Annotated in this window: 52 protein-coding genes, 3 tRNA genes and 1 riboswitch (2 of these 56 only partly in view); of the genes, 15 read left to right on the top strand and 40 right to left on the bottom strand. The window is 53.7% G+C overall.

Going from position 1 to position 57,671, the window contains the following annotated elements; translation table 11 throughout:
- The 4 genes from WBY09_RS10565 to WBY09_RS10550 form a co-directional block, all read right to left on the bottom strand.
- Nucleotides 1–322: the 5' end (the start) of a sn-glycerol-3-phosphate import ATP-binding protein UgpC gene (locus WBY09_RS10565; protein ID WP_197147499.1), read on the bottom strand. It extends 749 nt beyond the left edge of the window; only the first 322 of its 1,071 coding nucleotides appear in the window; the start codon lies at nt 320–322; the stop codon falls past the left edge of the window.
- A gap of 58 nt (nt 323–380) precedes the next feature.
- Nucleotides 381–1,235 (bottom strand): sn-glycerol-3-phosphate ABC transporter permease UgpE, encoded by an 855-nt coding sequence (gene ugpE / locus WBY09_RS10560; protein ID WP_336232695.1) that lies wholly within the window; start codon nt 1,233–1,235, stop codon nt 381–383.
- A gap of 14 nt (nt 1,236–1,249) precedes the next feature.
- A complete protein-coding gene (locus WBY09_RS10555) occupies nt 1,250–2,128 on the bottom strand; it encodes an ABC transporter permease subunit (RefSeq protein ID WP_008891011.1) in 879 nt (292 codons plus the stop codon).
- Nucleotides 2,129–2,212: 84 nt separating this feature from the next.
- The gene (locus WBY09_RS10550; protein ID WP_008891010.1) at nt 2,213–3,511 is read right to left on the bottom strand and encodes an extracellular solute-binding protein; all 1,299 of its coding nucleotides are present in this window, start codon (nt 3,509–3,511) and stop codon (nt 2,213–2,215) included.
- Between the two features lie 347 nt (nt 3,512–3,858).
- On the opposite strand from WBY09_RS10550, the gene WBY09_RS10545 reads away from it, so the two are divergent.
- The 4 genes from WBY09_RS10545 to uvrA all read left to right on the top strand — a co-directional run bounded on the left by WBY09_RS10545 (nt 3,859) and on the right by uvrA (nt 9,509).
- Complete coding sequence (locus WBY09_RS10545) at nt 3,859–4,056, top strand: hypothetical protein (RefSeq protein ID WP_197147502.1); 198 nt, start codon at nt 3,859–3,861, stop codon at nt 4,054–4,056.
- Between the two features lie 30 nt (nt 4,057–4,086).
- Complete coding sequence (gene nagA / locus WBY09_RS10540) at nt 4,087–5,235, top strand: N-acetylglucosamine-6-phosphate deacetylase (RefSeq protein ID WP_336232694.1); 1,149 nt, start codon at nt 4,087–4,089, stop codon at nt 5,233–5,235.
- Between the two features lie 156 nt (nt 5,236–5,391).
- A complete protein-coding gene (gene fbaA, locus WBY09_RS10535) occupies nt 5,392–6,471 on the top strand; it encodes a class II fructose-bisphosphate aldolase (protein ID WP_064781343.1) in 1,080 nt (359 codons plus the stop codon).
- Between the two features lie 209 nt (nt 6,472–6,680).
- Complete coding sequence (uvrA, locus tag WBY09_RS10530) at nt 6,681–9,509, top strand: excinuclease ABC subunit UvrA (RefSeq protein WP_197147504.1); 2,829 nt, start codon at nt 6,681–6,683, stop codon at nt 9,507–9,509.
- Between the two features lie 39 nt (nt 9,510–9,548).
- Here uvrA and WBY09_RS10525 read toward each other — a convergent pair whose 3' ends face one another.
- Nucleotides 9,549–10,529: a hypothetical protein gene (locus tag WBY09_RS10525; protein ID WP_197147505.1), complete on the bottom strand. Its 981-nt coding sequence runs from the start codon at nt 10,527–10,529 to the stop codon at nt 9,549–9,551.
- A gap of 203 nt (nt 10,530–10,732) precedes the next feature.
- On the opposite strand from WBY09_RS10525, the gene trmFO reads away from it, so the two are divergent.
- Nucleotides 10,733–12,079 (top strand): methylenetetrahydrofolate--tRNA-(uracil(54)-C(5))-methyltransferase (FADH(2)-oxidizing) TrmFO, encoded by a 1,347-nt coding sequence (gene trmFO, locus WBY09_RS10520; RefSeq protein WP_008891005.1) that lies wholly within the window; start codon nt 10,733–10,735, stop codon nt 12,077–12,079.
- 60 nt (nt 12,080–12,139) lie between these two features.
- Here the strand turns inward: trmFO and WBY09_RS10515 are convergent, their stop codons facing one another.
- From WBY09_RS10515 to WBY09_RS10505, 3 genes are all read right to left on the bottom strand, one after another.
- Nucleotides 12,140–12,721, bottom strand: coding sequence for a hypothetical protein (locus WBY09_RS10515; protein ID WP_252724121.1), 582 nt, complete (start codon nt 12,719–12,721; stop codon nt 12,140–12,142).
- A 146-nt stretch (nt 12,722–12,867) separates the two neighbouring features.
- Nucleotides 12,868–13,713, bottom strand: coding sequence for a phytoene/squalene synthase family protein (locus WBY09_RS10510; RefSeq protein WP_197147507.1), 846 nt, complete (start codon nt 13,711–13,713; stop codon nt 12,868–12,870).
- Nucleotides 13,714–13,718: 5 nt separating this feature from the next.
- Nucleotides 13,719–14,891 (bottom strand): mechanosensitive ion channel family protein, encoded by a 1,173-nt coding sequence (locus WBY09_RS10505; protein ID WP_197147508.1) that lies wholly within the window; start codon nt 14,889–14,891, stop codon nt 13,719–13,721.
- Nucleotides 14,892–14,999: 108 nt separating this feature from the next.
- On the opposite strand from WBY09_RS10505, the gene WBY09_RS10500 reads away from it, so the two are divergent.
- On the top strand, nt 15,000–16,349 hold the full coding sequence (locus tag WBY09_RS10500; protein ID WP_197147509.1) for an NAD(P)-binding protein: 1,350 nt from the start codon (nt 15,000–15,002) through the stop codon (nt 16,347–16,349).
- Nucleotides 16,350–16,352: 3 nt separating this feature from the next.
- On the opposite strand, the gene WBY09_RS10495 is transcribed toward WBY09_RS10500, so the two are convergent.
- The 5 genes from WBY09_RS10495 to yajC form a co-directional block, all read right to left on the bottom strand.
- Entirely contained in the window at nt 16,353–16,733 is a 381-nt protein-coding gene (locus WBY09_RS10495; protein WP_197147510.1) for an Mth938-like domain-containing protein, read from the bottom strand.
- Nucleotides 16,734–16,786: 53 nt separating this feature from the next.
- Nucleotides 16,787–17,698 carry a DMT family transporter gene (locus WBY09_RS10490; RefSeq protein WP_336232693.1) on the bottom strand — a complete coding sequence of 304 codons (912 nt, stop codon included), beginning with the start codon at nt 17,696–17,698 and terminating at the stop codon, nt 16,787–16,789.
- Between the two features lie 152 nt (nt 17,699–17,850).
- The gene (gene secF, locus WBY09_RS10485) at nt 17,851–18,780 is read right to left on the bottom strand and encodes a protein translocase subunit SecF (RefSeq protein ID WP_064781335.1); all 930 of its coding nucleotides are present in this window, start codon (nt 18,778–18,780) and stop codon (nt 17,851–17,853) included.
- 19 nt (nt 18,781–18,799) lie between these two features.
- The gene (secD, locus tag WBY09_RS10480) at nt 18,800–20,365 is read right to left on the bottom strand and encodes a protein translocase subunit SecD (protein WP_064781509.1); all 1,566 of its coding nucleotides are present in this window, start codon (nt 20,363–20,365) and stop codon (nt 18,800–18,802) included.
- Between the two features lie 142 nt (nt 20,366–20,507).
- Nucleotides 20,508–20,885 carry a preprotein translocase subunit YajC gene (yajC, locus tag WBY09_RS10475; RefSeq protein WP_008890996.1) on the bottom strand — a complete coding sequence of 126 codons (378 nt, stop codon included), beginning with the start codon at nt 20,883–20,885 and terminating at the stop codon, nt 20,508–20,510.
- A 235-nt stretch (nt 20,886–21,120) separates the two neighbouring features.
- On the opposite strand from yajC, the gene WBY09_RS10470 reads away from it, so the two are divergent.
- Nucleotides 21,121–21,984: an ATP-binding protein gene (locus tag WBY09_RS10470; RefSeq protein WP_336232692.1), complete on the top strand. Its 864-nt coding sequence runs from the start codon at nt 21,121–21,123 to the stop codon at nt 21,982–21,984.
- Between the two features lie 60 nt (nt 21,985–22,044).
- On the opposite strand, the gene WBY09_RS10465 is transcribed toward WBY09_RS10470, so the two are convergent.
- From WBY09_RS10465 to argS, 14 genes are all read right to left on the bottom strand, one after another.
- The gene (locus tag WBY09_RS10465) at nt 22,045–23,100 is read right to left on the bottom strand and encodes a peptidoglycan DD-metalloendopeptidase family protein (protein WP_336232691.1); all 1,056 of its coding nucleotides are present in this window, start codon (nt 23,098–23,100) and stop codon (nt 22,045–22,047) included.
- Between the two features lie 81 nt (nt 23,101–23,181).
- Nucleotides 23,182–23,835, bottom strand: a complete 654-nt coding sequence (locus WBY09_RS10460; RefSeq protein WP_008890993.1) for a protein-L-isoaspartate(D-aspartate) O-methyltransferase — start codon at nt 23,833–23,835, stop codon at nt 23,182–23,184.
- A complete protein-coding gene (gene surE, locus WBY09_RS10455) occupies nt 23,832–24,599 on the bottom strand; it encodes a 5'/3'-nucleotidase SurE (protein ID WP_336232690.1) in 768 nt (255 codons plus the stop codon). Before surE ends, WBY09_RS10460 begins: the two co-directional genes overlap by 4 nt.
- Before the next feature lie 12 nt (nt 24,600–24,611).
- Entirely contained in the window at nt 24,612–25,886 is a 1,275-nt protein-coding gene (gene serS, locus WBY09_RS10450) for a serine--tRNA ligase (protein ID WP_120224752.1), read from the bottom strand.
- A gap of 100 nt (nt 25,887–25,986) precedes the next feature.
- The gene (gene tatC / locus WBY09_RS10445) at nt 25,987–26,988 is read right to left on the bottom strand and encodes a twin-arginine translocase subunit TatC (RefSeq protein WP_336233061.1); all 1,002 of its coding nucleotides are present in this window, start codon (nt 26,986–26,988) and stop codon (nt 25,987–25,989) included.
- Nucleotides 26,989–26,990: 2 nt separating this feature from the next.
- A complete protein-coding gene (tatB, locus tag WBY09_RS10440; RefSeq protein WP_287446441.1) occupies nt 26,991–27,389 on the bottom strand; it encodes a Sec-independent protein translocase protein TatB in 399 nt (132 codons plus the stop codon).
- Nucleotides 27,390–27,424: 35 nt separating this feature from the next.
- On the bottom strand, nt 27,425–27,661 hold the full coding sequence (gene tatA, locus WBY09_RS10435) for a twin-arginine translocase TatA/TatE family subunit (RefSeq protein ID WP_044829067.1): 237 nt from the start codon (nt 27,659–27,661) through the stop codon (nt 27,425–27,427).
- A gap of 174 nt (nt 27,662–27,835) precedes the next feature.
- A complete protein-coding gene (locus WBY09_RS10430) occupies nt 27,836–28,879 on the bottom strand; it encodes an ABC transporter ATP-binding protein (RefSeq protein ID WP_336232688.1) in 1,044 nt (347 codons plus the stop codon).
- 105 nt (nt 28,880–28,984) lie between these two features.
- Nucleotides 28,985–29,821, bottom strand: coding sequence for an SMC-Scp complex subunit ScpB (gene scpB / locus WBY09_RS10425; protein WP_336232687.1), 837 nt, complete (start codon nt 29,819–29,821; stop codon nt 28,985–28,987).
- Nucleotides 29,822–29,839: 18 nt separating this feature from the next.
- The gene (locus WBY09_RS10420; protein ID WP_336232686.1) at nt 29,840–30,709 is read right to left on the bottom strand and encodes a segregation and condensation protein A; all 870 of its coding nucleotides are present in this window, start codon (nt 30,707–30,709) and stop codon (nt 29,840–29,842) included.
- Between the two features lie 33 nt (nt 30,710–30,742).
- Nucleotides 30,743–31,426: a site-2 protease family protein gene (locus WBY09_RS10415; RefSeq protein WP_008890984.1), complete on the bottom strand. Its 684-nt coding sequence runs from the start codon at nt 31,424–31,426 to the stop codon at nt 30,743–30,745.
- Nucleotides 31,423–32,493 (bottom strand): beta-N-acetylhexosaminidase, encoded by a 1,071-nt coding sequence (gene nagZ, locus WBY09_RS10410; RefSeq protein WP_336232685.1) that lies wholly within the window; start codon nt 32,491–32,493, stop codon nt 31,423–31,425. Before nagZ ends, WBY09_RS10415 begins: the two co-directional genes overlap by 4 nt.
- Nucleotides 32,480–33,364: an SPOR domain-containing protein gene (locus tag WBY09_RS10405; protein ID WP_336232684.1), complete on the bottom strand. Its 885-nt coding sequence runs from the start codon at nt 33,362–33,364 to the stop codon at nt 32,480–32,482. The genes nagZ and WBY09_RS10405 overlap by 14 nt, the downstream gene beginning before the upstream one ends.
- Nucleotides 33,365–33,367: 3 nt before the next feature.
- Nucleotides 33,368–35,119 carry an arginine--tRNA ligase gene (gene argS / locus WBY09_RS10400; protein WP_197147518.1) on the bottom strand — a complete coding sequence of 584 codons (1,752 nt, stop codon included), beginning with the start codon at nt 35,117–35,119 and terminating at the stop codon, nt 33,368–33,370.
- 233 nt (nt 35,120–35,352) lie between these two features.
- Between argS and erpA the strand changes: the two genes are divergently transcribed.
- Entirely contained in the window at nt 35,353–35,694 is a 342-nt protein-coding gene (erpA, locus tag WBY09_RS10395) for an iron-sulfur cluster insertion protein ErpA (protein WP_008890980.1), read from the top strand.
- An 88-nt stretch (nt 35,695–35,782) separates the two neighbouring features.
- The gene (xth, locus tag WBY09_RS10390; RefSeq protein ID WP_286792066.1) at nt 35,783–36,562 is read left to right on the top strand and encodes an exodeoxyribonuclease III; all 780 of its coding nucleotides are present in this window, start codon (nt 35,783–35,785) and stop codon (nt 36,560–36,562) included.
- Between the two features lie 83 nt (nt 36,563–36,645).
- Here the strand turns inward: xth and ribB are convergent, their stop codons facing one another.
- From ribB to WBY09_RS10340, 10 genes are all read right to left on the bottom strand, one after another.
- A complete protein-coding gene (gene ribB, locus WBY09_RS10385; RefSeq protein ID WP_286792067.1) occupies nt 36,646–37,314 on the bottom strand; it encodes a 3,4-dihydroxy-2-butanone-4-phosphate synthase in 669 nt (222 codons plus the stop codon).
- Between the two features lie 132 nt (nt 37,315–37,446).
- Nucleotides 37,447–37,597, bottom strand: a riboswitch (FMN riboswitch).
- Between the two features lie 104 nt (nt 37,598–37,701).
- On the bottom strand, nt 37,702–38,979 hold the full coding sequence (locus WBY09_RS10380; RefSeq protein WP_286792068.1) for an EAL domain-containing protein: 1,278 nt from the start codon (nt 38,977–38,979) through the stop codon (nt 37,702–37,704).
- A gap of 56 nt (nt 38,980–39,035) precedes the next feature.
- On the bottom strand, nt 39,036–39,893 hold the full coding sequence (locus WBY09_RS10375; RefSeq protein ID WP_286792069.1) for an aminotransferase class IV: 858 nt from the start codon (nt 39,891–39,893) through the stop codon (nt 39,036–39,038).
- Between the two features lie 13 nt (nt 39,894–39,906).
- Nucleotides 39,907–40,494: an anthranilate synthase component II gene (locus tag WBY09_RS10370; protein ID WP_286792070.1), complete on the bottom strand. Its 588-nt coding sequence runs from the start codon at nt 40,492–40,494 to the stop codon at nt 39,907–39,909.
- Nucleotides 40,491–41,891, bottom strand: a complete 1,401-nt coding sequence (gene pabB, locus WBY09_RS10365; RefSeq protein WP_336232683.1) for an aminodeoxychorismate synthase component I — start codon at nt 41,889–41,891, stop codon at nt 40,491–40,493. Before pabB ends, WBY09_RS10370 begins: the two co-directional genes overlap by 4 nt.
- 207 nt (nt 41,892–42,098) lie before the next feature.
- Nucleotides 42,099–44,765 (bottom strand): valine--tRNA ligase, encoded by a 2,667-nt coding sequence (locus WBY09_RS10360; protein ID WP_336232681.1) that lies wholly within the window; start codon nt 44,763–44,765, stop codon nt 42,099–42,101.
- Between the two features lie 90 nt (nt 44,766–44,855).
- Complete coding sequence (locus WBY09_RS10355; RefSeq protein WP_336232679.1) at nt 44,856–45,476, bottom strand: DUF2497 domain-containing protein; 621 nt, start codon at nt 45,474–45,476, stop codon at nt 44,856–44,858.
- Nucleotides 45,477–45,595: 119 nt separating this feature from the next.
- Nucleotides 45,596–46,948, bottom strand: a complete 1,353-nt coding sequence (locus WBY09_RS10350; protein WP_064781318.1) for a TolC family outer membrane protein — start codon at nt 46,946–46,948, stop codon at nt 45,596–45,598.
- A 144-nt stretch (nt 46,949–47,092) separates the two neighbouring features.
- The gene (locus WBY09_RS10345; protein ID WP_231959732.1) at nt 47,093–47,413 is read right to left on the bottom strand and encodes a rhodanese-like domain-containing protein; all 321 of its coding nucleotides are present in this window, start codon (nt 47,411–47,413) and stop codon (nt 47,093–47,095) included.
- Nucleotides 47,414–47,426: 13 nt separating this feature from the next.
- Nucleotides 47,427–48,080, bottom strand: coding sequence for a protein-L-isoaspartate O-methyltransferase family protein (locus WBY09_RS10340; RefSeq protein WP_008890969.1), 654 nt, complete (start codon nt 48,078–48,080; stop codon nt 47,427–47,429).
- A gap of 517 nt (nt 48,081–48,597) precedes the next feature.
- Here WBY09_RS10340 and WBY09_RS10335 point away from each other — a divergent pair.
- The 6 genes from WBY09_RS10335 to WBY09_RS10310 all read left to right on the top strand — a co-directional run bounded on the left by WBY09_RS10335 (nt 48,598) and on the right by WBY09_RS10310 (nt 55,048).
- Entirely contained in the window at nt 48,598–51,039 is a 2,442-nt protein-coding gene (locus WBY09_RS10335; protein WP_336232677.1) for a methyl-accepting chemotaxis protein, read from the top strand.
- A 176-nt stretch (nt 51,040–51,215) separates the two neighbouring features.
- Nucleotides 51,216–51,289: transfer RNA gene (locus tag WBY09_RS10330), tRNA-Cys, on the top strand.
- Between the two features lie 4 nt (nt 51,290–51,293).
- Nucleotides 51,294–51,369: transfer RNA gene (locus WBY09_RS10325), tRNA-Asn, on the top strand.
- Nucleotides 51,370–51,661: 292 nt separating this feature from the next.
- Nucleotides 51,662–51,737: transfer RNA gene (locus WBY09_RS10320), tRNA-Asn, on the top strand.
- Nucleotides 51,738–51,807: 70 nt separating this feature from the next.
- Nucleotides 51,808–52,122, top strand: a complete 315-nt coding sequence (locus tag WBY09_RS10315; RefSeq protein ID WP_336232676.1) for a hypothetical protein — start codon at nt 51,808–51,810, stop codon at nt 52,120–52,122.
- A gap of 235 nt (nt 52,123–52,357) precedes the next feature.
- Complete coding sequence (locus WBY09_RS10310; RefSeq protein WP_336232675.1) at nt 52,358–55,048, top strand: bifunctional acetate--CoA ligase family protein/GNAT family N-acetyltransferase; 2,691 nt, start codon at nt 52,358–52,360, stop codon at nt 55,046–55,048.
- Between the two features lie 78 nt (nt 55,049–55,126).
- On the opposite strand, the gene WBY09_RS10305 is transcribed toward WBY09_RS10310, so the two are convergent.
- From WBY09_RS10305 to WBY09_RS10295, 3 genes are all read right to left on the bottom strand, one after another.
- The gene (locus WBY09_RS10305; protein WP_336232674.1) at nt 55,127–55,564 is read right to left on the bottom strand and encodes a MerR family transcriptional regulator; all 438 of its coding nucleotides are present in this window, start codon (nt 55,562–55,564) and stop codon (nt 55,127–55,129) included.
- A gap of 120 nt (nt 55,565–55,684) precedes the next feature.
- A complete protein-coding gene (locus WBY09_RS10300; RefSeq protein ID WP_336232673.1) occupies nt 55,685–57,178 on the bottom strand; it encodes a hypothetical protein in 1,494 nt (497 codons plus the stop codon).
- 184 nt (nt 57,179–57,362) lie between these two features.
- Nucleotides 57,363–57,671, bottom strand: partial view of an MFS transporter gene (locus WBY09_RS10295; protein ID WP_336232672.1) — the 3' end only. Its footprint extends 1,107 nt past the window's final position; the window shows 309 of its 1,416 coding nt (coding positions 1,108–1,416); its start codon lies off the right edge, out of view; the stop codon is at nt 57,363–57,365.

Here is a 57,671-nt window from a genome sequence, read left to right as displayed (position 1 = left end):
TGCTGTATCCACGGTTCTTCAGGCCATAGGCCATGTTGTCGTAGTTATTCATGTGCGGATAAAGCGCGTAGTTCTGGAACACCATGGCGATATCGCGATCTGCGGGTGCCACTGTGTTGACGACCTTGTCATCAATGATGATTTCGCCATCCGAAATCCCTTCCAGACCAGCGATCATGCGCAGCAGTGTCGATTTGCCACAGCCAGACGGCCCGACAAGGACGGTGAACTCGCCATGATCGATTTTAAGGTCAATGCCGTGAATGGCCTTGAAGCCGTTCGGGTAGGTTTTCTGGGCCTGATTAAGCGTAACAGTTGCCATCTTGGTTATCCTGTATTCGGATCAATTATTTTCAATTCAGAGATCAGGGAGGACCGGGTTATTTTTCCGTCTCAACCAGACCCTTGACGAACATGCGCTGGAAGATGACCACCACCAGTACGGGCGGAACCGATGCCATGATTGTCAGTGCGAATGCCTTGGGGAACTGAGGTATCTGTCCGCCCTCATAGAGCGAATTGTAGACCTGCTTGATCCCGATAACGATGGTATAGAGCTGATCATCGGTGGTCATCAGGAGCGGCCAAAGATACTGGTTCCAGCCAACCACAAACATGATGATGAAGATCGCAGCAATCATGGTCACCGACAGGGGAACCAGAATGTCGATGAAGAACCGGATCGGTCCTGCGCCGTCCAGCCTTGCTGCTTCAAGAAGTTCGTCCGGGACCGACAGATAAAACTGCCGGAAGAAAAAGGTTCCAGTGGCGGACGCAATCAGCGGCAGGATCAGACCGGTATATGTGTTGAGCAGCCCAAGGTTCGCCACGACCTCATATGACGGCACGATGCGCACTTCGAGCGGCAACAAAAGGGTCGAGAAAATGATCCAGAACAGCGGCACAGCCAGCTTGAAGCGGAAATAGACAATCGCATAGGCAGCCATCATCGAAATGATGACCTTTCCGATCGCAAAGCCAAGACCAAGCACCATGCTGTTAAACAGCATCTCAAGCGCAGTCACCCTGCCCTTTGTCGCCTCTGCATCAAACAGGATCGCGCCGTAATTGGTGAAGAACTCCCCGCCTGGCAAGAATTGCAGGCCATTCTGGAAGATATACTCGCGGGTGTGGGTTGATGACGCAAAGGCGATCCAGACCGGAAGGATCATGAAAAGTGAGCCAAGCACCAGAATGGTGTGGTTGCTAAAAATACGCCATTTGGACTGATACATGATGACGTTCCCCCTTAATAATGCACTTTGCGTTCGATAAAGCGGAACTGGAACACGGTCAGGACACTAACCATGATCATCAGCAAGACTGACTGTGCGGCACTGCCGCCCATATCCGCACCAAGGAAGCCATCGACATACACCTTGTAAACAAGGGTCGCGGTCGAACCACCCGGGGCACCTTTGGTCGAAACATCGATAATGCCAAACGTCTCGAAAAAGGCGTAAGTCAGGTTGATCACCAGCAGGAAGAAGGTTGTCGGTGCCAAAAGCGGGAATGTGATGGTCCAGAAGCGACGCTCGGGACTCTTGCAGTCAAGAGTCGCTGCTTCCTGAACCGACTTCGGAATCCCCTGCAGCCCTGAGAGGAAGAAGATGAAGTTTACGCTGACCTGTTTCCAGACCGCGATCAGAATGACGATGAAGGCCGCGTCATTGGCGTTTTCGATGTGGTTGAATTCAAACCCGAAACTGTTGAAGGCCTTATAGAGGTCCCCCATGAGCGGGTTGAACATCATGATGCCAAGAAGGCCTGCCACCGGCGGCGCAATGGCATAGCCCCACATCAGAAGCGTTTTATAGGATTTTGCCCCACGGATTACTTCGTCGGCGCGTACTGCAAGAAACAGTGAAATCGCGATCGAAAGCACGGAGACAAGAACGGAAAATACGACGGTAAAGATCGCAGATCGTGTCCACGAACTGCTTGTCAGCACATCTTCAAAATTGCGGAACCAGACGAACTGCGAAGACATGCCAAAGGCGTCTTCAAGCAAAAACGACTGGTACAGCGCCTGGGCCGCAGGCCACAGGAAAAATATGGAAATAATTAGAATTTGGGGTGCGATAAACAGGTATGGCACCGCGCTGTGTTCAAACTGTACGCGCTTCATCGGGAACGCAACCTCAGAGCAAAATCAGAAAATGCAAAACAGGGCGGCCAAATCATCGGCCGCCCCGCTTTGGCGAAAAGCAGATTAGTTCGAGTAGGTATCGTTGAAGCGCTTCAGCAGACCGTTTGCTTCTTCTTCGATGGTCGCAAAGGCAGCATCTACGGTTTCTTCGCCGTTCATGATCTTGTCGACTTCACGATAAATCACTTCGCGGATCTGAACATAGAAGCCAAGACGGTAACCCTTGGTCCACTCGCCACCTTCTTCGGAAAGCTGGGTGATGCCGACTTCTGCATCCGGGCTTTCCTTGTAGTAGCCATCTTCTTTGGCCAGCTCATAAGCCGCATTGGTGATCGGGACATAACCGGTTTCTTTGTGCCAGTAGTACTGGGTTTCCGGTTTGGTCAGGAATTTGAAGAATTCGGCAACACCGGCATCCTGTGCGGCATCATGGCCGGAGAATGCGAACAGAGCAGCACCGCCGATAAAGGTTGATTTCGGTGCATCGCCGGTACCTTCCCAATACGGAAGGGTCGATGCGCCAAAGTCAAACTGTGCGGACTTGCGAAGGCCACCAAACGAACCGGAAGAACCGATCCACATTGCGACCTGCTGCTGCACGAACGCGTCCTGGTTCGCACCCCATGCACGGCCATAATAGCCGTAGTAACCGGCGTCTTTCCAATCCTTGACGTGCTGCCAGTGATCTTTCAGAGCGTCGTTGTTATAAAGGATTTCGACGTCGGTGCTGTCATAACCGTTATTGGCGGTTGCCATCTGCAGGTTGTGGCGCGACATGAAGTTTTCGAAGAAGATCCACGGGCTGTGCGACTGCGCAAGCGCGGTGTAACCAGCTTCTTTGAGCTTCGGAGCAGCAGCTTCGAATTCCTGCCAGGTTTTCGGAACGTCGACACCGGCTTTGTCCAGCGCTTCTTTGTTGTAATACAGAAGCGGGGTCGAGCTGTTGAACGGCATGCCGATCATCTTGCCGTCTGAATCGGCATAGAAGTAACGAACACCCGGGATGTAATCATTGATATCGAAATTGACGTTGTTTGCTTCAAGCAAATCCTGAACCGGCTTAACAGCGCCTTTGGCGTTGATGATGGTTGCAGCACCTGCGTCGAAGATCTGGATGATGTTCGGCTGGTTCTTCGCGCGGAACGCTGCGATGCCGGCCGTCATGGTGTCTTCGTAGCCGCCCTTGTTGATGGATACGAGTTTGTATTCATCCTGGCTTGCGTTGAAGTCTTCGGTGATCTGGTTGACAACGTCGCCAAGTGCGCCGTCCATTGCATGCCACCAGGTGATCTCGGTTGCAGCCTGTGCGGTGTTGCCGATGGCAAACACGGCAGCAGCAGCCATCAGTGTTTTGCGGAACATGGTCAAGTAACTCCCTATTGAAAACTTGGCACGGAACGCCGCCCGTAATTCGGCGACCGGCTAGGCGTTCGTTTTGTTCTTGAGGGCCGTTTTGCTCAAGTGACAGTTTTCGGAAACTTACTTTTGATGTGCGAATGGGCGGCGAAATGACACAAAACTCGCCAATAAATGATCAAGTGAACATCCAATATGTTCACTATGAAGCTAACTGGCGGCGCTGCTTTGAAAGGATCAAAGATCCAGTGTTTGCCTAGTGTTCCGTCAATCAGGCAGCGGAAGTGCCGTGAAATGCAGACACGCGGAAAGCGTCAAGTGTTGCAGGCAAGTGAAAGTTTTGCGACCAAATCATGAAGATCGCCCTGCGGCGTCCATGGTTAACCTTGTTGTATGGAATGTTCGTGTTCGAATATTTCGCCTATCCGCGAAAATGGGCGGTGCAGACGACTTCTTCACAATTGTTCGTTAAGGTCGTTGCAGCCATCAAATCATCCAATTACGATGCCCAACCGTCCACGACCGCAGGGTTGATCCTGCGACCACCGTAACTTGGATACGCAACAACCGGAGACCCAGGCGTGAGTGACTTTGCCATATCAAATGCCCGACTCTTTGACGGGACACGCTTCCTGTCGGGGCATTCTGTTCTGGTCACGGATGGCAAGATCGATGCCGTTGTTGCGGATAAGGATCTACCAGCTGGTATCAAAACAATAGACGGCAGCGGCCAAACCCTCTCCCCCGGTCTGATTGATGTGCAGGTCAATGGTGGCGGCGGTGTCTTGCTGAATGATGCGCCTGATCTTGAGACCATTAAAACCATGGTCGCTGCGCATCGCCGGTTTGGCACGACATCCATGCTGCCAACCCTGATTACCGATTCACGGGCCAAGATGGAGGCGGCGATTGCTGCCGTTCAGGACGCGCTCGATAACGGCATAGCTGGTGTCGTCGGCATTCACCTTGAAGGACCGTATCTCAATCTCAAACGCCGTGGCGTGCATTCGGCTGATCAGATCAGACCGATGGAACCTGATGCAATAGAACTCGTCTCCAAGCTTCGCAATGGATGCACTTTACTCACCCTTGCACCGGAACTGCTTGATAAAGGCGTGATTGCAAAGCTCGTTGCCCGCGATGTTCGTGTTTGCGCCGGACATACAGCGGGCACCTATGATGATATCATGTCGGCAATCGATGAAGGCATGCAGGGCTTCACGCATCTTTTCAATGCCATGAGCCCCCTGACCCATCGGGAGCCGGGCGTTGTCGGTGCAGCGCTTTCAGATGATCGCACATGGTGTGGCCTGATCGCGGACGGGTTTCACGTCCATGCTGCCGTGATCAAAACCGCCGTCCGCGCCAAGGCCGCGGGCAAGGTGATGCTGGTCACCGATGCCATGCCAACGGTTGGTGCCGCCGATAAACGGTTCAAGCTGGGCGATGAGGAAATCATTGCAGTTGCTGGGCGCTGCGCGCTCGCGGATGGGACGTTAGCGGGTTCGGACCTTGATATGATTTCAGCTGTGCGCAATTGCATGGAAATGGCCGAAATCGGGCTTGATGAAGCGCTTCGCATGGCGTCGCTTTATCCAGCGGAGTTCCTCGGGCTTGGTGATGTTCTTGGTCGCTTGGCACCGGGCTATCAGGCCGATATGATTTTGTTTGATGATCAGTTCAAAGTGACGCAAAGCTGGATCAAGGGCGTGCAAGAGAGTTACGCCTGAGCAAACGCAATATTTTCCGAAAGTCTATGACGGAAAGCCTTGACCTGAGACAGCATTTCGAAGATGCATTGGGCTCTGTAACAGTTTGTATGCAGGGTCTTCAGGTGATTTTGCTGCTGATCTGTTTTTACTCTGACCCCCAGGAGGAGTACCCACATGCCTTCCGTTAAACCCGGTGTTGTTACCGGTGCTGCCTATCGCGAACTCGTTTCTGCCTGCAAGCAGGACGGTTACGCCCTTCCCGCCGTCAATATTACGTCTTCAAGCACGATGAACGCAGCCCTTGAAGCTGCTGCAAATGCCGGATCTGACATTATCATTCAGCTTTCGAATGGTGGTGCACAGTTCTTTGCCGGCAAGGGCATCAAGGACGCTGCTGCGGCCCGTGTTCTCGGCGCCGTATCTGCTGCGCGTCATGCACAGCTTCTGGCCGAACATTATGGTGTTGCTGTTGTCATGCATACCGACCACGCAAACCGCAAGTTTGTGCCATGGGTCGATGAAATGCTGAAATGGAGCGAAAAGGCCTATGCCGAAACTGGCAAGGCGCTTTACAGCTCTCATATGCTGGATCTGTCCGAAGAATCCGTTGAAGACAACCTCGCGACCTGCGAGACCTTCCTGAAACGGATGTCAGCCATCGAGATGAGCCTTGAGATCGAACTGGGCGTCACCGGTGGTGAAGAAGACGGTATCGGTCATGAGCTTGATACCTCGGTTGAGGAAATCGATCCGCGCCTTTACACCCGCCCGGAAGAAGTCGAAGAAGCTTATCGCCGTCTCTCGCCGCTTGGTCACTTCTCGGTCGCGGCAGCGTTTGGCAACGTGCACGGCGTTTACAAGCCCGGCAACGTGAAGCTTCGCCCGGAGATCCTTCTGGAAAGCCAGAAATACGTGGCCGAAAAGCACGGTCTGGGTGATCGCCCGCTCGACTTCGTATTCCATGGCGGTTCCGGTTCGGAAAAAGAGAAAATCGAAGAAGCTGTCAGCTATGGCTGCTTCAAGATGAATATCGATACCGATACCCAGTTCGCCTATGCCCGCCCGGTTGGCGAGTATGTCGAAGCCAACGCACGTGCGTTCAAGTATCAGGTCGACCCGGAAACCGATCAGCCATACAAAAAGCAGTATGACCCGCGCGTCTGGATCCGCGAAGCTGAGCTGTCGATGGCAGCACGCCTTGAAGAAGCTTTCAAGGACCTCGGTGCAACCGGTCGTACGGTTACCAAAGGCTAAGCCAGATCAAAAACCTGACCGTTCCGGTCACAGGATTTATGAAGCCCGCCGGTCTTGTTCGGCGGGCTTTTTCGTGGCTCTGTCATGCATCGGGTTGTTAATTGCGGATCTCCTGACAAATACTGACAGGAACTGTCAGGGGTGCGCTTGCGTATAGCTTACGGCTCCTCTATACACTTTCCGAACAATTCAGGAACAAAAGGCCCGACATGCTGACGAAAATCTCGGTTCGCGGTGCGAAAGAACACAACCTTCAGAACATTGATGTTGAACTGCCGCGCGATTCCCTCGTGGTGATTACCGGTCTGTCGGGATCAGGCAAAAGTTCTCTGGCCTTTGATACCATCTATGCCGAAGGTCAGCGCCGCTATGTCGAAAGCCTGTCGGCCTATGCCCGCCAGTTCCTGGAACTGATGCAAAAGCCCGATGTCGAATATATCGACGGGCTGTCACCAGCCATCTCCATCGAACAAAAGACGACCTCGAAGAACCCGCGTTCGACCGTTGGCACCGTCACCGAAATTTATGACTATATGCGTCTGTTGTGGGCGCGTGTCGGCATCCCCTATTCGCCCGCCACAGGTCTGCCGATTGTCAGTCAGACCGTTTCGCAAATGGTCGACCGCGTCATGGAGATGGAGGAAGGTACGCGTCTTTACCTTCTGGCCCCGATCGTGCGTGGCCGTAAAGGTGAATACAAAAAAGAACTGCGTGAACTTCGCGCACGCGGCTTCCAGCGCGTCAAGATCGATGGCGAAATGTATGACATCGACGAAGCACCGGAACTGAACAAGAATCTCAAACACGATATTTCAGTCGTGGTTGATCGCCTGATCGTCAAGGATGGCATTTCAACCCGTCTGGCAGACAGCTTTGAAACCGCGCTTGAACTTACCGACGGCATCGTTTTGACCGAAGATGCCAAAACCGGCGAAACCACTGTTTTTTCAGCAAAGTTCGCCTGCCCGGTTTCCGGCTTTACCATCGAGGAAATCGAACCGCGACTGTTCTCATTCAACAACCCGTTTGGTGCCTGCCCGGCCTGTGATGGCCTTGGCACCCAGATGGAATTCGACCCGATGCTGGTCGTCCCGGATGAAAGCAAGACGCTCGAAAACGGTGCCGTCGCGCCCTGGGCCAGTACAACATCGAAATACTATCTCCAGACCCTGAAATCGGTTGCCAAGCACTTTGACTTCAAAACCAATGTCCCTTGGGAAAAACTGCCCAAGAAAGCACAGGACATCATCCTGCATGGATCGGGCGAAGAAGAAGTCACGGTGACCTATGATGACGGATCACGTAGCTATAAGGTGTCGCGTCCGTTTGAAGGTGTCATTCCCAACATGTCGCGCCGCTGGCGTGAAACCGACAGCCAGTGGGCCCGTGATGAACTGTCCAAATACCAGATGGTGTCGCACTGCCCCACCTGCACGGGCAAACGCCTGAAACCCGAAGCACTGGCAGTAAAGGTTGATGGCTGCGACATTTCGCAGGTCACCGATCTTTCGATTGCCAAGGCCGCCGACTGGTTCCTGGCACTGGAAGATAAGCTGAACGCAAAAGAAACCGAGATTGCGCGTCGCATCCTTCGCGAAATCAATGATCGGCTGCGTTTCCTGCGCGATGTCGGCCTGGATTACTTATCGATGTCCCGCACATCCGGCACGCTTTCCGGCGGCGAAAGCCAGCGTATCCGGCTGGCGTCCCAGATCGGTTCGGGCCTGACAGGTGTTTTGTATGTGCTCGATGAACCATCCATCGGCCTGCATCAGCGCGACAACGACCGCTTGCTTGAAACGCTGAAACGCTTGCGTGACCTTGGCAATACGGTCCTTGTCGTCGAACATGACGAGGACGCCATTCGGGCTGCCGACTATGTTGTGGATATGGGCCCGGGTGCCGGTATTCATGGCGGCCGTATCGTTGCCGAAGGAACCCCGGAACAGATCCAGCAAAACCCAGACAGCCTGACGGGGAAATACCTTGTCGGCGTTGAACAGATTGCAGTTCCAAAAGAACGCCGCAAGGGCAATGGCAAGGCAATTACCATCAAAGGGGCAACGGCCAACAACCTGCAGGGCATTGATGTAGATTTCCCACTCGGCAAGTTCATCTGTGTGACCGGGGTTTCGGGCGGCGGGAAATCAAGCCTTGTGATTGAGACGCTGTATAAGGCGCTGGCCAAGCGGATGCATAATGCCCGCCATCACCCCGGCGCACATGACGAGATCACGGGTGTCGAACTGATCGACAAGATCATTGATATTGACCAAAGCCCGATTGGCAGAACCCCGCGTTCCAACCCGGTGACCTATACCGGTGCGTTCACCCCCATCCGTGAATGGTTCGCCCAATTGCCAGAGGCAAAAACACGCGGCTACAAGCCCGGTCGTTTTTCCTTCAACGTCAAGGGTGGACGCTGCGAAGCATGCCAGGGCGATGGCGTCATCAAAATTGAAATGCACTTCCTGCCCGACGTTTATGTCGAATGTGACCAGTGCAAAGGCCATCGCTACAACCGCGAGACATTGGAAATATCGTTTAAAGGCAAATCGATATCCGACGTCCTTGATATGACAGTCGAAGAAGGCGCCGATTTCTTCAAGGCCGTTCCGTCTATCCGCGACAAGATGGAAACCCTGAAACAGGTCGGACTTTCCTATATCCATCTGGGGCAGCAGGCCACCACCCTGTCGGGTGGTGAAGCCCAACGTGTGAAGCTTGCCAAGGAACTGTCCAAACGCGCGACCGGCCGGACGATCTATATCCTTGATGAGCCGACAACGGGGCTTCATTTCCACGATATCCGCAAACTTCTGGAAGTGCTGCATACGCTTGTCGATCAGGGCAATACGGTTGTCGTGATCGAACACAACCTTGATGTTATCAAGACTGCGGACTGGATTATTGATATCGGGCCCGAGGGCGGTGATGGCGGCGGCCAGTTGGTCGGTGCCGGAACACCGGAAGACATCATGGGCAATGAACGCAGTTACACAGGGCGCTACCTGAAACGCCATCTCGGACTGGAATAAGACATAAGGGCAGCATGAAGCTGCCCTTTTTGTTTTGGCTTAGCCCGAATTCGTGACCCTGTCTTCAACCCGCTTGACCAGCGCAGTACTCAGCCGTTCGCTAAATCCGGACAGGAAGGCGAAGACAAGCACGATAGAAATCTGCTGACCTGCGGCGGCTGATTGGCTGATTTGGTCGAGATCATCAATCTTGTGCAGCTCATCAAGGGGGATTGGCAACATTCCGGCCCTAAGCGCTAAAAGGACAATGATCGCAAAGCAGAACCCCATGCACGGCCGGAACAAGAAATTAAAGAATACGGAGGCCGGTTCCATTTCCCCCCAAGGCACATCCTTGCCAAGGCGCATCATCATGCTGGTCAGGGCACCGATGGCACCGAAACTGCCGACCACGAACAACAGGTCGTAGCTGAAACCAAACAATTTGCCATTGCCGGTGCTGATAAGGTTGTCGACCTGCACAAAAAACAGGACCGCGAAGACAAGGACAATCGGCGAAAGTGCCAAGGCAAGGGCGGCGATACGCAGACTTTTGTTAAAGGCCACCTCAACCGGATTTGCCGGTGGCACCAACCTGGGCCGATCAAGCTGTTCGTGTTTGAGATCGTTTAGATATCCCTGCACGAAACCGTCTCGGCCCTGGTTTAATGCCAGAAGCATGATGATGGCATCTGATTGCTTTCGATCCTGAGCGGCCTTGGTACCGGCATCCTCATCTTCGCGCCACCAACGCAGGAAAGACCGGATCACCATCGAGGATCGCCATCCCTGACGGGTGGCAACCACATATTCGATCATGCCTTCGATGTCGGCGGGACCAAATACGCCCTCGCCCGCGCCGCCGAATGGAAATCCAAGACGTCTTTCCTTGTGATCGCTGTGCGTGTCACCATCGCTGCTCTCGGGCTCTTTGGTGCCTTCGACAAACTCTGCATCCATGACGTGCCGTCGACGCGGCACAAGGCCGATCACCGGACAATGGGTAGGTTCGTATCCATAGGGATGATGCGGGTAGCTCATGGAATGCCATCTTCACGTTATCGGGACAGAACGGCTCTGTCCTGTAAGACGGTTGGGATGTGGTGGTGTGAAAATTTCGGTTATGCAAGGCAATGTGAACAGGTTTGCTCTGCTTGCGGCGCAATTGACTTGAAATCTTCCCCCATGCACCGCTATGTGTGTGCCACACGATCACAATCCACTCTGGCAAGGAGTTCGCACACGTGAATACGGTCAAGCCTGTTCATATTATTGGCGCCGGTCTGGCGGGCAGCGAAGCCGCCTGGCAATTGGCAGAAGCCGGTGTGCCCGTCATCCTGCATGAAATGCGTCCGACGCGCCCGACCGATGCACACCACACCGACAAATGTGCTGAGCTGGTCTGTTCGAATTCATTCCGGTCCGATGACAAGGAATACAATGCTGTCGGCCTGATCCATGATGAAATGCGCCGTGCCGGTTCGATCATCATGCGGTGCGCTGATCAGCATAAGGTACCTGCCGGTGGCGCTTTGGCCGTTGATCGCGAAGGTTTTTCCGAGGCCGTCACAAACGCGCTTGAAAACCATCCTTTGATCACGATGGAGCGCGGCGAAATTGATGGTCTGCCACCAGAAGAATGGGAACATACCATCATTGCGACCGGACCGCTGACATCCGGTGCGCTTGCCGATGCCATTCGCAAGGCAACTGGCGAGGAAAGCCTTGCCTTCTTTGATGCCATCGCACCGATTGTCTATAAGGACAGCATTGATTTCGACAAGGCATGGTTCCAGTCGCGTTACGACAAGGGCGATGGCAAGGACTACATCAATTGCCCGATGTATGAAGATGAGTATAACCGCTTCATCGACGCCCTGATCGAAGGCGAAAAAACCGAATTCAAGGACTGGGAAAAAGACACCCCGTATTTCGACGGATGCCTTCCGATCGAAGTCATGGCCGAACGTGGGCGCGAAACGCTGCGCCATGGCCCGATGAAACCGGTTGGCCTGACCAACCCGCATAATCCGAAAGAAAAGCCACGCGCAATCGTTCAGCTGCGTCAGGACAATGCGCTTGGCACGCTTTACAATATGGTCGGTTTCCAGACCAAACTGAAATACGGCGCGCAGGTTGAAGTCTTCCGCACCATTCCGGGGCTGGAAAATGCCGAATTCGCCCGTCTTGGCGGCATTCACCGCAACACCTTCCTGAACTCGCCACGACTTTTGGATGGGAATCTGCGCCTTAAATCACGTCCTGATCTGCGCTTTGCCGGTCAGATTACAGGCTGTGAAGGATATGTAGAAAGTGCAGCCGTCGGTCTGATGGTTGGACGGTTTACAGCTGCCGAAAAAGCAGGAAAAACCATCCCGACGCCGCCGCTTGCAACCGCCATGGGCGCCCTATTGAACCATATCACCGGCGGTGCCGATGAAAGCACCTTCCAGCCGATGAATGTGAATTTCGGCCTCTTCCCGGATCTTGATCTCAAGAAACGGGTCAAGGGCCGTGATCGCAAGAAGCTTTATAGCGATCGTGCCATTCCGCTGTTTGATGAGTGGCTCAGTACCGTGAACGCAGCCTGAAAAATCAAAAGCCGCATCGAAAGTGATGCGGCTTTTTTCTTTGACCTGACAGGCGCGCGGTCAATAGCGATCAGGTTGTCGCGTCAGCTTGCCCGTAACATCGCGAATTTGTTCCCCGTCACGGAACCGGCGAAAGATCAGATCAAGATTGCCGTCGTCGTCGAGCGTGCGCTTGTAGACCTGCATTTCGTACCCGCCTTCATCATTGATATAAAGCGCGTGAATAGTCAGGGTCTTATCAACAATCCGTGCCCAGAAAAATGGTTCGCCTTTGAGCGGGTCATTGGGAATACGTTTCCCGAACAGCCCCGAACGCATGGCGCTGCCATAGATGTCAGCACGCTCGGTTGCGTAAAACTCGACATCCAGTGAGACGGTTTTTTCACGTCCGTCTGGCTTGTGTATGACCGTTGACCAATCGACGATAAAGCCGCGTTCGGTCTCCTTGATGACAACATCAAGATCACGGGCTTGAAGCTCGTTTTCGGCATGCTCGATGGTCGTGCCATGATAGGACCCCACGAACGGCTCAATGCTTGCGGCACGGGCCTGTGAAACAGTCACGACCGACAGGCACAGCAGCCCGACAAACATCAGGCCGCCAAACCACCGTTTCCGGGTCTTTTTGATCAAATGTGCCATCTTGGTCCTCATGTCGGGCATGCCCGCATCTTGCGCCAGATATCAAAGGGTTACCAACGCTACCACGTACAGTTCAGTGCTGTCCTGACCTTTATTCTCACCATAAGAGATATTTATACAATGGTCATGTGACAAGCGATATCGGATCAATATCTCTTGAGCATCCCGTTAAGGGTCAACCGCAGACTGGCCGGTCGTGCCAAACCGAATTCGGCCGAAAACGGATCATACCCGGACTTGGCAAGCTTGCGCAGATACCCGTCGGCTAGAACCACCGGCAATGCGGCGGCGTGGGCCTGTTTTGGCAACGCTCGGCGATGTTTGCGGGCTTCGGCAATGCGGGCACGCGCCAATTCGGCCAGTTCGCGAATGAACTCACGAATTTCCTGTTTTTTACGGAACTCGAAGACGTCGCCTTGCGCGACCTCGTGATGTTCCATCCTGTCCTTGGGGAGATAAAGGCGTTTTGATCGGCCATGGAACACGATGGCCCGCATAATGCCGACCAAGCCATACGCATTGCCTGCAAGCCGTGCCGCATGGTCTGCATCGTCGCCACCTGCCCCAAGCAGCCTTGACGCCAGAACACTGATCTGCCCGGACGTTTGATCAATATAGCGATCAAGTTCCTGCTGGGTGGCAGGTTGGCGGTCTTCAAGATCAAACTCGCGCGCGGCAACAATCGCCTCAAGGTCGGCGATATCGAGGTGCCCGTCCTTCACCAAATCAGCCAGTGGCTCAACAACTTCGTGCTTGCGCACCTGCCCCGCGCCCAGTTCGGTCAGGGTGTCACGCCACCATTGCAAGCGGATATGGCCCAGCATGACTTCACTGACCATCTCGCGCGTTTTGGAGACTTCCTGATTAAAAGCGTACAGGGTGAACAGAGATTCACGCTTTTCCGGTGCCGCAAACAGCGCGCACAGGAAACGGTCCCGGTCATGGCGCCTGACATAGTCGGCACAGTGGGAAAGCTTTGGCGTATCGGGCATTTATCCTATCCGATCTTACGTTCTGAACGTTGATCGTCTTTTTGGCTGTTGATGATTTCCGGCATGCTTTCGACATATAGCGATTGCGACGGGAATGCGAAAGCAGCGTCCTCTTCCTCGACAATACGTTTGAAAGCGATGATGTGACGGTTGCGGATATCTCGCCACGTCACCCAGTCAGTGGTTTTGGTGAAGTAATAAAGATCAATATTGATCGAACTGGCACCAAAATCTGACAAATGTACCATTTGGGCGACATCGGTCTGGGCGACATCGTCATCGTTCTTCAAAAAATCGCGCAGCTTGTCGACGATCGCTTCCATTTGTTTGGCGGTCGTTCGGTATTCCAGACCAATCACCATCTTGATCCGACGATGTGTCATGCGCGACCAGTTGATCACAGGCGAATCAACGATCTGGGCATTTGGCATCGTAACCAGCGCCTTGGCAAAGGTACGTACCTTGGTCGCCCGCAGGCCCACAACCTCGACCGTTCCTTCGAAGTGCGGTGTTTCGATCCAGTCGCCGCGCTTATACAGGTTGTCGGCGAAAATGGTCAGGCCACCAAAGATATTGGCAACAGAATCCTTTGCCGCCAACGCAACTGCCATCCCGGCAAGACCAAGACCACCCAGGAACGCTGAAACATCAATGCCCCAGTTTTCCAGAATGATAACGCCGCCAATAACGACGATCAGGGTCTTTACCCCACGGATGAAGAATTGCCTGAGATCATCGCCAAGCCCGGCACCAAATCGGCCGACCAGCCGATTTAACGATACCCCCAACGGCTCCACAGCGCGAAACAGCGCCCAGAAGACACAGAAACCAGCCGCGATTGAAATAGCCTCAACAGCAAAGGCATCAATTTCTTCGGGGAGTGTCAGGACCTCGGTTGCGAAATAAACCCCAAGCAGCATGAACAAAGCCTGCAAAGGCAGTGCAAAGGCATCAAGCACATTGCCCATCATGCTTTCTGAACGCTGCTGTGCAATCCGACGCAAGATAGCAAGTGCACCACGCACCAGAACCCGCTTGAAGATAAAGAAAACAAGCAGCACCAAGGCAGCACCGACAAGCCTTCCGATCTCCCCTCCACCAAGCATATCGACCCACGAATTCATGTGGCCGATCACCTCTTCGTTCAGGTTGTCCAGTTCGGTTGTGATTTCATCCATGGCTTGTAAGCTGTTCTGATGTTAAGGTTATTAGGACTTCTGACTTGGTACGACTATGTAGCACATCGTTCTCTGGCCTCTGTATAACAACTAAATTGGCTCAGGCATATGGCATCATTTGCGTCCGGAAGCTTACACATTATCGGCGGCGGTCTGGCCGGTTCGGCACTTGCCACCTGCATGGCCGAGGACGGCTTTGACGTAACGCTATATGACGAAGCCGAGCCATTTGAAAGCCGCTGGACGCGCGGCATGCACACTGCACCTGAAAGCCACAAAACAGCAGAGCCAGAGATATTTTATGATCCGTCGGGGCTGGTCGCCGATTTCTTTGCTGGCTACTCGGAAATTCCCACGAAACTGATCAGACCGGCCCATTGTGTGATGGGATTGAAACGCGGGCGTCGCAAACCCGCCATTGTATCGCTTGATCAGGGTATATCGCGGGCACTGATTTCTAGACGGATAAGCATTGCGGCGCGTGCCTATACCGCACTGACACTTTGGCAACAACGATCTACCAGTGAAGAAAACCGGCTCGACAGCACGTTCTCATCGGGTGCATTTGACTCTGACGACAAAGCCCATCAGCCCGGCACCTATCATCGTGATGCGCTTACTGTTCTGGCCGAAGTTCTGTTTTCCATGCCTGCCCATCGATGTTCAAAGTCCCTGTTGGCACGGGTTCTGGTGCCAAGGTTACGCGGGATGCTGGCGCGCCATCATGAACCGGTGTTTGCGGCGATTGATCCGATTATCCTCAACGATATTGCCCTGCCTGCCCTGCGTGAACGGTTCCTGGCTGCTGGCGGGACCATCAAAAGTCGAACAAAACTTGGCGATATTGACAGTACATCCGACTACGCGACCGATTTGCTGTTCGAAGATGACAGTCAGATTGTTCTGAACCCTGATGATGCCGTTGTTCTGGCCCTGCACCCCAAACCATTATGCGATGCGGTGCCCGATATCGGGATATCACCCGCACCTGCACATCGGCGCTGCATGACGTTTGAAATGCGCAAACCATTTGCGGAGCCACAAGCCCTGCTGGTCAGTGATGATATCGTGCGTGCGATCTACTGCAATCGTCGTCATCTTCAGGTAAGCCTGAACAGCAGCTTGCAGCTGCAAGATACCCAGAACGCCGATCAATTTGCACAGCTTGTCTGGCAACGTTGTGTTTGGCTCTGCGACCAGTACCTTAATCTTGATTTGCAAACGCGATCGGATAATGCGGACAATGCACTGTATCCCAACCACTTGTTCATCAACGCCGAAGCTCCGTTTCCTGAAATGACGCCGGGAATGGCTGCCAGCCGACAGCAACTGCGAGCACCATGGAAAAACGTATTTCTGTGTGGGGATGTCTTCCCGATTGATCAGGCCCCAGGACCGGCGGCACTTTTTTCAAGCGTGCTTGATATCCGCCATGAACTGCAGAAGTTCTTTGCGTAAGCGTCAGACAGCAATCATCGCCGCTGCAACGCGGCGTGCTTCAGACACCAGAACATTGTAGGTCCGGCAAGCAGCACCGGTATCCATTGGCTCGATGACAATACCGTGCGGCTTGAGCGCCTGGCGCCACTCAAGCGGGACAGGTGTTAGACGTGTCCCCATGCCAAGCAACAGGATCTCAATTTCATCGGCCTTTTCGATCACCCGGGAAAAAGATTCCGGCGTGATGTCGTCTTTTGTCGTGACGTTCCATGAATAGACGGCTTCAGGAAACAGCAGGATCGATCCCGTAACCGTTTCTTCGCCAAATCGAAAAATGCCGTCGCCATAGCTGGTGACCATTTTACTGCCTTCGGCGACCAAGGTACTTACTTCAAGAGACATGTTCGCCCCATTTGCGGTTGCTCGATTAATTTGAATTGGACTTAGTCTGGATTTCACGGAGTGTCGAGGTGCTCTTCGGTAATTTTTCTGCGCCAAAGAATGAACAACCCGGATAAAACGACGACACCGCAACCGATCATCATCAGCATGTCCGGTTCCTCGCCAAACAGGATCATGCCCAATGCAATACCAAACAACAAGCGGGTGTACCTAAATGGCGTAACTGCGGAAACATCGCCACTGCGCATCGCTTTCATTAAGGCGGCGTAGGCAAACGCCCCCATCAGGATTGCGCCAACGAAATACAAAAAGCTTTGCGTATTCATCCACGTAAAAGCTTTTCCATCCCACAATGAAAACACGATGCCAGCCAGGATAATGGCCACAAAGCCATAGAAACCCAGGATGGAGGTGCTTAGTGATACCGGCGCGGCGCGGCTGGCAAGATCACGCCCGGCAAAGCCAATCGTACCGATGACGGCAAGCAGGGATAACGCAGAAAAGCTGTCAGCTGTCGGACGCAAAATAATCAAAACGCCAATCAATCCGACGATGATTGCCGTCCATCTTCTCCAACCCACCTTTTCGCCAAACAGGACGGCGGCTCCAAGAACGACAATAATTGGCGTTGCCTGAAGAATTGCAGTCGTCGATGAAAGCGGCGTTAAAGCCAGTGCGAGGACATAAAACAACCGGCCAATAACTTCAAAAATGATCCGTATGCCCATCGCACGCGACAGTACATCAGGATTAAGCAAGCGCTGTTTGTTGATCCGCGCGACAACTGCAAACAGGATCGCCCCACCGACCCCAAATACAATCAGGACCTGACCAACGGCATGGGCTTCTGAGACAGCCTTAACAAACGCATCTTCAAAGGAAAACGCCACCATCGCAGCCATCATCCAGATGCTGCCGATCAGATTTGCGCGATGTTCGGGGTTAGACGCGATATGGGGTTTCATCGGTTGCAGCCAGTTTTTAATGGACTTTTTATCGGCTATCTACGGACGGAAACCAAAGACCGCAAACGATCAAATCCCGCAAAGAAATGGCCGGGTCTGTTTTCTCACAAACCCGGCCATAGTGTAAATGTCTATAAATCCAACCCGGCTGATCAGGCGCCAGCTTCCTGACCTTCTTCCGCCTCGGGAATTTTACGTTTGAGGCGAAGGACGATCAGCAAAGGTGACGCGACACAGATCGAGGAATAGGTCCCGATCACGATGCCAAAGATCAACGCCATGGTGAAACCGCGGATCGCTTCGCCACCGAACACGAACAAGGCAATGAGTGCCAGCAACGTCGTAAACGACGTCATGGTCGTGCGCGAAAGCGTCGAGTTGATCGACAGGTCCAGCAAATCCGGGATTTCCATCTTGCGGAACTTGCGCAGATATTCGCGGATACGGTCAAACACAACAACCGTATCGTTGATCGAATAACCGGCCACCGTCAGAACCGCTGCCAAGGTCGCCAGATCGAACTGAACTCCGGTAATCACAAAGAAACCGATAGTGATCAGGACGTCGTGCAGCAAGGCTACAACCGACGCGACAGCGAACTGCCATTCGAACCGAACCCAGATATAGACCATGATCAGGAACAACGAGATCACGACCGAATAGAATCCGGCTTCCTTAAGCTCGCCACCGACCTTCGGACCGACAAGTTCGCTTCGGCGAATGGTGACGTCATCGCCAAGTGCGTTGGTGACAGCCGCAAGGGCCGCCATCTGGGCTTCTTCATCCCCATCCTGGCGCTGCAACTGGATCAGGACATCATCCGGCTCGCCGAATTCCTGAATCGAAACATCGCCAAGGCCGAGGCTGCCAAGATTGTCACGCAGTGCATTGATATCGGCCGGGCCATTGGTCTTGATTTCGACCAGAATGCCGCCCCGGAAATCGATCCCGAAGTTAAGGCCCTTGGTGAAGAACATACCGACCGAGGCCAGCACCATCAGCAAAGACGCGATATAGAATATCTTCCGGAATTTAAGGAACGGGATATTCACGTCATCCGGGATAAGATGTAAAGGTTTCATATCTTCCCTGTTCCCTTCCTTAAATGACCAACTCGGTCGGACGGCTGCGTTTTACCCATGCTGCAATCAGCAGTCGGGTCAGCCAGATCGCCGAGAACATTGAGGTGATAATGCCGATGGCCAGTGTCACGGCAAAGCCTTTGATCGGACCAGATCCGAAGCTAAACAGCACAAGGGCTGCTATCAGCGTCGTGATGTTGGCATCAAGAATGGTCGACATGGCGCTGCGATAACCGGCATCAATCGCATTGATGATTGTACGGCCGTTGCGGCGTTCCTCGCGGATACGTTCAAAAATCAGCACGTTGGCATCAACCGCCATACCGACGGTCAGAACGATACCCGCAATCCCCGGCAGGGTCAGGGTCGCCTGAAGAACAGACATCACCGCCAGAACAAGGATCAGGTTCATCATTAGCGCGATGTCGGCATAGACACCAAACCGGCCATAACTGATCACCATGAAGGCAATCACAAAGACCAGACCAAGCACGGCAGCAAATTCGCCAGCCTCGACCGAATCCTGACCAAGGCCCGGACCAACCGAGCGTTCTTCAAGGATCTGCATCGGTGCAGGCAACGCACCGGCACGCAGAAGCAGGGAAAGGTCGTTGGCTTCCTGAACGCTGAACTGGCCGGTAATGATACCATTACCGCCAAGGATCGGTTCGTTAATGCGCGGTGCGGAAATCACTTCACCATCAAGAACGATGGCAAGACCGCGACCGGCATTTTTGCTGGTGATATCGCCAAATCGCGCGCCGCCTGCCGCGTCAAAGCGGAAGGAAACAACCGGACGACCGTCACTGAAGGTCGGCTGAGAGTCGACAAGGTTGTCACCTGAGACAACGATACGACGATCAATCAGATATTCGCGGATACCATCGCCTTCATCTGCCGACGGCAGAATCATGGTTCCCGGCGGAAGGCCGGTCGCACGCGCATCGGCGGCCGTTTTTTCGTTATTCACAAGATGGAAGTTCATCTTTGCCGTACGGCCCAGGATATCACGCAGGCGCGACGGATCATCAAGACCCGGAACCTGAACAACGATGCGGTTTTCGCCCTGGCGCTGGATGGATGGTTCGGTGGTGCCCAGTTCGTCAACACGACGACGGACAACTTCCAGCGACTGTGCAATCGCACGGTCAATCAGTTCGCGATAAGCGACTTCGTTATAGGTCACAACGATGTTGTTCCCCTCGCCGCTCAGCTCGGTATTGGGTTCCGCGGTGCGCGCGATTTCACGCGCCTTTTCAACGTCATCGGCCCGCAGAATAGTAATCTCGGCACCGTTGGCCGTGGCTTCACGCGGACGGTTACGGATTTGTTCCTGACGCAGTTCAGTGCGGATCGCATCGGCAAGCGCGTCATAACGTTCGCGCAGGACACTGTCGGTGTCGACTTCAAGCAGCATGTGCGAGCCGCCACGAAGATCGAGGCCGAGATTGATCTGCTTGCCCGGCAGGTAACTGGATTCTGTCGCCAGAGTACCCGACGGCAGGAAGTTTGGCGCAGCGTAGATTACGCCCAAAGCACACACCAGAAGGACCAGTGCTGCTTTCCATTTGGTAAAATAAAGCATGTGTTTGTGACCGGATCTGTCAGGGTCAACCTTGGTCTGGTTCCATGGTTCTTGGAACAACGGGTATTTGGTACCGCTTCAGGCCACCGGCAAAATGCAAGAAGGCGGAGCCAACTGCCCCGCCTCACTTGATACGAAGAGATTAGTCTTTCTTGGTCTCTTCTGCTTTTTCTTCTTTTTCGTCTTTGGCATCGCCTTTGGCCGGTTCGGTTTTTGAAAGAACCGTTGAAACCATGCCACGTGCGACTTTAACTTTCACACCTTCGGCGATCTCGACCGACAGTTCATCGTCGCCAACAACCTTGGCAACGGTACCAATCAGGCCACCGGCGGTGACGATCTTGTCGCCACGACGGATCGCCTCAAGCATTGCCTTATGTTCTTTCTGCTTTTTCTGCTGAGGACGAATAAGCAGGAAATAGAAAACAACAAAAATCAGGATCAGCGGCGCAAACTGCATCAGTGCACCAGCACCGTCTGCACCACCAGCGGCCTGAGCGTAAGCCGTCGAAATAAACATTAGGAACTCCTAATTCCTCAGAACAAAAAATATCAACTGCCGGAATATAACGGGGTGTTACGCCAAAGCAAGGGAGAACCGGTTTCAAAGCGGTAAAATCGGCACTTGTGTGCTTTTGTTCACCTTGTGTTGCACGAAGGCCCTTAGAACAAACACTTCCATTGGCATCCTAATGTGCTAGCTTTCCGGCCAACAAAAAACGTCACCGGAAAAAAGAAACACCCAAGAGGCCCCGATGAGTAGCGATTTCGATAAACTTTTGCCCACACTCGAACGAATTGCCACAGCGCTCGAACGCATGGCACCGCCTGCGCGCGCCAAAAATGATCTGAGCGCTGCCGATGCCTTTGTCTGGCAGGCACGAACAAGCTACTTGCAACCGGTTCGGAACGTGAACCGGGTCGATATCGGGCTTCTTCAGGGTATCGGGCAGCAAAAGGAAATCCTGTATAACAACACCAAGCGCTTTGCTGATGGCCTGCCGGCTAACAACGCATTGCTTTGGGGCGCGCGTGGTACCGGTAAAAGCTCCATCGTCAAGGCGATGCATGCCAAGATCAATGCTGAAAGCCCGTCATCACTGGCACTGGTCGAAATTCATCGTGAAGATATTCCGACCCTGCCCGATCTTTTGCACATCCTGCAAGAAGGCGGTCGCCGCACGATTTTGTTCTGCGATGATTTGTCTTTTGACATGCATGATGAAAGCTACAAGTCGCTGAAGGCGGTTCTTGACGGCGGCATTGAAGGCCGTCCAAAGAATGTGATTTTCTATGCGACGTCTAATCGCCGCCACCTGATGGCGCGTGACATGATTGAAAATGAACGCTCCACAGCGATCAACCCGTCCGAGGCGGTTGAGGAAAAAGTCTCCCTATCGGACAGGTTCGGTCTTTGGCTTGGCTTCCACAATATCTCGCAAGACGTCTATTTCGAGATCATCGAAGGCTATGCCAAGGAATTCGGGATCGATATCCCGACCGAAGAGCTGCATGCACGTGCCAAGGAATGGACCGTTACACGCGGCAGCCGTTCGGGCCGTGTTGCCTGGCAGTTTATTCAGGAAGTCGCTGGCGAACTTGGCAAATCGATCGATTAGCCAACACTGAGACAGCGGAAAAACGGAAAATACCCGGGCCGATTGTCCGGGTGTTTTTTGTTAGCGCGACACCATAACGCTTGGCAGGAACTTGATCGGGTCGGACGACTTGCGACCCTGGCGGACTTCGAAGTGAAGCTGCGGGAAGGTCACGGCCCCGGTTGTGCCGACCGTCGAGATTTTCTGGCCGCGCGTCACAACATCACCACGGGCGACCAGCGGGCTTTCAGTGTGTGCATAGGCGGTCACAAAGTTATCTGCATGCTTGATCAGGATCAGGTTGCCAAAACCGCGTAACTCGTTGCCGACATAGGTCACAACACCGTTGTCGGCGGCAAGTATGGGCATACCGCGATTGGCCTGAATATTGATACCGTCATTAAACAACCCACCCGTACCAGCACCGTATTTCAGAACAACCTTGCCCTGAACCGGCCAGATGAACCCTTTACGTGCAGATGGATCGGCCAAGGTGACATTCTGACGCACAGAGCTGCCCTGCCCGGCAATCGGTGTCGATTTGCTGTCCGTCTGCCAGCTGCGGGCGGAGGCCATCTGACGTTCGGCAGCGGCGGCATAGTCCTGTGGTTTCAGTCCTGGCGTCGGAATGCTTCCGCCGTTGCGTGGTGATACGCGTGCGACGGTCGTCGTCGGCCGCGCGGTCTGTGCTGGCGCTCTGGTTGCTTTCGCCGGAACGCTTACGACCTGACGCTTGCCGCCAATCGTGACAGTCTTGGTCGGTGTGCCCGATCTGGACGCAACCGCTGTATCTGGTGGCAGGCTGTCGTAATTGGGTGTCCACGGTGGCAGGACAAGGCGCTGCCCCGGATAGATCACATACGGTTCGCGAAGGTCATTGCGGCGGGTGAACTGCATAAAGTCCATGTGATAGCGCACGGCAAGCTGCGAAACTGTGTCGCCCGGCTCGACCGTGATGACCCGTTCCCCGTTCTTGAGCTTTGGCATGCTATAGGGGCTGTAGCTCGCCCCATCGCCATAAACCACCGGCACCGGCACGGAATTGAGCAAACAGCCACCAAGCGCCGCACTTGCTGCACAGACAAGCAACAGGCGTTTTCCGAGATAAACAGCGCTTTTGACACAATTTTCCATCATGTTTCTGATTGTCTCCGATCAGCGGTTAACAATCAGTAAGCATCAGACTGCTCAGGATGGATTTAAATGGCCTGACAGGTGTCAGAATTCCTCGGTGCCCGGAAGCATGGGAACGAACCGGACAGGCATCAGTTCGGTAACATCGACACCACTGGGCGTACGCAAGACACGCAGCAAAAGCTGTGTGTGGGATACTTCCCCCACAGGCACGACCATGATGCCACCAACTGCAAGCTGATCGACAAGCACCGGCGGAACGTCCTGTGCCGCAGCCGTGACAATAATGCGATCAAACGGTGCCTGTGCTTTCCACCCAAGTCCACCATCGGCATGCAATGTCGAAATGGTGTGCAGGCCCAACTCGCGAAACTTGTCCTCAGCCTCGCGCAGGAGCGGTTTGTGACGTTCCAAGGTATAAACACGCCGGGCGAGCTTGGCCAGGATCGCTGCCTGATAACCAGAACCGGTGCCGACTTCCAGCACCTTCATGCGATCATTAAGCTCAAGCGCCTGTGTCATCAGGGCCACGATATAGGGCTGTGAAATCGTTTGGCCCTTGCTGATCGGCAACGCGACGTTTTCCCAGGCCCGACTGACGAACGGATCGGCGACAAAAATCTCGCGCGGGATGTCAGCCAGTGCAGACAGCACGGCTTCATCGTGAATGCCATCATCACGAAGGATCTGCAACAGGTTGGCTATGGCGGTTTCGCGCGTAATCACCGGCTCGTTCACGGAAAGGCCTTCGTCAGTTTTTCAAACGTATCGTAATGGGTGAAATCAAGGCTGATCGGGGTGACAGAAATATTGCCCTGCTCGATCACGCGCAAATCAGACTTTTTGTCTTCTGGCAGTTCAGACTGAATAGCCCCGATCCAGTAATATGGCTCGCCGCGCGGATCAAGGCGTTCGGCGATGTGATCACCGATCTTGCGCTGCCCTTGCCTTGATATCTTTATCTCTGCGCCGCCATTGGCTTCGTGATCCGGGAAATTGACATTGATCAGAACGCCTTTGGGCCAAGTTGTCGTGACCAATGTTGCCAGAACATCCTTGAGGTATTTCTCGGCAATCGTCCAGTCGATCATGTCGCCAGAGAAATACTGTGAAAACGCGACCGCAGGCACATTAAGCAATGTTGCCTCCATGGCGGCGGCAACCGTCCCGGAATAGGTCACGTCTTCGCCAAGGTTTCCACCCCGGTTGATCCCCGAAAGCACGATATCTGGCGGGGTGTCGCGCATGACTTGCTGCAAGCCAAGCAGAATGCAATCGGTTGGCGTACCATCCACAGCAAAGTGCCGTTCATCACGTTTATGAATACGCAATGGACGGCGCAGGGTCAGGGAATGCCCTGCCCCGCTTTGTTCCATCGACGGTGCAATCACCCACACATCATCGGAAAACTCGCGTGCGAGCTGTTCCAATATCTTGATCCCGGGCGCGTCAATGCCATCATCATTACTGATCAGGATGCGTGCTTTGGTGAGATCCATCATGTCGGTATCGTCCTAGCCCGCCGAGATCACCTCTAACCCGCCCATATAGGGTTTGAGCGCATCAGGAACACGGATCGAGCCATCCGCCTGCTGATAGTTTTCCATCACGGCAATCAGGCAACGACCAACGGCAAGGCCAGACCCGTTCAGGGTATGAACAAACTGAGTCTTTTTGTCACCGGCAGCACGGTAACGTGCGTTCATGCGACGCGCCTGGAAATCACGCGTGTTCGAGCATGACGAGATTTCGCGGTACTTGCCCTGCCCCGGCAACCAGACTTCGATGTCATAGGTTTTTGCCGCCGAGAACCCGATATCGCCGGTGCACAGAATAACCGTGCGATACGGCAGGCCAAGACGTTCAAGGACTGTTTCGGCACAGCGCGTCTTGCGGGTCAGTTCCTCGTCAGATTTCTCTGCTTCGACCACCGAAACCATTTCCACCTTGGAAAACTGGTGCTGGCGGATCATGCCGCGTGTATCACGCCCTGCCGAACCCGCTTCGGAGCGGAAACACTGGGTAAGTGCCGTATAGCGCAGCGGCAGTTTTGCCTGATCAATGATATCACCGGCAACCTGGTTGGTCAGGGTTACTTCTGACGTCGGGATCAGCCAGTAGTCATTGGTGGTTTTAAACGAATCCTCGGCGAATTTCGGCAACTGGCCGGTACCAAACATGGCGTCATCTCGGACCAGCATCGGCGTGATGGTTTCCTGGTAACCATGTTCGCCTGTGTGCAAATCTAACATGAACTGTGCAAGCGCACGTTCGAGCTTGGCCAGACCGCCACGCAGAATGACGAACCGCGAACCAGACAGTTTGGCTGCGGTTTCGAAATCCATCATGCCAAGTTTCTCACCGATCTCGAAATGTTCGAGCGGCTGAAAATCAAACTCACCCGGGGTCCCCCAACGATTGACTTCGACATTGTCGTTTTCGTCTTCGCCAACCGGGACTTCGGGATCAAGAATATTCGGGAAAGACGACAGCAAAAGATCAAGCTGGTCGTTCAGGGATGCCTGACCGTCTTCGGCTTCCTTGATCTTGTCCTTGAGCGTGCCCATTTCGGCCATCAGGTCGTCGGCATTCTCGCCATTCTTGCGCAATTTGCCGATTTCACCTGAGATCGTCTTGCGGCGGGCCAGCATTTCCTGATGTTCAGTCATCAGTTTGCGGCGTTCAACGTCGATATCGATCAGACGCTGTGCGGTAACGTCCTGTTTGCGCGCAGTCATTGCTGCGTCAAAAGCCTCGGGATTGTCCCGAATCCATTTAATGTCGTGCATCGAAGAGCACCCTGTCAGTCTATCTGTTTGTGGCTTTATACGATGGGGTGGACACAAGGTCCACCCCGTCAAATCGGACGTTTCAGGCGGGGGATTTCAATCAACGGGCGTTGTTGAAATCATCCTCGCCGTCATCATTGTTCGACGGTCCGGACAGCTTGGGCGCATCCCCGTCATCGTCAGAGGAGCGGGTCAAGGAAGTCTGACCGTCATCATAGGATGCAGCCGCCTCACCTTGTGCGTCGACACCGTCTTGCGCCGTTGCGACCGCGGTTCCGGTTGCGGCCTCTGCCTCGCCGTCGTCATCATCTGAGTCCGCCTCATCATCCTCATCCGCGTCATCGTCCGCTGCGGCTTTCGCACGCTTGCGCTCGGAAATGCGCGCCATGATGATCGAGATTTCATAAAGAATGATAATCGGAATGCCCAACCCGATCTGAGAAATCAGATCCGGCGGGGTCAGAACGGCGGCAAACCCAAATGCAATGACGATTGCGTATTTCCGGCGACGTGCAAGGCCATCCGCGGTGACGATGCCAGCACGCGCCATCAACGTCAGCAGCACCGGCAGCTGGAAGCAAAGCCCGAACGCAAAGATCAGCTTCATCACCAATGACAGGTATTCGCCCACCTTGGCTTCAAGCTGGATCGCAAGGTTTGACGCGCCCCCCGCCTGTTCGAAACTGAGGAAGAACTTCCAGGCCAGCGGCATGATCAGGTAATAGACCAGCGCACCGCCCATCAGGAACAGGATCGGGGTCGCAAAGATGAACGGCATGAATGCCGAACGTTCGTTCTTATAAAGACCAGGCGCGACAAACGCCCAAAACTGTCCGAGGAATACTGGTGCAGAGACAAAACAGGCCGCGAAGAACGAAACCTTTACGTAAGTGAAGAACACTTCGGTCAGGGCGGTATAAATCATGCGCCTGTCGGGCCCCATGATTTCTGCAAGCGGCTGGACGAGGAACCCGTAGATATCCTCGACAAAGTAGTAGCAGACACCAAAGGTAATAAACAAAGCAAGAACCGCCCAAGTCAGGCGGTTTCTCAGCTCGATCAGATGCTCCATGATCGGCATCTGTTTGTCATGCGATTGCATGTTCACGCCTGGCTCTCCGGCTGATCTTTTTTCTTGCTGTCATCTGCGGGCGTACCCGTTGTCGTTGCCGGTTTTGCAGCAGGAGTATCCGCCTTTTCGGCCGGTTTCTCTGCTTTCGGCTTGGACTCGGTCTTTTTGCCGTCGCTTTTTGGGCTTGAGATTTTGTTTTCCAGAAAATCGGTCGGATTGCTATGCGAACTGTTGACCTGCTTGCGCAGATCATCAAGTTCCGCTTCACGGATGATGTCATCAATTCCGCTCTGGAATTCACGCGCCATACCGCGCACTTTTTTCCAGTAGCCCGCCAATTTGTACAGCAGATGCGGTAACTCTTTGGGGCCGACGACAAACAGTGCGACGACGGCCACAAGAGCCATTTCGGTCCAGCCGATATCAAACATATGACACGCCTATCTGAAGGAAATCCGACAGACGATCAGGATTTCACAGAATCCTTTTCATTGTCCTTGCTCTCGGATGAAACCGAAGCAGAGGTCGTGTTTTCGATGGTCTTGGCCGAAGCGCCTGCATCTTCTTCTTTTTCGTTGATGCCCGCTTTGAAGCTCTTGATACCTTTGCCCATGTCACCCATCACTTTCGGAAGCTTGCCTGCGCCGAAGATGATCAGGACAATCGCAAGAATCAGAACGATTTGCCAAACGCCAATACCCATAACTTAAATCTCCAAAGATCCATTCTGCCTGCCGGCGACTTGCCCGGATAATGGCAGAAAGCCCCCCACTGTGCAATGCGACGGTTGGTTAATAACCATGCAGTGCAAAATACCTGTTTAGTGTGCGTCTTTCCGTCTGTCGAAACAGGCCAAAACCCGGTCCGCGACGACGCATCAGGTCATAGGAAACACGAAGGCCATGTCGGGATCAAGCGTAATAGCGACAGATGGCTGATTAATCGGTGAAAAGCGTCGTGGGACACGCGCGTGAATGTGGGCACCGGCCTCAAGTGTCAGGTGAACCAGATTGACTTCACCAAGGACACGCACCGCATCGACATGTGCCAGAACGTCATGCCCGTTCAGCGCTTCGCCGATATGCAGGCCTTCAGGCCTGATCAGGACTTCTACTTCAGTGCCGTTTTCGATGCTTTGGCTATCGACATCACCAAACGGTGTTGCAACCTTGCCATCCACAACTGTCCCCGGGAAACGGTTAACCTCGCCAAAGAATGAGGCCACAAAACGGTTTTCCGGCCGGAAATACAGTGTTTCCGGCGATCCGTCCTGCATGATCTGCCCTTCATTCATGATGATGATCCGGTCGGCCATATACATGGCTTCCTGAGGATCGTGGGTGACCATCACAGTGGCGATCCCGGCATCCTTAAGAACATGCAAGGTGGTATCGCGCAAATCCGCACGCCGAGCGACATCAAGACCGGAAAACGGTTCATCAAGCAGCATGATCCGCGGCTTCGGCGCAAGCGCGCGCGCCAAGGCAATACGCTGCTGCTGACCGCCAGAAAGCTCGTGCGGATAGGCGTTGAGATATTCGGACATGCCGACCTGTTCGAGTGCAGCCTTGATTGCACTCATGCGATCCGCTTCGCTGAAATGACGCAGGCCAAAGCCGATATTCTTCGCCACATTCAAATGCGGGAACAGCGCATAGTCCTGAAAGACCATGCCAACACCGCGCTTCTCGGGCTCTACATAGCCACCCGGCTGGGCAACGATCTGATCATCGACCGAAATCGCACCAACCTGAAGCTTTTCAAGGCCTGCCGCCAAGCGAAGTGCTGTGGTCTTGCCACACCCCGACGGGCCGAGCAGACACACCAACTCGCCGGGGGCGACATCAAAGCTGATATCGCGCAAAACGCGGTTCTCGCCGAAAAGGTGAGAAACATGCGACATCTTCAGGCCGTCGGTCATCGAAAACTCTTCTTACAACAGGGATCGGGCACCCGCAGGTGCAAATGATTTGCGAAATCTTTCGTGGAACTTAAGGTCAGCGCCCGTGTGATGCAAGAAGATGGATCAATTGGTTTCGTGATCGTGATCGCTCTTTGGGGCGTCTTCATCGTCCGCATGGTCCTCAAGGTCGCTTTCGCCTGCCGTGCCCGGTACCTGTTCATCATCGTCATACAGGTTCGGATTGTCGGAATAGATGGTTTCATCCAGATCGTCGAGATTGCGGGTCGTCAGGGCCTCTTCGACGACAGAATCGGTGACCTCACCATCGTCGATCAGATCCGGCAAGGCTTCATCATCCGAACTTGCACCATAACGGCCCATACCCGGTCGACTATCAAGCAGCCCTGCAGCTTTCAGATCCGCCAACCCCGGCAGATCATCACGGCTTTCAAGACCAAAGTGTTCAAGGAAGTTATCTGTTGTCGCCCAAAGAACCGGGCGACCCGGCACCCGTTTGCGCCCACGCGGACGGATCCATTTGGATTCAAGCAGGATATCAAGTGTGCCCTTTGATAGTGCAACACCGCGGATTTCCTCGATCTCGGATCTTGTGACCGGCTCGTGATAGGCAATGATCGCAAGGGTTTCCAATGTCGCACGCGTCAGTTTCTTGGCCTTTTCGACCTCGATATGAAGGTCCCCGGCCAAGTCCATCGCGGTGCGAAATGCCCACTTGTCGCCAATCTGTTTAAGGTTCACGCCACGCGGCTCATAAGTCTCGGCAAGCGCGTGCATGATGGCGCTGACATCAGTGCCCTCGGGCAAGCGTGCAGCGATCACCCGCTCACTGACCGGTTCGGCAGAAGCGAACAAAACGGCCTCAACAATACGAATATGTTGAAAGTCAATCTCCGGACCGGATTCGACGCCTTCGATTTCAAGCTGCGTTTCTTCGCTCATTGCGTGCCCCTGCCCAACTTATTTCTTAAACGTGTCTGCGTCGTAGTCATAATTGCGCGGTAGATCCCCTTCCCGCACAGTCTGTGGTGATCGCAGCAGAATCGGCCCAAAGGTCTCTTCTTGTGAGATTTCCAGTTCGCCATCGCGGCACATTTCAAGGCTGGCAACAAAATGCGCCGCCAATGCAGAGCGCGCCTTAAGCGGTGTCCCAAGTCCGCGCGGCATGAATTCAAGCAGCCTTGTCCATGTCGGCACCACGCGGCGGCCAAACAAATCGCGCAATCGTTGGATGGCATCATCCATCGCGTAAAGATCAAATGCCTCGATCTCAAGCGTTTTGCTTTCCGATGTCAGCATGATCCGCGCATAAGCCTTCAGCAGGTCATAAAGCGATGCGTCATAGACAGACGCCGTTGTAACGCGCACTTCCTCAGGATCGCCGCGACTAAAGAAATCACGTCCCAAATTTGGTCGTTCCAGAAGTTTCTCACCAGCCGCTTTCATTGCCTCAAGCCGCTTAAGCTGGAAGGCAAGAAGCTCTGCCATTTCCTCGGCGCTGAGTTCTTCCTCGTCATTTTCCTGTTTTGGAAGCAACAGGCGCGATTTAAGGTAGGCGAGCCAGGCTGCCATCACCAGGTAATCAGCCGCCAGTTCAAGGCGCAGACCTTGTGCGGTATTGATGAATTCAAGGTATTGTTCGGCAAGATCGAGAATGGAAATCTTGATGATATCGACCTTTTGGTCGCGTGCCAGTTCAAGCAACACATCAAGCGGCCCCTCGAACCCGTCCAGATCAAGAATCAGGCGTTCGGCAAGGCTCGGTTCTTCATCGACCGGTTTCTTGTCAAACACATCATCTGGAATTTCGAATTCGAACTGGTCTGCCATATATCCCCGACTATCCCCCGCGTCTGTCGGCGTTCAGGCAAAGATATCTGCCAGAAGCCTGACCAGTGCATTGGCCGGTTCAAGCACCAACCACTGGAACACCGGCAGGTCTATACCAAGTTGCGTCGTGACATAAGGCAACAGAAAGACCAATCCGATCAATATGATCATGCCGGTTTTTTCCATACGCGCCAAGACCCGTGCAATCGGCATCGGTGAAATTGCGGTCAGAACCCGCCCACCGTCAAGTGGCGGGATCGGCAACATGTTAAACACCGCCAGAATGCAATTCAGCCAAAGCGACTGATTGAGCATGGTCGCAAGCCAGTCATTTACCGCTGGCGAGAAGCTTGGCAGCCACACCAGAAGCAGGATTGATACGATGGCGAGTGCCACGTTGGTCGCCGGACCTGCAATCGCAACACCAATCACGCCCAAACGCTGTGGATGCAGTCGATGAAACGCCACGGGCACCGGCTTGGCATAGCCAAACAGGAACGGTGCAGCCGTTATCAAAAGCAAACCCGGGATCAGGATTGTGCCGACCGGATCAATATGGCGGATCGGGTTAAGGCTCAGACGCCCCATGCGTTGGGCCGTATCATCACCAAACAGCTTGGCGGCGAAACCATGGGCTGCTTCGTGCAACGTCACAGCAAGCAAAACCGGAATGATCCAGGTTGTCGCCGAAACGATCAGGTCAATGGTGTCATTCACTTCTGATCATCTCCTGCTGACCAAACCGGCGCCAGAAGATCGGCAAGCCGGGCCTGCCAATCGGTAATCTGGGTGCTGCTTGGCGCGTCGTGTTTGAAGGTGGCAATTTGATTGGTAAAGGTCTGCGCACGCTGCAAGGACGTACCGGTCAAAAGCGGTGCCATCGATACCACCTCCTCCATCTCGGTGCGTTTGCCATTGCAATGAAGCGCAATATCACACCCGGCACGCAGACATTCATGCGTCCGACTGGCGATGGAGCCACCGAGCGCCTCCATGGACAGATCATCACTGATCAGCAGGTTATCAAAGCCGATTTCACCGCGAATGATGTCCTGAATGACAGTTGCGGAAACTGTGCCGGGGCGTTGATCATCAATGGCGGTAAACAGCAGGTGGGCCGACATTGCCGCCAGCACGTCCTTCATCTGCGCAAAGGGCGCAAAATCAAACTCGGACAGCGTCTCGTGCGATACGGTGACAATCGGCAGGTCCTTGTGACTGTCTACCGTCGCGCGGCCATGTCCCGGGATATGCTTGATGATCGGTGCAATGCCACCATCCAGAAGACCTGCGGCCACGGCACTGACCAGCATCACGACCTTGCCAACCTCTGCCCCGTATGACCGGTCACCGATCACGTCACTCATACCGGGTAGACGAAGATCAAGAACAGGGGCGCAGGTTGTGTTAAACCCGGCTTCACGCAGGTCCATCGCCATCAGCCGCGCACTGGTATAGGCCGCCTCGCGTGCATCATCCGGGTTTCGATCAAAGAGATCACCAAACACACCGGCCGGCGCAATCTTGCGCCAATGTGGCGGTTTTAACCGCATCACGCGGCCGCCTTCCTGATCGACAAGAATCGGCACGTTGGTATTGCCAACGGTTTCGCGCAGTGCGTTGGTCAGGGCACGGACCTGATTACGGTTTTCGATGTTGCGGGCAAACAGGATAAACCCGAACGGATCGGCTTCACGCAAGAAGCCCTTTTCCCAATTGCTGAGTTCCGTTCCCGAAACACCAAGAATGCAGGCACGTGGCTTTTTGACTTCAAGGCCGGACAATGAGGCACCCCACATTGCGTTCTTTCAAATCCGCACAAAGCTTTTCGGCAGCGCCGGCATCGCCAAGGGGACCAGCTTGCAACCGATAGAAGACACCTTTGCCTTCGATCTCAATACGTTGCACAAACATCTCAAGATTGCCAAGCAAGTCTTTGTTTTTCGAAGACAACCGTTTCCATTCAGCAGTTGCCCCGCTTTCTTCGCGGACCGAGGCCAGTTGCACACGGAACGCGCCCGACGCAGGAGCCGCGGCCGTTGTCTGCGGTGCTGGCACCGGTTCGGTTGCTGCTTGCTCCTTGGCCGGGGATTCGACCGTGCGGTTTTCAGCAGCGGCAACCGCTTTCTCGGCGTCCGTCAATTCAGGAGCTGCAATTTCCGGTGCTTTAACAGCAGGCTCTGCATTGCTTTCAGCTTCGGTCGCTTGCGGTGCATCCACTGTTTCGGTTGCGCCCGCATCTGCCGGTGCCTCGGCCGTTGGATTTGGCTGGGCTGCCTTGGGCGTTGCCGAGACTTCCGGTGCACGAGGCATATCGGGAAGTTCCTGCAACACGACATTTGCATCCGGATCAACGTCGCTTAGCTGGTCGTAGACTGTCGTTTCACGGTGGGGAACTTCCATTCCCCCCGGATCTTCCGGGCGAATTTTGATCGGTGATGGATCAGGAAGCAGGATCGGCAAATTGCCATCGTCCTGAATGGGGTGGCCCTGATTATAAAACCAGTAACCTGCCCCGCCCAGCGCGCCACCAACCACGACAACGCCAAGAAACACGGTAACCAGCCCTTTGATCATGCTCTTGCTGGCGGGCTTTTCTGATCCGTAATGATCTGCGCGCTCTGCATGAAGGTCGGCACCGTGTTCTTCGCTCATCTCTTACATCTCCTCGACAGGCTTAACGCCCACAACCTCAAGACCGGACGCAATGACCGTGGCAACGGCACGGATCATCGCAAGACGTGCCAGAGTCGCAGGCAAATCATCGGCAATGATGAAGCGCAGCGCGGTGTTGTCACGTCCCTTGTTCCACAATGCATGGAATTCTGCGGCAATTTCTGTCAGGAAAAAGGCAATGCGATGCGGCTCATGCGCAACGGCCGCCTGTTCGATAATCCGCGGCCATTCAGCCATGCGGCGCACCAGAAGCTTCTCATCTTCCGAACTCAGCAATGACAGGTCCGCGGTCGCCAGCGTCTTCTCCGACAGATCCTGTCCCGGGAAGGCTTCAGCCGCCTGACGGAAGACCGAATTCACACGTGCATGCGCATACTGAACATAGAAAACCGGGTTGTCCTTGGACTGTTCGGTCACCTTGGCGAAATCGAATTCAAGTGCGGCATCATTTTTGCGGGTCAGCATGATGAAGCGCACGACATCCTTGCCAACGCGCTCAACCACATCACGCAGGGTGACGAAGGTCCCGGCACGTTTCGACATTTTGACCGGCTCGCCATTGTCAAACAGGCTGACCAGCTGGCAAAGCTTGACATCAAGGTCGCCCTCGCCGTGCGTAATCGCCTTGGTGGCGGCCTTCATGCGCTTGACATAGCCGCCATGGTCGGCGCCAAAGATGTCGATCATCAGGTTAAAGCCGCGTTCGTACTTATCAAAGTGATAGGCAATGTCGGACGCAAAATAGGTCCAGCTGCCATCGGACTTCTTCAAAGGCCGATCGACATCGTCGCCAAATTCTGTTGCACGGAACAGGGTTTGCGGGCGCGGTTCCCAGTCGTCAGGCTTCTTGCCTTTTGGCGGCTCCAGAACGCCGACATAGATGTCGCCTTTTTTCTCAAGATGTTCAAAGGCCGACTGGACCTTGCCCGCCTTTACCAAGCCGTCTTCGGATGTGAAGACATCATGGGAAACACCAAGAAGACGAAGGTCTTCCTTGATCAGGGCCATCATCTCGACGATGGCGAAAGCACGAAACTCTTCAAGCCATTCATCTTCCGGGGCATTCTGCCACTTGTCACCATCGCGTTCCGCAAGCTTTTTGCCCGGCGCGACAAGATAATCCCCCGGATACAGGCCTTGCGGAATTTCACTGATCTCTTCGCCTAGGGCTTCGCGATAGCGCAAATGAAGCGACCGTGCGAGAACATCCACCTGCGCACCGGCATCATTGGTGTAATATTCCTTGGTGACGGCGTAGCCCGCCTTTGAAAGCAAGTTGGCAAGCACGTCACCAACAACCGCACCACGGCAATGGCCGACATGCATCGGGCCGGTCGGGTTTGCCGAAACATATTCGACGTTGATCTTTTCGCCTTTGCCAAGGTCGCTATTGCCATAGGCAGTGCCGACTTCAAGGATTTGGCTGATCTGTGAAAGCCAGAACCGCTCGGCCATCCGCAGATTGATGAAACCCGGGCCTGCAATTTCGACTTCTTCGATGTGATCAAGACCACGCAGTTTTTCGGCCAGCTTTTCCGCCAGATCACGCGGCTTCATGGCAGCAGCCTTTGAAAGCAACATCGCCGCATTTGTTGCGGCATCCCCATGAGACGCATCGCGCGGCGGCTCCACCGTGACACGTGAAGTGTCGGTTCCCACAGGGAGAACACCGTCTTTTTCAAGGGCGAGAATCTGGTTCTCGATGTCGCTTTTCAACAGGCTGAAAACATTCATGACTTGGAACTTTGTAATTTCTGGTTCTGACCGGACCGGCCAATTGACTGGCGCCTGTTTTGAGCCATTTCACCTCAAAACGCAAGTCACCCGTATTTAGAGACATTACAGGTTTTGACATTTCAGCCATGCGCGCTAAATACTGACTCAAATACTGCGTTCGGATCATGCTATGATGTGACCAAGGATCGCAAACACACCTGCCCCGGCAGGACAAGACCAAGGAGTGTTGAATGACCGATTCTTCTCGGCAAGTTCAAATGACTGAAAGTGCTGCAAAACGCATTCAGGAACTGATTGCCAGCGAAGGTGCTGCGAACACCATGCTGCGTTTGCAGGTGTCTGGCGGCGGTTGCAGTGGGTTCCAGTATGAGTTCTCGCTCGATTCAGACACCACTGACGAAGATCGTATCTTTGAAAACCACGGTGCGAAAATGGTGATCGACGAAGTATCGCTGGATCTTCTCGGCGGTGCAGAGATTGATTTCGTGCGTGAGCTGGTTGGCTCAGCTTTTCGTGTAAACAATCCGAATGCCACCTCTTCATGCGGCTGCGGATCAAGTTTCTCGATTTGATCCGGATCGACAAACCGATTTATAAAGCGGGGTTCGTTATTGGCGAACCCCGTTTTGTTTGACCAAACACCTAAAAACCGAGGCCCGAATGAAAATCGCCACCTGGAATGTCAACTCGATCAAGGCACGCCTGCCAAACATTCTTGACTGGCTGCAGGACGGGAAACCCGATGTGGTCCTGTTACAGGAAACCAAGACGGTTGATGACGCTTTTCCGGCGATGGAGATCGAGGACCTTGGCTACAACATCGCCATTCACGGTCAGAAGACCTACAACGGCGTTGCGATCCTTTCCAAATTCCCGATCGAAGATGTCGAACGTGGCCTGCCCGGCAATGATGATGACGAACAAGCCCGCTATATCGAGGCAACCATCGGATCCAATCGTCCGATCCGGGTTGCCTCGATCTATGTTCCAATGGGAACAGCTGTTGGCGATGAAAAGTTTGATTACAAACTGAACTTCCTGGATCGCCTGATCACCCGGTTTGAGAAAATTCGTGCCAGTGGTGACGCCGCTGTCATGGGCGGGGATTACAACATCGCGCCCGACGACATGGACGTCTATGACCCGGTGAAACTGCGTGAAACGGTGCTGTGCACAACGGTTGAACGCAAACGTCTGCGCACCATGATGAATATGGGCTTTACCGACGCATTCCGGACCTTCAACCCGAAAGGTCACCAATATAGCTGGTGGGACTATCGCGCCGGTGCATGGAACAAGGATAACGGTCTTCGTATTGACCACCTCCTTCTGACCCCGGCGGCGGCAGACCGTCTGAGCGCATCGGACATCGACCGGGAGCCACGCGGCAAGGAAAAGGCATCTGATCACACACCGGTCTGGTGCATGATTGACGACTGATCACGTTCGATCACCAAAACAGCAAAAGGGCCGCACCTATCAGGACGCGGCCCTCTTCTTTTATCAATGGCAACAGATTGGCTTTATTCAGCCGCCTGCTTCATCGCCATGCGATACGCGACGATATCCTCGATGCTGATCACGACCATATCGCTGGTCTTGGCATATTCGATCAGTTCCGGCAGCCGCGCCATTGTGCCATCCGGATTGGTGACTTCACACAGCACACCAGCGGGCTTGAACCCTGCCAGACGCATCAGATCAACCGTGCCTTCGGTATGGCCGCGACGTTCCAGAACACCGCCCGGGCGGGCGCGCAGCGGGAAGACATGGCCCGGACGCGCCAGATCACTCGGTTTGGCGTCATCGGCGATGGCCGTTTTTACCGTGGTGACACGATCAGCGGCCGATACACCGGTTGTGACGCCGACTTTGGCTTCGATGGTGACGGTGAAGCCGGTCCCCATGCTGGATGTGTTGTCTGCGACCATGGGCGGCAGTTCAAGTTCAGTTGCCTTCTCGTCGGTCAGGCACAGGCAGACGATACCGCTACAATCGCGGATGAGCATCGCCATTTGTTCATTGGTCAGATTTTCTGCTGAAAAGATCAGATCGCCTTCATTTTCGCGATCTTCATCGTCAACAACCAGAACGCCTTTTCCCTGGCGCAGATCATCAAGCGCACGTTCCATACGCGCATGCGGATCGCCAAAGATCGACAGATCGGATTGTTTTTCAATACTCTGATTCATAACCGTCCTCTACGGATAGGGCTTACGAACCAGGGCAATAAAGAAAGGCCCGCTTTGCGACAAATGTCACAATGCGGTCGCAGGCAGACGGCAGATCAGTCACGCCAAAGCGTTCCTGTCACGACCGTCACGCTTTATCCTCTCCCATCCGGACTGTTACCGTCGGCTCCGGAATCTCACCGGATCTGCTGACCCCAAAAGTCTTGCGACCTATGGGCGCTCGCGGGCTTACCAAAACTGGTTTACCGCCGGTCGGGATTTTCACCCTGCCCTGAGAATAAGCGCCGTGTTTCAACGACAAACGTTGACCATAATTGATCAACACGCGCACTTTATGAAAGCGCGCCAGTGTTGTCAAACGCCATAAAACCCTTAAAACCTTGTGGTTTAAATGTCTGAAAGGATTTTGCCTGCACGGAAATGGAAGTCACATCCATTATTGCGGGCTTCGCGCGGCGCCCATTGGCAAACGGCACATTTTTTGTCCGATGATCTGCTTTTGGATTTACATTCCCGATGAAGATAGCCGCCAAGCATCGCGTCGATATAGCTGCCCTCAAAGACATCCACCCCCAGACTGCGGCCCATGCGAAGCGCCGTTCGGCTGTCGCAACGCGTCAGGATCAGGCTGCGGTCGGCAAACAAAACAGCAAACTCCCGCAGTCTTTCGGCGACTTCCGCGCGCCGCGATCCAACGATATTCTGATCCCATATGACCTTGATGAAATCGACATTCATCTTGCGCGGCGACAGAAATTCGAGTGCTGGCAACGTGATGCGATCAAGACCAACCTGTATCCCCAAGGAATGCAGGAATTCGCACGCATCTTCAAATTCCCACCAGTTTGCGATCGCGTTCTCCATGGAAAACTCGATGGCCATGTTTTCGATCAGTTTACCGTCATGTTCGGCGATGAAATCGGTAAACTTGTCGCTGTGAACCGTCTGGATTTGCATGTTCAAATGCAGTCGGTCTGGCAAAATGGACGGTGCCAGTGCTGCCGTAACATCCATGACTTTTTCATCCAAAACACGCGACAGGATCTCGATCTCGCCCGGCCCTTCCAACAGGAAACTGGCAAGATGGTTTTGGCGCAGGTAATCAAGCGAACAATAGATCTCGTGGCCTAACACCTCGCGTCGGGTGTCATCAAAACAGACGATGGCCTGGCGCCGGCACGAGTCAAATACAGCCTCTGTCGTGATCGCGCCACGCAGCATATCAGCCATATCAAAGCGTACGGAAACGTCACTACTTGGTCTTTCTGCAAGTGTGATGCCGAGTAAATCTGCCAACTTCTCCTGATCTTTTGGCCATTCAAAGCGGTTCCAGAGATTGGTTGGAATATGGCCAAGGCCCTGACGGTTCAGGACATCGGTCAGAATTTCCCGGATATGCTCGACAAAGGTGTTGTCGTCGTTTGTCCACGATCCTGCATGCACAAAAGCCACCATGCCGTTTTCCAGGCGATGGACCTTAGTGTTCTCGGGGAGATTGTGGAAAGCATCCCGGGTAATGGCCTGATAGTCATCGGTGCCAAGACGCAAGTCAGCCGGAATATTCAGGATCCCAAACGAAATCGCTTTGCCTTTGGCCGCGTTTTTACGCAGGCTTTCGACAAAGCGATTGATCGTGACAGGTGGTTTGGTGGTGTGCGCGTTCATATGCATTCCAGTTTGAATTGCAGCTGAACATACGTCACTAAAGTGGTGAATTCAACCTAAATTACTATACCATCGCATAGTTCCGCCTCCACCCTTAGGGCAAGGTCGGTAAAGAAGGTTTTTGCCGGCACACCGACAACATAGCCATCAACACGGTCAACAACACGCAATCCCTGCAGCGCATTGGCGGTAAACACGGCATCGAACTCTTTGAGCTCTTCTGGTGCCTTCGGCTCGAAAGTCACTTCAATCTCAGATTCTTCGGCAACTTGCAGCACGTAATCGCGGGCAAGCCCACAAAGGATCCCGGTATCCTCATCCGGCGTCCACAGGGTTTCCCCGGTGATACCAAACAGATTGGCAACCGTCGTTTCCGCCACATGGCCATCAGCCGACAGAATAAGCGCGTCTTGAGCACCGTATTTCTGTACTTCCTGTTTAGCCGCGATGTTGTCCATATAATTAGTACTTTTGATGCTGCCCGCGACCGAATGCGGGTTTCGGCGCACTTTCTGTGACGTCGCCAGGGTCAGACCGATATTCGGGTCCAGCGGATCAAAGGGTTCTGCGGTAATCAGGATGGTCGGATCCGGCGACCCCGGTGGCAGCAACCCACGTTCGCCCGGGCCGCGTGAGACGGTCATGCGAACAACTGCATCCTTGCGGTGAACTTGCTCAAACAGCTTGGCAACGATTTCTGCGACTTCTTCTGTCTCGGGCAACAGGTCAAGCGGGAACTCAATCAACTCGGCATGATGGTCAAGCCGCCCCATATGGGCTTCCAGCCAGGCAATTTTCCCTTCGTGCGCACGCATGGTTTCAAAGAAACCATCGCCCAGCAGGAAGCCACGATCCGTTACCGGAATGGACGCTTCATCAAGATCACGAAAACTGCCATTCATCCAAACCTGCATAGCCTGGTCCCTTTTAATCGTTATCGGCTCCCTGCCGGGAAGCACGTTTCAGAAAATTCGCCAACAGCGCGTGGCCCTGTTCCGTCAGCACGGCCTCGGGATGGAACTGAACACCGTAAATCGGCAAGGTCGCATGAGCAAATGCCATGACTTCTCCGTCCGGGCCTGTTGCTGTCTCGATCAAAGTGCCATCATTTGGCAAATCAACGATTAACGAGTGATATCGCGTGACTTGCAAAGGATTGTTTAATCCAGCAAACAAATCGTCCCCGCTATGCCGGATCGATGATGTCATCCCGTGAACCGGCCGTTTTGCGCGCTTGACCGTACCACCGAATGCCTGGGCGATAGACTGATGCCCAAGGCAGACGCCAAGCATCGAAAACTCGGTTTTTAGCGCGTTGATCAATTCCAGACTGTTTCCCGCCTCATCCGGTCCACAGGGGCCCGGCGAAAATACAATCGCCAACGGATTAAGGGCACGAACGTCTGCCACCGTTATCTCATCGTTTCGCACAACCTTGACCGCATGTCCGAGTTCCTCAAGATAGCGGGCAAGATTGAAAACGAACGAATCATAATTATCGATCAGCAGGATCATAGCAGATCCCCGGCACTTATTCCGAACAACTCAAACATCTTGGCGGCTTTGACCAGCGTTTCCTCGTATTCCGCTGCCGGGTCGCTGTCAGCAACGATCCCGCCGCCAACATTGAAGGCCATCTTGCCGCCATTTACGCTAAGCGTTCTGATGGCAATGTTTGTGTCCATCGCCCCATCAAATCCGATATAGCCAATGGCACCACAATAGGCACCGCGCGTTGTTTTTTCGAGCTCGGTAATAATCTCCATTGCGCGAATTTTGGGCGCGCCAGTGATCGACCCACCGGGGAAGCATGCGCGCAATGCATCAACAGCCGTTTTGCCTTCTCGCAGTTCGCCTGTCACGGTGGACACCAGATGATGCACATTGGCATAGCTTTCCAACGCGCAGATCACCGGTGTTTTTACAGTGTGAGGATTACTCACCTTTGACAGGTCGTTGCGCAAAAGATCAACGATCATAACGTTTTCCGCGCGATCCTTTGGTGACAACATTAATTCTTGTGCCAGTTCGGCATCGCTTAACGGTGTCTCGCCGCGCGGTCGGGTACCCTTGATCGGCTTGGTTTCGATCTGCCGGTTTCTGACCCTGAGGAACCGTTCCGGCGAATTTGATAGCACCGCCACATCCCCGAAATTCAGGAATGCGCCGAAGGGCGCGGAACTGATGTCACGCAAACGCCGATAAAGGTCGAACCGCTTTGGGATGGCATCACTTGCGTATTCTGCGCGGAAGCTTTGTGACAGGTTGGCCTGAAAGATGTCACCGGCAAAAATGTAGTCAATCACGCGCTGAACGGCGGCCTCGTAGCTGCCGCGATCAAAGTTTGACTGCCAGTTCGAAACGTTTGGCACATGCGGAACAGCGGGCGTATCAATCAGCGGGCGTGCAAGTCTTAAATACTTGCGGATCAAAGCCATACGGTCGTTTGCGCGCTGATCGCGCTTTGGACCTTCGGTCTCTGGAATTCCGGTGGAAATAAGCCACATCCGCCGTTCAATCTGATCAAATGCGATCACCAGATCATAAATCCCGACGGCCATGTCTGGCATTGAAAGCCAGTCGTCCGGTGCTGTGGGCAACAATTCTGTCTGATGCGCCAACTCATAGCCAAAATAACCAACCACACCGCCTTGAAACGGCGGCAGGTCCGGCTTCGCTTCGATCTGATAGCGCGCCAACAGATCGCCAAGGACGTCAAACGGGTTTCCCGGCACTTCAAAGCCATCCAGCACCGCCTGCCCGTTCTTCGCCGTCAATTTATGCAGGGGCGACACGACAATGTAGGAGAACCGGTCACGGTCACCTGAATCCAAAAAATGGCTATCGGCAAATGGCGCAAACGCGCCATAGGCATCAACGGGCTCGATATAGGGGCATTCTTCAATCAGCATTGGGCCGGGGCATTCTTATCGACTGGACGCGACGAAAATCGTCATTCCATGGGGGTTCTTGTCGCTCACAGGAACGGGCGACGCCAATCTAAGCGATTCTGCATGATCGGGTGAAGATTTTTGCGACATTACGACAGTTCAATTGAACCCAGAACAAAAAAGGCCAACCAAAGATGGCTGGCCTTTCTCGCAGATTGGTCCGAACCCCTACATCGCTACAATACGCGCCAAAGCTTCGTTGAGCTTGGCAAGGGTATCACGTGCTTCTTCAAGCTTGGCTTTTTCGGCCGTGACGATGTGCTCAGGTGCGCGGCTGACGAACTTCTCGTTGGAAAGCTTGCCTTCCTGGGCCTTGATGTATTTCGTCTTGTCCTGAATTTCCTTTTCAAGACGTGCCTTTTCAGCAGCAACATCAATGAAATCGGCAACCGAAACGAAGACCGTCACACCATCAACCACAGTCTGGATCGCACCTTTGGCAATCGCCTCGACGTCGCCCTGCCCCTTAAAGGAAACATCTGCAACGCGCGCCAGACGCTTCACTTGTGCTTCCTGTGCCGTGACAGCTGCTTTCATCGCGTCGGTGGCATCAACCAGATAGATCGGCACTTCGGCCGCCGGCGGCACATTCATTTCAGAACGGACACCACGGATATCCCCAATCAGGCGGATGGCCAGATCGACCTCGGCTTCTGCTTCACGATCAATCAACGCGTCGTCAAACTGCGGATACCCTTCGGCGATCAGCATTTTGGCACGACTATCGGCGGTCTTTTCCCAAAGTTCTTCGGTGATGAACGGGATGACCGGATGCAAGATCAAAAGTATCTGATCAAGGACCCACGCGGTAACTGCGCGAATTTCCGCCTTGGCTTCTTCGTCACTGCCCATCAGAACCGGTTTCGCCAGTTCAAGATACCAGTCACAGAACGAACCCCAAACAAACTGATAGGCACTGCTTGCGGCATCGTTGAACCGATAGGTCTCAATACCAGTGCCAACGGCCTTGGCCGCTTCAACCGTTTTACCAACGATCCAGCGACCAAGGGTCGATTTCACGTTCGCCGGATCAAAGCCATCAACCGGTTTGCATTCATTCATTTCCGCAAAGCGTGCCGCATTCCAAAGCTTGGTCGCGAAGTTGCGATAGCCTTCCACACGGGATGCGGCAAGCTTGATGTCGCGACCCTGGGCTGCCAATGCCGTCAGGGTAAAGCGCAGCGCATCACAACCGTATTCGTCAATGATCTCAAGCGGATCGATGACGTTGCCCTTGGATTTAGACATCTTCTGGCCGTGCTCATCACGCACCAGAGCATGAATATACACGTCACGGAACGGAACTTTGCCATCCATGAAATACATGCTCATCATGATCATCCGGGCAACCCAGAAGAAGATGATGTCAAACCCGGTGACCAGAACATCGCCCGGATAATATTTGGCAAGTTCCGGGGTCTTTTCCGGCCAACCCAGCGTCGAATACGGCCACAGACCAGATGAAAACCAGGTATCCAGAACGTCGGTTTCCTGGGTGAGTTGGACATCCTTGCCATAATGCGCCTTGGCGGCGGCCATGGCTTCTTCTTCGGTTTCTTCAACGAAGAATTCCCCATCGGGGCCAAACCATGCCGGAATACGATGTCCCCACCAAAGTTGACGGGAGATACACCATGGCTGGATGTTGCGCATCCATTCGAAATAGGTGTTTTCCCAGTTCTTTGGCACAAAGCGAATGCGGCCGTCTTCAACCGCTTCGGTCGCTGGCTTCGCAAGAACCTCGGCATTTACAAACCACTGATCGGTCAGATAAGGCTCGATCACGACGTTCGAACGGTCGCCGTATGGAACCATGTGAACGGTATCCTCGATCTTCTCAAGCAGACCAAGCTCGTCCATCTTCGCAACGATCAATTTGCGGGCTTCAAAACGATCAAGGCCACGGTATTCCTCGGGCGCTTCATCATTGATGCGCGCATAATCATCAAGGATGTTAATCTTTTCCAGACCAGCACGTTTGCCGACTTCAAAGTCATTGAAGTCATGCGCCGGTGTGATCTTAACAGCACCCGAGCCTTTTTCCGGATCGGCATATTCGTCCGCGACAATCTTGATGCGGCGCCCAACAATCGGAAGAATGCAGTATTTTCCGATCAGGTCCTGATAGCGTTCATCATCCGGATGGACGGCAACACCGGTATCGCCCAGCATCGTCTCGGGACGGGTGGTTGCAACGGTGATGAACTCGCCGTCGCGGCCCTCGATCGGATATTTGAAGTGCCAGTAATGGCCTTTGACTTCTTTCTGAACGACTTCAAGGTCGGAAATAGCGGTCAGAAGTTTCGGATCCCAGTTCACCAGACGCTTGTCACGGTAAATCAGGCCATCCTTGTGCAGTTTAACGAACACCTTGCGGACCGCAGCCGACAGGCCATCATCCATGGTGAAGCGTTCACGCGGCCAGTCGGGCGACGCGCCCAGACGGCGCAGCTGATTGGTGATGGTACCGCCGGACTTTTCTTTCCACTCCCAGACCTTCTCGACGAACTTTTCACGGCCAAGGTCATGGCGCGTGACGTTCTGCTCGCCAAGCTGGCGTTCAACAACCATCTGGGTCGCGATGCCTGCATGGTCGGTACCGGGCTGCCAAAGGGTATCCTTGCCCTTCATCCGGTTATAGCGGACCAGGATGTCCTGAAGCGTGAAGGTCAGTGCATGCCCCATGTGGAGGCTACCGGTCACGTTGGGCGGCGGCATCATGATGACATAGGGATCGGCACTGGATGCCGGATCAGCGGCAAATGCCCCTGCTTTTTCCCATTTATCGTAAAGTCTGCCTTCAACATCGGCCGGGTTGTAGGTCTTCTCCAACATGGTCTTTTGATCCGCTGCGGGTTTAATTGTTTATCCAAAGAAAAAGCGGCGCACCGTTGGCGCGCCGCTCGAATGTCAAAATCGGCTCGCCTACAGGTCTTCGGCGCGGTTCACAATCCGCTCGATTTCCTTTTTCACAAGGCGTTCGATCATATAGGGAAGGTTTTCGTCAAGCCATTCCTTAAGCAACGGACGCAACATATCGCGCACCAGATCCTCAAGGGTTGCGTGACCTGCATTAATGCCAAGGGCAACTGCGCGTTTCTTTGCAACAGCTTGCGCCAGTTCCGAGATGGTTCCGGTGGCCGTCGATTCCGTCAAATTCGAAATCAGCGGTTCGTCATCTTCATCATCGTAAAGTGCTGGCATTGCCGGTTCGGGCTCTGGTTCCGGTTCCGGCTCGTCGAATTCTTCTTCCAGAGGTGTTTCATCGAAATCGAGCATATCGTCGAGTTCGAGTTCTTCCTCTTCTTCCGGCTCGTCGAGCTCCAGTTCCTCGGGTTCTTCCTCGAACTCAAGTTCCTCAGGCTCTTCGTCAAGCACAAGTTCGTCTATTTCTTCTTCGGGCTCGGGTTCTGGTTCCGGCTCGGGCTCAGGTTCTGGTTCTGGCTCCGGTTCCGGCGTCGGTTCGGGTTCAGGAGCAGCTTCCTGTTTTTCTTCATCCCCCTCATCGGCAAGAATCTTGCGGATGGACTGGAGGATATCCTCCATGGAAGGTTCTTGTTGCCCGTCACTCATAATTAAACTTCCGCACTAGTGTCATTTAACCAGACCGATCCGACCCAAGTTCGAAGGCAGGATGTCGCCACCCTGCCCCGACCATCAACCAATCAATCCGTTCCCCACCACTGGTCCTTGACCTTGTTATAGTTGGACTCAGTGTCATAAATTTCGACCGGCAGACCAAGGACCTGCGCGTTAAGCGCCCCCATGGCAGCCTTAACCTGAAACTCGGCAACCGCAGCGTCACGGCGCGATCCCACAAGATCCACGCGTGCCTGCAACAGTTCCTGTTCCTGATCAAGAACATCAAGAACGGTACGCGAACCAACCGATGCTTCACGCTGAACGCCATCAAGGGCGACTTCAGCTGATGATACCTGTGCCTGCTGCGATTCGATGCTTGCACGTGCAGTGACAAGCGTCTCCCAGGCACTGGTTGCGTTTTCGATTACGGAACGGCGCGCTTCATCAATCTGGATCCGGGCCTGACCGGCGGTCTGCTTTGCCGAACGCACGTTCGAGAAAACAGCACCCTGCTGGTACAGCGGTATCGAGACTGACGCGATAATGTCCGCCGTATCAGACGTGAAATCATCGTTTGACGCTTCATGCTGGCGCTCAACACCGGCAGCAAGGCTTACTTCCGGATAAAGCGAACCTTCGCTCAGACGGATGTCGGACTGAGCAGCTTCTTCGCTGTAAATTGCCTGCAAGACATCAGGGTGCTGACCCTGTGCAATTGTCAGAACATCAGAAATGCTTGTCGGAAGTCCCGACAGCGCATTGGGAATTTCAAGATCGCTTGGCGGATTCCCGACAAGCCGCTCGTATTGCGCCCGGGTATTGGCCAAGGCACCCTGGGCCGAGATCAAATTGGCCTTTGCACCTGCAAGGCGCGCTTCGGCTTGTGACACGTCCGTACGGGTCACCTCGCCAACATCAAAACGATCACGGGTCGCTTCAAGCTGACGCTCCAGAACACGAACGTTGTTCTGATTAAGCTCAACAACCGCAGTATCACGCAGAACGTTGAAATACGCCGTCGCCACCTGAAGCATGACATCCTGCTCGGTCGAGCGCAGCGACGCGCGGGCAGCCTTGATGCGGGCCTCTGCACGTTCAGTTTCTGCCGTGGTACGGCCGCCACGATAAAGCGGCTGCGTAACGTTCAGCCCAACCGTATAGGGCGTCAGATTGTTATCTGTTTTCGTACCGTTGGTTTCTGTTTCGGTATCACGAACGCCTGCGCTACCAGAAAGGCTTACACTCGGCCGCCAGTTTGACAATGCCGAGGAAATTTCTTCATCGGTCGAACGAAGTGCCGCACGACCGGCTTCGAGTGTCGGGTTGCTCTGGTACGCCTTGATAAGTGCGTCTTCCAGGCTTTCTGCAGAAGCGCCGCTGGCAACAATGCCGCCGGTCGCCAGAATACTGCAGGTCAGCAAGAACCGTTTGATCATTTATCTACCCTTGTAAAATCCTACACCAAGTCCCGACCCCGGCGCAGTTTCACGTATGGTAACGACGGAAGGAAAATTTTCCAAGAAAAGAGGCATTTGCATCAAAAAAAAGTAATTTGCCCCGTTTCTCCGTCATTGCCGTTTTCAATCGTAGCGGCTCATATCGCGCTCAACTTCAAGCGCCCATGCATCTATACCGCCGCGAACATTAAAAAGCTCTTTAAATCCATGATCCTCAAGCAACAGGCCCGCATGGCGACTGCGAACGCCATGATGACAAATGATCGCCAAAGGCATATCAGGCGCCAGTTCATCCAACCTTCCCGATAGTTGGGAAAGAGGAATATGGAGCGCCTGATCTATCGCGCAGATTTCAAGTTCCCAATCTTCGCGGACATCAAGCAAGGCAATCGGTGCATTCGCATCAAGCCGTGACGCAAGTTCAGCACAACTGATGTCGAGCACCGTCAAACCTCAATCAGAATACAAAGCTTTCTGCCGGCTCAAACCCCGGAAGATACGGAATGTTGGCATCAAACAGATCGCGATGCCCGATGACACCGTTTTCGCGCTCGTAAAGGCGTGCAACGCCTACCTTGCCCGGTTCACGCACCACGGCGAGCAAGCGACCACCTTCGGAAACCTGTTCAAGGATACCCGCCGGAACTTCTGCAACAGCACCATCGAAGACGATGACGTTGTAGGGAGCCTGTTTGGCATACCCTGATGCCAGATCACCTTCGACAACAATGACATTGTCGTAGTTGAGCTTCTGGAAGGTCGCCTCGGCTGCGGCAGCCATATCCTTGTCGCTTTCGACAGATACCACGGTTTCTGCCACGCGCGAGATCAGCGCGCTGGAATAGCCGTACCCGGCACCAATCACCAGGGCAACATCCGTTTCAGCAATCTCGGCATTTTGCATCAGGCGCGCAATCACCATCGGCTCCATGGCAAAACGCCCGGCGCCCACGGCGATATCCTCATCGATATAGGCAACGCCGCGCTTGCCTTCTGGCAGGAACAGTTCGCGCGGAACCCCTTCCATCGCTGCAATGACCAGCGGATCGGTAACCTTGTTGGTCCGAACCTGATTTTCCACCATGTTATGGCGCGCGATTTGGTAATCCATGATTATCTGACCTGAAAATTCTCGCGAGAAACAGACCACAGTCCTCTTGTTGTCCCCAAAGACGGCTGCGGCAATTGCCCTGTTTATAGTCAGCACATAAGCAACTGACAACATCGGATCAATGTGTGGCTTCGATTTTAACACATTGAGGGCACTAAAAGATTGACCGAACGACGCGGCATCTACCACGCAGATGTTACGATTTGGAAGTCAAATGATCATGTAAAATTGATGCTACGATCAAGAAAACGAACTGAACCCGCCTCCGTTTTCAGTCTGATTGCGCCGGACATCCTTGATTATTTGAAGGACTGAAACATTCAACCAAAATTATTTGCAGCCCTATCTCTTGAAATGCTGATCGGCCGTCGAAACATAGTTCAAAGAACGTTTTATGTGTCTGCGATGCAAGCATAATCCAGGCACAAAACAGCCAAACCGAGAAAGACGGCCAATGCAATTCTCAATTGTGCTGCACCACGTCATAAGCCGGAATTTGGTATTGTAGGGGAATAACATGCGTGACAATGGGCCGGTAACAAATCGCGAAGTGCTGATGGGGGATGGTGACATTCTCGTATCTGGAACCGATACAGGCGGGAAGCTCAAGTTTGCCAATCAGTCCTTTATCGATATCAGCGGATTTACAGAAGAACAGCTGATTGGTTCACCTCATAACGTTGTACGTCATCCCGATATGCCCAAAGATGCCTTTGCTAATCTTTGGGAAACGATCAAGGCCGGCCTGCCCTGGCAAGGTCTTGTGAAAAACCGGGCGAAGAATGGTGATCATTACTGGGTTCGCGCCAATGTTACACCAACGATCGAAGACGGAAACATCACCGGTTACATCTCAATTCGCACAAAGCCGAGTGAACAGGAAAAAAAGAACGCGGAAAGCATCTATGCCGATTTACGGACGGGCCAAGCCAAAAATGTCAGTCTCGAATACGGTGAAATCGTCGATACCAGCACAAAGTCCAAATTAAAGAACTTCTTTGCAAGTATTAGAGGCAGCCTAAGCCTTGCCTTCGGTGCGTTGCTTGCAATTGTTCTGATTTTGGTTGGTGACGCAATTTATACAGAATATCAGACCGAAAAACGACTTGAGGATATTTACAACAACCGTGTGCAATCGTTGAATTTAATCAAACAGATCTCCGACGATTATGCGGTCTTCGTTGTTGATGCCTCACACAAAGTACGCAACGGCAACTTCAGTTGGCAAGAAGGTATCGACAGCATTGACGTGGCGGAAAATCGGATCAAAGAAAACCTGGATAGCTATCTGAGCCGCAAGATTGATCCGGCCGAAGCCCAGATCGTTGATACGATTAGAAGTATGATCCCAGCCGCTGATGAGGTGATCAAGCGATTACGTCAGGCTTTTCAAAACGAGGACACTGCCGCGCTTGATAAAATTGTCAAAGACGAGCTCTATCAAACCATTGACCCGTTGACTGAACAAATCGGAAATCTGTCTGTTTCGCAGAACGATATTGTGCGCAAAACGGTCGAAGAAGCACAGAGCAGCTTCTACACAGCCATTATCATCCAAGCTGCGCTAGTTATAATGGCATTGCTTCTGATTGTTTTCTTTAATTTCTGGCTGCTTAGAAAATTCCAACGCCCGCTCAGGGAGATGGAAGACCATTTCGATGCCATCGCACGAAATGACTCCGGTTATCTTATTCCGATGCCATCTGTTCCCGACTTCAATGGGTTGATACGGCAGTTGCGCGCTTTGCACGCGAAGCTGGCCTATGCAAAGCTTGAACGTGAAGAAAATGAAGCGAAAGCCAATTCACAGCGTGTCGGCGCCTTGCGCGGCCTGGCCGAGACCGTTGAAAAAGAACTTCAAAATATCGTAGAGGCCATCATTGACCAGACAAAGCGATTGAGTTCGTCTGCTGGTGATATGGCTGGGTCTTCGGAACGCGTCTCAGAAAACTCTGAAAGCGTCGCAGCCGCCGCACATGAGGCATTGGCAAACGCAGAGACAGTGTCAGGTGCATCCGAAGAGCTGGCAGCATCCATCCGCGAAATCACCCGCCAGATTGAAGAAGCCACAACCCTTACCGCAGAGGCCAATACGGCCGGGGAAAGTGCGGAAAAGACTGTCACCTCACTTAAAGACAGCGTTGATCGTATTGGCGAGGTTGCCGAACTGATTGGTGATATCGCTGCTCAGACTAACCTCCTCGCGCTTAATGCCACTATCGAGGCTGCGCGCGCTGGTGATGCAGGCAAAGGTTTTGCTGTGGTTGCGCAGGAAGTCAAAAACCTTGCCAATCAGACCGCCAAGTCGACCGAGGAAATCACCCGGCAGCTTGGTGAAATTCAAAATGTGACAGGATCTGTGGTTTCCACCGTTCAGCAGATGACATCAAGCATCCGTCGCGTCGACGAGGTTGCCTCCAATGTCGCCGTGAGTGTTCGACAGCAGGATGAAGCAACACAAGAAATCGCAAGAAACGTCGTTCAGACAGCAGAGGCATCAAATGAGGTGACCGAAAAAATCGGCCATGTCGCGTCAGAGGCGCAAGACAATCTCAACCGAGCCGCCGCCATGAACAAAATTGCCGACGAAGTCGATATAAGTATTGCTGAACTCCGCAACAGCTTGGTTCGAATCGTTCGAACAGCAACCCCGGAAGTAAACCGTCGTAAGGATCCCCGGTACGAAGCTCAACTCGCCGTCACAGTGAAGATTAACGGGAAATCGATCCGCGGCCAGACCATCGACATTTCGGCAGGTGGCGTGAGGGTATCCCTTGCTGAGCCTGTGAAGAAAGGTGAGAAAGGCGAGATCACCATCGAGGGTCCGAACACCACTATTCCGTTTGAGGTTGAAAACAGTCTCGATACCATTGCAAACCTCGATTTCGCACCGAGTAAGATCCGCGAGGAACGATTGAAACCGTGGCTTGAAAACCGTTTTGGCAAAGCCAAAGGTTAGCCCTGAGACCAACTGTGGGATGACATTCCCATAAGCTTTTACGACCACCCGGGACGTTTTCCCGGGTGGTTTGTTCTTTTTCGTAGCACTAATCCCCGAGCCTTCGGAAAAATGTAAAATTGGGTGCTTGACGGGGTGCGTTTGTTGAGGCTATACACCGCTCCAGCCAACGCGAAGGCGCGATGGCGGAGTGGTTACGCAGAGGACTGCAAATCCTTGCACGCCGGTTCGATTCCGGCTCGCGCCTCCACTGATCCGGCATAGCTCAGTTGGTAGAGCAAATGACTGTTAATCATTGGGTCGCAGGTTCGAGTCCTGCTGCCGGAGCCATAAACCCCTGGAACTCTGTTCCGGGGGTTTTTGCTTTTCGGACCAATATCATTCCGCAGTTATTCCAAATGTGATTTGCTCCTTCCCGACCACAGAACACGATGCGCTTTACGTGATCCAATTCAACCAGTTGGGAAATGGTTTCCATCATTATCGCGCCTGCCGATAACCTGTCGCAGCAATGTTGGAAAAAGACGCGATTTTGGCCGGATTTTCTCAAAAAAGGTCTTGCGGGCCTCGGGCTGTTTGATTATACACCTGCCACGCGCATCGAAAGACGCGTGACACCTGATCCGGCATAGCTCAGTTGGTAGAGCAAATGACTGTTAATCATTGGGTCGCAGGTTCGAGTCCTGCTGCCGGAGCCAATTAAAAAGGGACCGAACGTAATGTTCGGTCCCTTTTGCTTTTGAACGTCAAAACACGGATGTTTACCCCATGAAAACAATCAAAATCGGCCTTCGCGAAGTTGAACTCGCCACCCTCTCCGGACCGACCCGCGGATGGTTGATCACGGGCGAAGGCGGGGTAATTCATGGCTTGGTACACCCGATTGACGGCGATCTGTTCACGATCTCGTCGACAACCGATGCCAGGATACAGGCGTTTGGCTGGTGCCCGATGTTCGACAGTCTGGCCCATGTCCAAGCCGACCTTGAAATCGCGCTCGCCATGAGGTCGCAGGATGAAGTTGAAGCCTGGCTTGAAGAGTCCGAGCGATTTGACGACGGGCATCACGGTCACGTGCATTAATAATGACGCCAGATCTCCGCACTTCACGCTTCCCATAGCCTGCTGCACCGCACTGCCACAAAAACTTCGTGTTGGCAGCGCTTTATTGATGCACAGCAAATCAATATAATTGGCATCGCTCTAAAATATCGCACTGCATCATGATGGTGTGCTGAAAAAACAGCGCATGCATCACCATATAGGGCGAGTTGGCCGAAATCTGGCCGGCCCACACAGGACAAGGCGCAAACTGGCGATGAGTACAATCAACCTCGATCATCTGTTTAAACCGAATTCGGTCGCCGTGATTGGCGCTTCCAATCGGCCGCACTCCGTCGGCAGCGTGATAATGAAGAACCTGCTTGCCGGTGGATTTGACGGGCCGATCATGCCGGTTAACCCACGCAGTCAGTCAATCGGTGGTGTTCTGGCCTACCCCGACGTCAATAGCCTGCCCGTGGTACCAGAGCTTGCCGTGATCTGTGTTCCGCCCAAAGGTGTCGTTCCTGTTATGGAATGCCTGGCCGAAAAAGGCTGCCTTGCGGCGATTGTCCTGACCGCGGGCCTGAGTGCGGAACAGTATGATGACAACCGCACGGTCAAACAGGCGATGCTTGATATCGCGGCCTCCAAGAAGATGCGCCTGCTTGGTCCGAATTGCCTTGGCCTGATGGTGCCGGGCATTGGCCTGAATGCCAGCTTCAGCCATCAAAGCATTGGCAATGGCAAGATTGCCTTTGTTTCGCAATCAGGTGCGCTGTGTACTGCCGTTCTCGACTGGGCTGCTGCACGCGGAATTGGGTTCTCCCACTTTATTTCGCTGGGTGAATGCGATGACGTCGATTTTGGTGACGTCATCGACTATCTGGGCTCGGATCCCGATACCCGCGCGATCATGCTTTATATTGAGTCCATTCACGAACGCCGAAGCTTTATCTCTGCCGCCCGTGCCGCATCGCGTAACAAACCGATCCTGTGCATCAAATCCGGTCGCTTTGCCGAGGGTGCAGCTGCGGCCGCGTCCCACACCGGGGCGCTTGCCGGTGCCGATGACGTCTTTGACGCCGCCATCAAACGTGCCGGTGTTTTGCGCGTGTACACCGTCAGTGAGATGTTCTCGGCGGCTGAAACGCTGTCGCGGATGCGCCCGTTCCGTGGTGACAAGCTTGGTATCGTGACAAACGGTGGCGGGATCGGGGTGCTTGCGGTTGACGCCCTGATCGAAAGACATGGCCAGTTGGCCCATCTTGACGACGAAACCATTGCAGCCCTTGATGAAGTCCTCCCGCCGACCTGGTCGCACGCAAACCCGGTTGACATCATCGGCGATGCACCGGGTGAACGTTATGCCAAGACCATTGACGTTGTCCTGAAAGACAAGAATATCGACAGCTTGCTGGTGATGCATGCACCGACAGCCATCACGGATCCGGTCGAAGTCGCACAGGGCGTGATTGACACCATCAAGAACAGCAAGAAAAACATCCTGACCAACTGGGTTGGCGAGGCCACGGTGGCCGAAGCCCGCAATATGTTCTATGCGGCTGGTATTCCGACGTATCGCACGCCGGAAAATGCTGTTGCAGCCTTCCAGCACATGGTCAATTTCCGCAAGCTGCAAGAACTCTTGATGGAAACGCCGCCTTCGGTACCGCACGATTACACACCCGATGTCGACAAGGCACGCAGCATCATTCACGCCGCAATTCATGCCGGACGTCACATGCTGACCGAACCGGAAGCGAAATCGGTTCTGGAATGCTTTGGCATCAATACCGTCAAAACCTATGCCGCCCTTGATGTTGACGACGCGGTTAGTAAAGCAGAGAAGATCGGTCGCCCGGTCGCACTCAAGATCCTGTCGGACGACATCAGCCACAAGTCCGATGTTGGTGGCGTGATCCTGAACCTTGAGAACGGCGAGGAAGTTCGTGCCGCAGCCGAAAAAATGCAGCGCGTTATTGGCAAGAAATTCCCCGAAGCCCGCCTGCGCGGTTTCACCGTTCAGGAAATGGTCAAACGTGACGGCGCACGTGAATTGATTGTCGGCATGACCACCGACCCGATCTTTGGCCCGGTGATCCTGTTCGGGCATGGCGGTGTCGAAGTCGAAGTCGTCCGGGACCGTGCGATGGCCTTGCCGCCGCTCAACATGAAACTTGCCCGTGAACTGGTTGAAGGCACACGCATTCATAAACTTCTGCAGGGTTACCGTGATGTCCCGGCGGTCAATCTCGAAGAACTTTACATGACCTTAGTGCGGCTTTCGCAGCTGGTTGTGCAGTTGGGCGAAGTTGTCGAACTTGACATGAACCCGCTTCTGGCTGACCGTGAAGGTGTGATTGCGCTCGATGCCCGTATCAAGGTAACGCCAAAGGTTGTAAGCGATGAACAGCGCCTGGCCATTCATCCCTACCCGCGCCACTTGAAGGAAAAGGTGGTGATGGATGATGGGACGACCTATTTGCTGCGTCCGATCAAGCCCGAAGATGAACCGGCCCACTACGAATTCATGTCGCGGCTAACCCCGGAAGATATTCACTTCCGGTTCTTCGGATCGGTTCGTGAATTGCCGCATTCGGAAATGGCCCGTCAGACGCAGCTTGATTACGATCGCGACATGGCTTTCCTTGCCATCCTGCCAAACGGTGACCAGGAAGGCGAAATTCACGGTATCGTTCAGGTCGTCATTGATCCGAACAACGAGAAAGCCGAATACGCCATTATGGTGCGTTCCGATATCAAGGGCCGCGGCCTTGGCCGCATTCTGATGGAAAAGATGATCGAATTCTGCCGTCGCAAGGGCACAGAAACCTTCATCGGCCAGGTTCTGCCGAATAACCGTCGGATGCTGACCCTTTGCGAAAGCCTCGGCTTCAGCCGCAAGTTCATCCCGGATGAAGAGGTGTTTGAAGTCACCCTGCCCTTGCAGCGTGACCCGGAATAAGCCGCATCTTCATGACCAAGCAACAAAAGCCCGGTGTTTCACCGGGCTTTTTCGTTTCAGGCAGAAGCGTCGATAATTTCAGGCGGTTTCTGCGACAAGCTTGGCCTTGATATCGGCAACGGCCTTTTCCGGGTCGATGCCCTTTTCACGAAGCGAATCAATTGCTTCATTCTCAATCGTGCGCAGTTCCTGCAAGGTCGTCTGCACGTCTTCAAGCTGCTGTTCAAGCTCTTCGATCCGGCGACGTCCGACCAGCATCAGATGCGCAAGCTGTTCCGTCCGACTGCGGTCTGCGTCATAGAGATCGATATATTCCTTGATATCCTCAAGCGAGAAACCAAGACGCTTGCCACGCAGCACCAGCATCAGCCGCGCCCGGTCACGGTAATTATATACGCGCGTCGCACCGGCTCGCTGTGGTGCAAGCAGGTTCTTGGTTTCGTAAAACCGGATCGCACGCGGCGTAATGTCAAATTCTTCGGCCAGCTCGGTAATGCTATAAAGCTTTTCGTTCATATTTTTTCTTGTTTGTTGAATGCGGTGCGTCAACATCGCAACATTCCGACAGCCCAGTCAACTGATTTACGCATACGTCAGGCAATAACATCGGGTGTCGTGCATTACGAAGACGTCCTTTCACTCGCCGCGAACAGGCAAACTTCGAACGTAATCCAGATCGACGGGAACATAGTCCGGCCCCTCGAAGATTTCCCCATCTGTCGAAGCACCGGGCCAGCAAGCAGGGTGAGAAAACCATGTGCCACCATCGGGCATCGGGATGCTGAGTGTGTCGCAATACCCTTCCCGATGTTGCGCGCGAAGATCAAAACGCCCGGACAAGCCATCTTCGAACAACGGGCCATCGGAAACACGCGGATTACGCAAAACGCCATCATAGAGATCAAACACCGCCGGATACGTCGGATGGTTGGCAAGATCGCCCTCAAACGAAACAGGCAATGGACCATCCGCCGACAGCGAAAGTTTGTCGGCCGGACCAAAGAATGTCTGATCAAATGGCATAAGGTCTTCGGGGAGTTTTGCCGGATCGGCATGTTCAATCGCATTGCGGGCATTGATCAGGCCACGCGTCGTGCCCTTCTTGATGTATTTCTGGCGCAGGAAAAAGCTGTTGTGCAGGCAGGCGGAAATATAATCCGGCTGGGCTACTGATCCGCCCTTGCCCAGTTTGAAAACAGCACCGCCGTTATTCTCGTCCCCTTCCGGGCCCGGGCGGCTGTCAAACCAGCAGATATTGCCGAAATAATACCAGAACCCGCCACGCACACCGTCCTGCGAAAACAGCTTATGGCAGTTATAAAACCGGTTGCGGCCGATCCACCAGCCCAGGGCGGTTGCTTCGGGCTCTATCGGGTTGTCGCGGATATATCTGAACCGGTTGTCAAAGATCCTGACGTCGCGGTTAAAGCTGCCGACCGGTGCATCCAGATTATGCTGGGATACATCCATCCGAACGCCGTTATAGCAATCACAGATATCGTTTCGGATGATTTCGACATCCCCGATAATATCATCAGATCCAAAGAATGCCCCGTTCAGGTAGCGATATTCAACCTCGATAACATTGCCGTCTTCGTCCTTGCCGTCATGAATTTCATCCCAGCGAATCTGACGCCAGATATCGGGGTTTTGGACCCAATGGCAACCCGTGATCGAGATGCCGCGGGTTTGTTCGCCGTTGGCATAAAACGCATAGGTGCCCTCGGTGATATCAAGGTCGCGAAACGCCAGATGCTGACTGTTTTCGATATAGACAGCACTTGGCCAAGCTCGCTTGATGGTAAAAAGCTCAAGCCGGATATGGGCGACATCAATCAATTGGAAAACGGCATACCCATCGCGTCCCGGATTACTTGCCGAAACGGAAGAATCAGGAAGCTTTGCAGCGTCGATTATCGCATCGGGTTCGCCGCGCACAATGATCGGTTGATCAGCCGTCCCACTGCACGGGAAACGCAAGGGTTCATCAAAGCAATAATCCCCCGCAATCATCCGGATCATTTGCCCGGGTCGGCTTTGCGCAATCGCCTGATCAAGGGTTAATGTCGGGCGGATTTTGGCATCAATCCAGTGTTCTTGCCCGTCTGCTGATACATACACAACTTCCATAACTCGCCCTCCCTGTTTGAATTGCAAAACCATAACGCAAAACAACCACAGGCCAAGTCTGTTGTTTCAGGCGCGCTGTGAGGGCACCTGAATTCATATCCTCATACTTTTTGAAATGTCACAACGCACCCCACAGAACTCAAAAGTGAGCTTTCCTCACATTCGTTGTTTTTGCCCCCACTCCCTAGACCCGATCACCACTTTCCATCGGCCATTTTGTATGGTGGCTGTCGATCACAAAGCGATGTTTATGGGTTACAGGCGGGTGGAAGTGCCGATGGCGATGCTTGTCTGTTTCGGCCGCATGCTCGTGAACATGGACGTGATGCGGGTCATTATGGTCGTGCGGATGTTCGTGCCAGAACCCCGGATGACTGTGTTTGATTTCAAGTCTGTCTTCTTTCGGCCAGAGCATGACAGCAACAATCACAGAACCGATTGCCATGCCGCCTGATGCCAGAAAAGCAGCCGACAGATCCGCCAAACTTCCAAG

This window comes from Thalassospira sp. CH_XMU1458 (assembly GCF_037027205.1).
GTDB classification, from domain to species: domain Bacteria; phylum Pseudomonadota; class Alphaproteobacteria; order Rhodospirillales; family Thalassospiraceae; genus Thalassospira; species Thalassospira tepidiphila.
The sequence above is the reverse complement of the archived record's forward strand: the minus strand, read 5'-3'. Positions and strand labels throughout refer to the sequence as shown.

Coding starts and splice junctions, on each gene's coding strand:
- ugpE (WP_336232695.1), bottom strand. CDS start 1,235: ATGTATCAGTCCAAATGGCGTATTTTTAGCAACCACACCATTCTGGTG.
- WBY09_RS10555 (WP_008891011.1), bottom strand. CDS start 2,128: ATGAAGCGCGTACAGTTTGAACACAGCGCGGTGCCATACCTGTTTATC.
- WBY09_RS10550 (WP_008891010.1), bottom strand. CDS start 3,511: ATGTTCCGCAAAACACTGATGGCTGCTGCTGCCGTGTTTGCCATCGGC.
- WBY09_RS10545 (WP_197147502.1), top strand. CDS start 3,859: ATGAAGATCGCCCTGCGGCGTCCATGGTTAACCTTGTTGTATGGAATG.
- fbaA (WP_064781343.1), top strand. CDS start 5,392: ATGCCTTCCGTTAAACCCGGTGTTGTTACCGGTGCTGCCTATCGCGAA.
- uvrA (WP_197147504.1), top strand. CDS start 6,681: ATGCTGACGAAAATCTCGGTTCGCGGTGCGAAAGAACACAACCTTCAG.
- WBY09_RS10525 (WP_197147505.1), bottom strand. CDS start 10,529: ATGAGCTACCCGCATCATCCCTATGGATACGAACCTACCCATTGTCCG.
- WBY09_RS10515 (WP_252724121.1), bottom strand. CDS start 12,721: ATGGCACATTTGATCAAAAAGACCCGGAAACGGTGGTTTGGCGGCCTG.
- WBY09_RS10510 (WP_197147507.1), bottom strand. CDS start 13,713: ATGCCCGATACGCCAAAGCTTTCCCACTGTGCCGACTATGTCAGGCGC.
- WBY09_RS10505 (WP_197147508.1), bottom strand. CDS start 14,891: ATGGATGAAATCACAACCGAACTGGACAACCTGAACGAAGAGGTGATC.
- WBY09_RS10500 (WP_197147509.1), top strand. CDS start 15,000: ATGGCATCATTTGCGTCCGGAAGCTTACACATTATCGGCGGCGGTCTG.
- WBY09_RS10495 (WP_197147510.1), bottom strand. CDS start 16,733: ATGTCTCTTGAAGTAAGTACCTTGGTCGCCGAAGGCAGTAAAATGGTC.
- WBY09_RS10490 (WP_336232693.1), bottom strand. CDS start 17,698: ATGAAACCCCATATCGCGTCTAACCCCGAACATCGCGCAAATCTGATC.
- secF (WP_064781335.1), bottom strand. CDS start 18,780: ATGAAACCTTTACATCTTATCCCGGATGACGTGAATATCCCGTTCCTT.
- secD (WP_064781509.1), bottom strand. CDS start 20,365: ATGCTTTATTTTACCAAATGGAAAGCAGCACTGGTCCTTCTGGTGTGT.
- yajC (WP_008890996.1), bottom strand. CDS start 20,885: ATGTTTATTTCGACGGCTTACGCTCAGGCCGCTGGTGGTGCAGACGGT.
- WBY09_RS10470 (WP_336232692.1), top strand. CDS start 21,121: ATGAGTAGCGATTTCGATAAACTTTTGCCCACACTCGAACGAATTGCC.
- WBY09_RS10465 (WP_336232691.1), bottom strand. CDS start 23,100: ATGATGGAAAATTGTGTCAAAAGCGCTGTTTATCTCGGAAAACGCCTG.
- surE (WP_336232690.1), bottom strand. CDS start 24,599: ATGATGGATCTCACCAAAGCACGCATCCTGATCAGTAATGATGATGGC.
- serS (WP_120224752.1), bottom strand. CDS start 25,886: ATGCACGACATTAAATGGATTCGGGACAATCCCGAGGCTTTTGACGCA.
- tatC (WP_336233061.1), bottom strand. CDS start 26,988: ATGCAATCGCATGACAAACAGATGCCGATCATGGAGCATCTGATCGAG.
- tatB (WP_287446441.1), bottom strand. CDS start 27,389: ATGTTTGATATCGGCTGGACCGAAATGGCTCTTGTGGCCGTCGTCGCA.
- tatA (WP_044829067.1), bottom strand. CDS start 27,661: ATGGGTATTGGCGTTTGGCAAATCGTTCTGATTCTTGCGATTGTCCTG.
- WBY09_RS10430 (WP_336232688.1), bottom strand. CDS start 28,879: ATGACCGACGGCCTGAAGATGTCGCATGTTTCTCACCTTTTCGGCGAG.
- scpB (WP_336232687.1), bottom strand. CDS start 29,821: ATGAGCGAAGAAACGCAGCTTGAAATCGAAGGCGTCGAATCCGGTCCG.
- WBY09_RS10420 (WP_336232686.1), bottom strand. CDS start 30,709: ATGGCAGACCAGTTCGAATTCGAAATTCCAGATGATGTGTTTGACAAG.
- WBY09_RS10405 (WP_336232684.1), bottom strand. CDS start 33,364: ATGAGCGAAGAACACGGTGCCGACCTTCATGCAGAGCGCGCAGATCAT.
- argS (WP_197147518.1), bottom strand. CDS start 35,119: ATGAATGTTTTCAGCCTGTTGAAAAGCGACATCGAGAACCAGATTCTC.
- erpA (WP_008890980.1), top strand. CDS start 35,353: ATGACCGATTCTTCTCGGCAAGTTCAAATGACTGAAAGTGCTGCAAAA.
- xth (WP_286792066.1), top strand. CDS start 35,783: ATGAAAATCGCCACCTGGAATGTCAACTCGATCAAGGCACGCCTGCCA.
- ribB (WP_286792067.1), bottom strand. CDS start 37,314: ATGAATCAGAGTATTGAAAAACAATCCGATCTGTCGATCTTTGGCGAT.
- WBY09_RS10380 (WP_286792068.1), bottom strand. CDS start 38,979: ATGAACGCGCACACCACCAAACCACCTGTCACGATCAATCGCTTTGTC.
- WBY09_RS10375 (WP_286792069.1), bottom strand. CDS start 39,893: ATGCAGGTTTGGATGAATGGCAGTTTTCGTGATCTTGATGAAGCGTCC.
- WBY09_RS10370 (WP_286792070.1), bottom strand. CDS start 40,494: ATGATCCTGCTGATCGATAATTATGATTCGTTCGTTTTCAATCTTGCC.
- pabB (WP_336232683.1), bottom strand. CDS start 41,891: ATGCTGATTGAAGAATGCCCCTATATCGAGCCCGTTGATGCCTATGGC.
- WBY09_RS10360 (WP_336232681.1), bottom strand. CDS start 44,765: ATGTTGGAGAAGACCTACAACCCGGCCGATGTTGAAGGCAGACTTTAC.
- WBY09_RS10355 (WP_336232679.1), bottom strand. CDS start 45,476: ATGGAGGATATCCTCCAGTCCATCCGCAAGATTCTTGCCGATGAGGGG.
- WBY09_RS10350 (WP_064781318.1), bottom strand. CDS start 46,948: ATGATCAAACGGTTCTTGCTGACCTGCAGTATTCTGGCGACCGGCGGC.
- WBY09_RS10340 (WP_008890969.1), bottom strand. CDS start 48,080: ATGGATTACCAAATCGCGCGCCATAACATGGTGGAAAATCAGGTTCGG.
- WBY09_RS10335 (WP_336232677.1), top strand. CDS start 48,598: ATGCGTGACAATGGGCCGGTAACAAATCGCGAAGTGCTGATGGGGGAT.
- WBY09_RS10315 (WP_336232676.1), top strand. CDS start 51,808: ATGAAAACAATCAAAATCGGCCTTCGCGAAGTTGAACTCGCCACCCTC.
- WBY09_RS10310 (WP_336232675.1), top strand. CDS start 52,358: ATGAGTACAATCAACCTCGATCATCTGTTTAAACCGAATTCGGTCGCC.
- WBY09_RS10305 (WP_336232674.1), bottom strand. CDS start 55,564: ATGAACGAAAAGCTTTATAGCATTACCGAGCTGGCCGAAGAATTTGAC.
- WBY09_RS10300 (WP_336232673.1), bottom strand. CDS start 57,178: ATGGAAGTTGTGTATGTATCAGCAGACGGGCAAGAACACTGGATTGAT.